This window comes from Chryseobacterium sp. C-71 (assembly GCF_020911865.1).
Lineage (GTDB): Bacteria > Bacteroidota > Bacteroidia > Flavobacteriales > Weeksellaceae > Chryseobacterium.
The window spans coordinates 3,114,258-3,171,928 of the sequence record NZ_CP087131.1 but is presented as its reverse complement, the minus strand read 5'-3'; the positions used below and the strand labels follow the sequence as shown (position 1 = coordinate 3,171,928).

The 57,671-nt window shown below is 34.6% G+C and carries 42 protein-coding genes and 2 tRNA genes (2 of these 44 cut by a window edge); 26 read left to right on the top strand and 18 right to left on the bottom strand.

Going from position 1 to position 57,671, the window contains the following annotated elements:
• The 3 genes from LNP04_RS14600 to LNP04_RS14590 all read left to right on the top strand — a co-directional run.
• Nucleotides 1-1,139, top strand: the 3' portion of a protein-coding gene (locus tag LNP04_RS14600) for a hydroxymethylglutaryl-CoA reductase, degradative (protein WP_229983651.1). 190 nt of this gene lie to the left of the window's left edge; only the last 1,139 of its 1,329 coding nucleotides appear in the window; the start codon falls outside the window, past its left edge; its stop codon occupies nt 1,137-1,139.
• A gap of 166 nt (nt 1,140-1,305) precedes the next feature.
• Nucleotides 1,306-2,388 carry a hypothetical protein gene (locus tag LNP04_RS14595; protein ID WP_229983650.1) on the top strand — a complete coding sequence of 361 codons (1,083 nt, stop codon included), beginning with the start codon at nt 1,306-1,308 and terminating at the stop codon, nt 2,386-2,388.
• Nucleotide 2,389: 1 nt separating this feature from the next.
• Nucleotides 2,390-2,776, top strand: coding sequence for a DUF423 domain-containing protein (locus LNP04_RS14590; protein WP_229983649.1), 387 nt, complete (start codon nt 2,390-2,392; stop codon nt 2,774-2,776).
• A 61-nt stretch (nt 2,777-2,837) separates the two neighbouring features.
• Here the strand turns inward: LNP04_RS14590 and LNP04_RS14585 are convergent, their stop codons facing one another.
• From LNP04_RS14585 to LNP04_RS14570, 4 genes are read right to left on the bottom strand one after another with little or no spacing between them, the layout of a single operon-like run.
• Nucleotides 2,838-4,244, bottom strand: a complete 1,407-nt coding sequence (locus tag LNP04_RS14585) for a TolC family protein (protein WP_229983648.1) — start codon at nt 4,242-4,244, stop codon at nt 2,838-2,840.
• Nucleotides 4,228-5,541 carry an HlyD family secretion protein gene (locus tag LNP04_RS14580; RefSeq protein ID WP_229983647.1) on the bottom strand — a complete coding sequence of 438 codons (1,314 nt, stop codon included), beginning with the start codon at nt 5,539-5,541 and terminating at the stop codon, nt 4,228-4,230. The genes LNP04_RS14585 and LNP04_RS14580 overlap by 17 nt, the downstream gene beginning before the upstream one ends.
• 15 nt (nt 5,542-5,556) lie before the next feature.
• Complete coding sequence (locus LNP04_RS14575) at nt 5,557-7,218, bottom strand: peptidase domain-containing ABC transporter (protein ID WP_229983646.1); 1,662 nt, start codon at nt 7,216-7,218, stop codon at nt 5,557-5,559.
• A gap of 7 nt (nt 7,219-7,225) precedes the next feature.
• The gene (locus LNP04_RS14570) at nt 7,226-7,903 is read right to left on the bottom strand and encodes a TetR/AcrR family transcriptional regulator (RefSeq protein WP_229983645.1); all 678 of its coding nucleotides are present in this window, start codon (nt 7,901-7,903) and stop codon (nt 7,226-7,228) included.
• Between the two features lie 291 nt (nt 7,904-8,194).
• Here LNP04_RS14570 and sucC point away from each other — a divergent pair, with 291 nt between their 5' ends.
• The 6 genes from sucC (at nt 8,195) to LNP04_RS14540 (ending at nt 17,181) form a co-directional block, all read left to right on the top strand.
• Nucleotides 8,195-9,385: an ADP-forming succinate--CoA ligase subunit beta gene (sucC, locus tag LNP04_RS14565; protein WP_229983644.1), complete on the top strand. Its 1,191-nt coding sequence runs from the start codon at nt 8,195-8,197 to the stop codon at nt 9,383-9,385.
• A 348-nt stretch (nt 9,386-9,733) separates the two neighbouring features.
• Nucleotides 9,734-10,510 carry a response regulator transcription factor gene (locus tag LNP04_RS14560; RefSeq protein WP_229983643.1) on the top strand — a complete coding sequence of 259 codons (777 nt, stop codon included), beginning with the start codon at nt 9,734-9,736 and terminating at the stop codon, nt 10,508-10,510.
• A 71-nt stretch (nt 10,511-10,581) separates the two neighbouring features.
• On the top strand, nt 10,582-11,778 hold the full coding sequence (locus LNP04_RS14555) for an oxygenase MpaB family protein (protein WP_229983642.1): 1,197 nt from the start codon (nt 10,582-10,584) through the stop codon (nt 11,776-11,778).
• 326 nt (nt 11,779-12,104) lie between these two features.
• Nucleotides 12,105-13,112: a recombinase RecA gene (gene recA / locus LNP04_RS14550; protein WP_047444724.1), complete on the top strand. Its 1,008-nt coding sequence runs from the start codon at nt 12,105-12,107 to the stop codon at nt 13,110-13,112.
• Nucleotides 13,113-13,270: 158 nt separating this feature from the next.
• Complete coding sequence (gene htpG / locus LNP04_RS14545; RefSeq protein ID WP_229983641.1) at nt 13,271-15,163, top strand: molecular chaperone HtpG; 1,893 nt, start codon at nt 13,271-13,273, stop codon at nt 15,161-15,163.
• Between the two features lie 563 nt (nt 15,164-15,726).
• Nucleotides 15,727-17,181: a serine hydrolase domain-containing protein gene (locus LNP04_RS14540; RefSeq protein WP_229983640.1), complete on the top strand. Its 1,455-nt coding sequence runs from the start codon at nt 15,727-15,729 to the stop codon at nt 17,179-17,181.
• Nucleotides 17,182-17,373: 192 nt separating this feature from the next.
• On the opposite strand, the gene LNP04_RS14535 is transcribed toward LNP04_RS14540, so the two are convergent.
• Nucleotides 17,374-17,670: an MGMT family protein gene (locus tag LNP04_RS14535; RefSeq protein ID WP_229983639.1), complete on the bottom strand. Its 297-nt coding sequence runs from the start codon at nt 17,668-17,670 to the stop codon at nt 17,374-17,376.
• A gap of 397 nt (nt 17,671-18,067) precedes the next feature.
• Between LNP04_RS14535 and LNP04_RS14530 the strand changes: the two genes are divergently transcribed.
• Both LNP04_RS14530 and LNP04_RS14525 read left to right on the top strand, forming a co-directional pair.
• Entirely contained in the window at nt 18,068-18,859 is a 792-nt protein-coding gene (locus LNP04_RS14530) for a glucose 1-dehydrogenase (RefSeq protein WP_229983638.1), read from the top strand.
• A gap of 174 nt (nt 18,860-19,033) precedes the next feature.
• Nucleotides 19,034-19,180: a hypothetical protein gene (locus LNP04_RS14525; protein ID WP_229983637.1), complete on the top strand. Its 147-nt coding sequence runs from the start codon at nt 19,034-19,036 to the stop codon at nt 19,178-19,180.
• Between the two features lie 271 nt (nt 19,181-19,451).
• Here the strand turns inward: LNP04_RS14525 and LNP04_RS14520 are convergent, their stop codons facing one another.
• The 5 genes from LNP04_RS14520 to LNP04_RS14500 are packed head-to-tail and all read right to left on the bottom strand — an operon-like array spanning nt 19,452 to nt 23,041.
• Nucleotides 19,452-20,423 (bottom strand): deoxyhypusine synthase family protein, encoded by a 972-nt coding sequence (locus LNP04_RS14520; RefSeq protein WP_047444737.1) that lies wholly within the window; start codon nt 20,421-20,423, stop codon nt 19,452-19,454.
• 27 nt (nt 20,424-20,450) lie between these two features.
• On the bottom strand, nt 20,451-21,119 hold the full coding sequence (locus tag LNP04_RS14515; protein ID WP_229983636.1) for a hypothetical protein: 669 nt from the start codon (nt 21,117-21,119) through the stop codon (nt 20,451-20,453).
• Between the two features lie 47 nt (nt 21,120-21,166).
• Complete coding sequence (arfB, locus tag LNP04_RS14510) at nt 21,167-21,559, bottom strand: alternative ribosome rescue aminoacyl-tRNA hydrolase ArfB (protein ID WP_229983635.1); 393 nt, start codon at nt 21,557-21,559, stop codon at nt 21,167-21,169.
• The gene (locus tag LNP04_RS14505) at nt 21,556-22,020 is read right to left on the bottom strand and encodes a hypothetical protein (RefSeq protein ID WP_229983634.1); all 465 of its coding nucleotides are present in this window, start codon (nt 22,018-22,020) and stop codon (nt 21,556-21,558) included. Before LNP04_RS14505 ends, arfB begins: the two co-directional genes overlap by 4 nt.
• On the bottom strand, nt 22,001-23,041 hold the full coding sequence (locus LNP04_RS14500; protein ID WP_229983633.1) for an AMP-binding protein: 1,041 nt from the start codon (nt 23,039-23,041) through the stop codon (nt 22,001-22,003). The genes LNP04_RS14505 and LNP04_RS14500 overlap by 20 nt, the downstream gene beginning before the upstream one ends.
• Nucleotides 23,042-23,139: 98 nt before the next feature.
• On the opposite strand from LNP04_RS14500, the gene LNP04_RS14495 reads away from it, so the two are divergent.
• The 7 genes from LNP04_RS14495 (at nt 23,140) to LNP04_RS14465 (ending at nt 34,416) form a co-directional block, all read left to right on the top strand.
• Nucleotides 23,140-23,210 (top strand) — tRNA-Gln (locus LNP04_RS14495).
• A gap of 122 nt (nt 23,211-23,332) precedes the next feature.
• Nucleotides 23,333-23,403: transfer RNA gene (locus tag LNP04_RS14490), tRNA-Gln, on the top strand.
• Nucleotides 23,404-23,796: 393 nt separating this feature from the next.
• On the top strand, nt 23,797-28,833 hold the full coding sequence (locus LNP04_RS14485) for a translocation/assembly module TamB domain-containing protein (protein ID WP_229983632.1): 5,037 nt from the start codon (nt 23,797-23,799) through the stop codon (nt 28,831-28,833).
• A complete protein-coding gene (locus tag LNP04_RS14480; RefSeq protein ID WP_229983631.1) occupies nt 28,833-31,181 on the top strand; it encodes a BamA/TamA family outer membrane protein in 2,349 nt (782 codons plus the stop codon). The genes LNP04_RS14485 and LNP04_RS14480 overlap by 1 nt, the downstream gene beginning before the upstream one ends.
• 275 nt (nt 31,182-31,456) lie before the next feature.
• Nucleotides 31,457-32,377: a YihY/virulence factor BrkB family protein gene (locus LNP04_RS14475; protein WP_229983630.1), complete on the top strand. Its 921-nt coding sequence runs from the start codon at nt 31,457-31,459 to the stop codon at nt 32,375-32,377.
• A gap of 107 nt (nt 32,378-32,484) precedes the next feature.
• Nucleotides 32,485-33,045 (top strand): hypothetical protein, encoded by a 561-nt coding sequence (locus LNP04_RS14470; RefSeq protein WP_229983629.1) that lies wholly within the window; start codon nt 32,485-32,487, stop codon nt 33,043-33,045.
• Nucleotides 33,046-33,213: 168 nt separating this feature from the next.
• Complete coding sequence (locus LNP04_RS14465) at nt 33,214-34,416, top strand: IS256 family transposase (protein WP_229982814.1); 1,203 nt, start codon at nt 33,214-33,216, stop codon at nt 34,414-34,416.
• A gap of 70 nt (nt 34,417-34,486) precedes the next feature.
• On the opposite strand, the gene argS is transcribed toward LNP04_RS14465, so the two are convergent.
• Nucleotides 34,487-36,247, bottom strand: coding sequence for an arginine--tRNA ligase (gene argS, locus LNP04_RS14460; RefSeq protein WP_229983628.1), 1,761 nt, complete (start codon nt 36,245-36,247; stop codon nt 34,487-34,489).
• A 189-nt stretch (nt 36,248-36,436) separates the two neighbouring features.
• Here argS and LNP04_RS14455 point away from each other — a divergent pair, with 189 nt between their 5' ends.
• Nucleotides 36,437-36,913, top strand: a complete 477-nt coding sequence (locus LNP04_RS14455) for a hypothetical protein (RefSeq protein WP_229983627.1) — start codon at nt 36,437-36,439, stop codon at nt 36,911-36,913.
• Nucleotides 36,914-36,950: 37 nt separating this feature from the next.
• Nucleotides 36,951-37,682, top strand: coding sequence for a transposase (locus LNP04_RS14450; RefSeq protein ID WP_324292118.1), 732 nt, complete (start codon nt 36,951-36,953; stop codon nt 37,680-37,682).
• An 81-nt stretch (nt 37,683-37,763) separates the two neighbouring features.
• Here the strand turns inward: LNP04_RS14450 and LNP04_RS14445 are convergent, their stop codons facing one another.
• Nucleotides 37,764-39,197, bottom strand: coding sequence for a SusD/RagB family nutrient-binding outer membrane lipoprotein (locus LNP04_RS14445; RefSeq protein ID WP_229983626.1), 1,434 nt, complete (start codon nt 39,195-39,197; stop codon nt 37,764-37,766).
• A gap of 17 nt (nt 39,198-39,214) precedes the next feature.
• Nucleotides 39,215-42,262 (bottom strand): SusC/RagA family TonB-linked outer membrane protein, encoded by a 3,048-nt coding sequence (locus LNP04_RS14440; RefSeq protein WP_229983625.1) that lies wholly within the window; start codon nt 42,260-42,262, stop codon nt 39,215-39,217.
• A 136-nt stretch (nt 42,263-42,398) separates the two neighbouring features.
• Between LNP04_RS14440 and LNP04_RS14435 the strand changes: the two genes are divergently transcribed.
• Nucleotides 42,399-42,983, top strand: a complete 585-nt coding sequence (locus LNP04_RS14435) for a ribonuclease HII (RefSeq protein WP_229983624.1) — start codon at nt 42,399-42,401, stop codon at nt 42,981-42,983.
• Nucleotides 42,984-43,092: 109 nt separating this feature from the next.
• Here LNP04_RS14435 and yidC read toward each other — a convergent pair whose 3' ends face one another.
• Both yidC and LNP04_RS14425 read right to left on the bottom strand, forming a co-directional pair.
• Nucleotides 43,093-44,895, bottom strand: a complete 1,803-nt coding sequence (yidC, locus tag LNP04_RS14430; protein WP_229983623.1) for a membrane protein insertase YidC — start codon at nt 44,893-44,895, stop codon at nt 43,093-43,095.
• Between the two features lie 175 nt (nt 44,896-45,070).
• Nucleotides 45,071-46,684 (bottom strand): CTP synthase, encoded by a 1,614-nt coding sequence (locus LNP04_RS14425; RefSeq protein WP_229983622.1) that lies wholly within the window; start codon nt 46,682-46,684, stop codon nt 45,071-45,073.
• Between the two features lie 95 nt (nt 46,685-46,779).
• On the opposite strand from LNP04_RS14425, the gene LNP04_RS14420 reads away from it, so the two are divergent.
• Entirely contained in the window at nt 46,780-47,205 is a 426-nt protein-coding gene (locus LNP04_RS14420) for a hypothetical protein (protein WP_229983621.1), read from the top strand.
• 79 nt (nt 47,206-47,284) lie between these two features.
• Here the strand turns inward: LNP04_RS14420 and LNP04_RS14415 are convergent, their stop codons facing one another.
• The gene (locus LNP04_RS14415) at nt 47,285-47,854 is read right to left on the bottom strand and encodes a YceI family protein (protein ID WP_229983620.1); all 570 of its coding nucleotides are present in this window, start codon (nt 47,852-47,854) and stop codon (nt 47,285-47,287) included.
• Between the two features lie 115 nt (nt 47,855-47,969).
• Between LNP04_RS14415 and radA the strand changes: the two genes are divergently transcribed.
• Both radA and LNP04_RS14405 read left to right on the top strand, forming a co-directional pair.
• Nucleotides 47,970-49,319, top strand: coding sequence for a DNA repair protein RadA (radA, locus tag LNP04_RS14410; protein WP_229983619.1), 1,350 nt, complete (start codon nt 47,970-47,972; stop codon nt 49,317-49,319).
• A gap of 72 nt (nt 49,320-49,391) precedes the next feature.
• Nucleotides 49,392-50,930 carry a zinc-dependent metalloprotease gene (locus LNP04_RS14405; protein ID WP_229983618.1) on the top strand — a complete coding sequence of 513 codons (1,539 nt, stop codon included), beginning with the start codon at nt 49,392-49,394 and terminating at the stop codon, nt 50,928-50,930.
• Between the two features lie 12 nt (nt 50,931-50,942).
• Here the strand turns inward: LNP04_RS14405 and LNP04_RS14400 are convergent, their stop codons facing one another.
• On the bottom strand, nt 50,943-51,860 hold the full coding sequence (locus tag LNP04_RS14400; protein WP_407928602.1) for an IS982 family transposase: 918 nt from the start codon (nt 51,858-51,860) through the stop codon (nt 50,943-50,945).
• A 307-nt stretch (nt 51,861-52,167) separates the two neighbouring features.
• Here LNP04_RS14400 and LNP04_RS14395 point away from each other — a divergent pair, with 307 nt between their 5' ends.
• The gene (locus LNP04_RS14395; RefSeq protein ID WP_229983440.1) at nt 52,168-52,602 is read left to right on the top strand and encodes a hypothetical protein; all 435 of its coding nucleotides are present in this window, start codon (nt 52,168-52,170) and stop codon (nt 52,600-52,602) included.
• Between the two features lie 14 nt (nt 52,603-52,616).
• Nucleotides 52,617-53,468 carry an IS3 family transposase gene (locus tag LNP04_RS14390; RefSeq protein WP_324292096.1) on the top strand — a complete coding sequence of 284 codons (852 nt, stop codon included), beginning with the start codon at nt 52,617-52,619 and terminating at the stop codon, nt 53,466-53,468.
• Nucleotides 53,469-53,523: 55 nt separating this feature from the next.
• On the opposite strand, the gene sprA is transcribed toward LNP04_RS14390, so the two are convergent.
• Nucleotides 53,524-57,671: the 3' portion of a cell surface protein SprA gene (gene sprA / locus LNP04_RS14385; RefSeq protein ID WP_229983617.1), read on the bottom strand. The gene runs 2,887 nt beyond the window's last position; only the last 4,148 of its 7,035 coding nucleotides appear in the window; its start codon lies off the right edge, out of view — the gene reads right to left on this strand; its stop codon occupies nt 53,524-53,526.

Below are 57,671 nucleotides of genomic sequence, written 5' to 3'. Positions count from 1 at the left end.
CTTACGGAATTGCTCCGAATTTTCTGATCGACGGAAAATTATTAGCATTACCGATGGCAGTTGAAGAAAGTTCAGTGGTGGCAGCGGCTTCAAAAGCAGCAAAATTCTGGATCGATAAAGGCGGTTTTAAAACCACGATTATCAACACAAAAAAATTAGGTCACACTCATTTCATTATCGATGTAGAATCGCATAAACTTCAGCATTTTTTTAATTTTAAATTAAAGAAAAAACTTTTTGAAGCGACGGAAAGCATCACGGCAAACATGAGAAATCGTGGCGGCGGAATTTTAGAAATAAAACTCGTGGATAAAACCGCTGAAATGGCTAATTACTACCAACTGAAAGCAAGTTTTGACACGGTAGATTCTATGGGTGCCAACTTCATCAATTCTTGCCTTGAGCAATTTGGTAAAACTTTAAAAGAAGAAATTTCTCTGGAAGAAGATTTCACACAGGAAGAAAAAGATTCTTTGCAGGTTGTGATGAATATCTTATCCAATTTCACTCCTGATTGTATTGTGAGAGCAGAAGTTTCTTGTAAAATTAAAGATTTAAAAGACGATAGTGGAATTTCAAATGAAGAATTTGCAAGAAAATTTAAACAAGCAGTAACGATTGCTGAAATTGAACCTTTCCGTGCGACAACGCATAATAAAGGAATTATGAATGGTGTAGATGCCGTTGTGATTGCAACCGGAAACGATTTCAGAGCAACTGAAGCCTGTGCACACGCTTATGCTGCAAAAGACGGAAAATATTCTAGCTTGACACACTGTACCATTGATAATGGAATTTTCAGATTCTGGATTGATCTTCCTATTTCTGTGGGAGTTGTGGGCGGTTTGACGAATCTTCATCCTTTGGTAAAATTCTCTTTAGCCTTACTTGGAAAACCTTCTGCTCAAGAATTGATGAGTATTTTGGCAGTTTCAGGATTGGCTCAGAATTTTGGAGCGTTGAGATCTTTGGTAACTACAGGAATTCAGAAAGGTCACATGAAAATGCATTTGTTTAATATTTTAAATCAAATGGGTGCGACGGAAGCAGAAAAGCAGCATTTTGTGACATATTTTAAAGATAAAACAGTGACTCATCACGAAGTTATTGATGAGTTTAACAGGTTAAGAGCGCACTAATGTTGCAAATCATTTTACCGATTATATTCATTGTCTTTGGAATATTTTTAAAAAATACCAGCAATCAGGGATTTCAGCGGTCGCGCAGATTCTCTATCTTTTTCATCGTTCTAGGAATTCTGACCTTAATTGGCGGAATCATTTTAATGTATCTTAAATCTAAGTAATGAAAAAGAACTTTTTATTTTTTATTCTGATCTCGGCAATTTGTTTTTCGCAACAGAAAAATCTTAAGGTAAATGATCTAAAACCCAAATCTGAAAACTTTAATTTTCCAGTGATTTCGTTTTCAGCAAAACCTTTGGTTGAAAGAAAAATCAATACGTTTTTGCAAGTAAATGAACTGGAATTTATTCCGGGTTCGGGAAGCAACCCTTCTCAACTGGCATTGACTGCAACCAATTCGTATAGTAATTTTGTATATTTCTATGAATGGAAAAAGCTGGAAACTCCTAAAAATATTTTGAGTCTTTCCATTGATGGTGAAGCCACAGGTGCTTATCCTGAAGGTTTTTCTGATTGGAAAAATTTTGATCTGCGAACCGGAAATTACATCAATCTACAGGATTTGTTTGAAACGACTTCAATTGATTCAATTCAAAATATAGTTAATGAAAATGTAGTTAACAAAATTCAGAATTTTTTAGCTGAATTAAAGTCACATGACGGCTCTGAAGATGAAGAGAAAGAACAGATTCGAATGTATGAAGAGTGTCTGGAGTATGCAAAAAGAGGAAAATTAGAATATACCAAATTCTTTTTCGGGAAAGACAAGCTTACGATTGTACGAGAACGCTGCTCTAATCATGCAATGAGAGCTTTGGATGATCTGGGAAGTTATGAAATTGAACTTCCTTATACAGAAATTCAACAATATCTGAGTGATTATGGTAAAAATTTATTATCAAAATCTGATAAGTTTGTGAGACAAAATACCGTTCAGAATAAATTGTATAAAGGAAAAATTGATCAAAAATATCCGGTTACACTTTTAATGAAACAGGTTTTTGAAGACGGATCTTTCTCCGCTTTTTATTGGTACGACAAAAATAAAAAATTGATTGAATGGAGCGGAACATTAAAAAATGGTCATATTTCGATTACAGAAAACGACTACCACAGTGAAGAACTCAAAAAATGGATTCCGAAAGCATATATAGAAGCAGATGTAAAAGGAAATAAAATGGTTGGAACTTGGCAGGATTACAAGACAAAAAAATATTTAAAACTAGAATTAGAAGAATTATAAAATGAAAACAATTACTTTAGTTTTTGGTGCCGTCTATGGCATGTTATCCGTTATTTTGGGCGCTTTCGGAGCTCATGCTTTAAAGAAAATTTTATCTGTAGAAAGACTGGAAAGTTTTGAAACCGGAGTAAGATACCAAATGTATGCAGCCTTCTTTTTATTGATCGTTGGCTACATTTTAAAGTTTGACACCTCATCTCAGAAATGGATTTCTATTTTGATGATCGTAGGAACAATACTATTTTCTTTCAGTATTTATGGTTTGAGTCTGCAGGATTATTTGGGTGCAAATTTGAAGTTTTTAGGACCGATTACTCCACTTGGTGGATTGTTTATGATCCTGAGTTGGGGAATATTGATTTGGTATTTTGCGAAATTAAAAGTTTAATTGACTCAACTTTTGAAAAATAAAAGGAAATCTAAAATTAAAGATTTCCTTTTTTTGTTTCCTAAAACCTAAAATTCTCGTTCAGCCATTTCAGTTTATTATAACTTTTAAGGAATTTTGCTTTTAACTCTATGTTTTTTTCACGAGCTTCTATCAGCTTATTTTCCCGTGTGTTGATGAGAAAAAGCGAACTTTCTCCATTGCTGTACCGCATTTCTTCTGCACTTAGAAGTTTTTGGTAATTTTTTAGATTACTGTCGGCAAGATCAATCTGAAGATGATAATTTAAAACTTCATTTTTATAAGTTTCAATCTTTGTCACAATTTCCCTTGTTTTCAGCTGCACATCTTGCTGGTTTTGGGCGATCTTCAGTTTAGCAATCTGATAATCTGCTCTAGCCGCTCTCTGAAAAATCGGAATTTCTAATTTTATGCCGTATTGAAAGTTATTATCAAACAATGGTAAATATTCTGCCCGGTAATTTTCTTTATTAAAAAAGTTGTAGGTAAAATCTATTTTGGGGAGAAAGCTTTGCCATTTAAGCCTTCTTTCACTTTCAAGAATGTTTTCTTTCTGAAAATAATATTGCAATGACGCATGATTATTAAGTTGTTTAGATTGTACATCTTGCACCAAAAATTCAAAATCATTGTATCCGCTGTGTTCTTCAAGACGTGTTGACGGGAAAATAAGTTGCGAAATTTCGTAGATTTCCTGATTATCTTTCCATAAATAAAGCTGTAAATCTTGTGTGCTCTTCACAAAATTAAGATACGCATCCCTTTCCTGAAGCTGGAAACTCTGCAACTGCGAAGCCGCTTCTACAGTATCAATCGCAGGTCTTTCGCCATAGTTGTACGTTTTTTTTGTGAGCTCTAATCTATCTATATTAATTTGTACCGATTTTCTTTGCAATTCATAGATTTCATAGTTTTTCACCCATTCCCAATACGTATTTTCAGCTTCCAGAAGAAGTTCGTTCGTCAAAACGGTTTGTTCTGCTTCTGTCATTCTCAGAGCAAATTTTGCCTGATCCAGCATTGCTCTGCGTTTGTCATAGAGAAGATTTTTGGCAAGCGGAACTGTAATTCCAAACTGAGCTAAGCCACCTCTGGTATCGCTGTTGTTTAGTTTTTCTCCATCCAAATAATTATATGCTCCGTTGATATTGATTCCGTACCATGTAGGAATATCCAGTTCAATATTTTTTTGCTGATAATATTGGGTACCATCAATATTTTTCTCGCCAAGCTTTCCTGCCAGCACAGGATCAAAATTCCCTCTAGCTCTGGTAATTTCTGCTTCTGCAATTTTATTCTGAAGCTGATATTTAAAGGCCAGCGGATGGTATCTTTTTACAATCGCAAGAAATTCCTGATGAGAAAGCTTTAAAGAATCTTGCCCGAAAGAAATCTGAAAAAGCAGCAACAAAACAACTGTCGTCCAATTTTTATTTAGATTTTTCATTTGCAGCAGATTTTTCCGTTTTCACTTCATAATAATCCGGCGGAAAACCATTGATATTTCGCCATAATTCGTACCAAATAGGAACATCATTTAAAATAGCAATTCCTTGCACTCCGGTTCCTATTTTTATTTTCGGAGGCCACTGTTTTTCATTTTTATCTTCTATTACCAATGCCTTGAAAAGTCCGTTGGCACTGATGTTATTTTCGACAGCAATTACTTTTCCGGCGAAAGTTCCGTAGCTGGAGTTGGGCCATCCTGAAAATACAATTGCCGGGAAACCGTCAAAAATACACATTACTCTCTGCCCTTCTTTCACCAAAGGTAAATCGACAGGTTTTATGTAAATTTCTACTGCATAATCGATTTTATTAGGAACAATGGTAGCTATATTTTCGCCGTCTTTCAGAATTTCTCCGATTCCGGCTTTATTAATCTGCACAATCTGCCCGTCCTGAGAAGCTAAAATAAAGTACAGCCCCTGTCTAGCTTTATAATTGGCAACTTGGTTTTGCAATTTGGCAATTTCGCCATCACTTCCTTCAATCTGTCCCATACTTTGGAAACGTTCACCCTCTATTTTACTGAGTTTCTCAGTATAATCCTGAATGGTTGCATTTTGTTCGATGCTCACATTCATAATTTCTTGTCGGGTTTGTGCTACTTTATTTTCGGCAGAAGTTTTTTTAGCCGCCGCATTTTGGAAAGATACATTCCTTTGTTGAAACTGCGTAAGAGAGACTAATCCTTCATCATACATTTTTTTTTGCCTCTCGTACTGATCTTCGCTCAGTCTCAATTCGTTGTTGGCAGCTGCAAGTTCTGCTTCTTCACCGGCAAGTTTATTATTGAGCTGACTTATTTTAATTTTCAGCTGATTAAGTTTCAAATCTCTTGAAGAGTTGAGAGCGTCAAGCTGACTATTGGTAGTTCCTACTTTTGCCTGATAGTAATCTCGAACTCCTTTTTTAGCATCAACCTGTTGCTCTGTTCTTTGCACCAAAAGAGGATCCAGATAATCTTCTTTCACTTCAGAAAGTTTCAGTAAGGTATCTCCTTTTTTTACATAGTCTCCATTTTTCACATTCCATTTGATGATTCTTCCGGGAATGGGAGAATTGAGCTGTTGTGGTCGCTGATCTTGATATAATGTTGTGGCATTACCTTTTACCTTGATATTTTGAGTCCATGGTAAAAAGAGAACAATAATTCCTGCCAAAAAGATGAAAAGAAACCATCTTTTAACTTTGGTTTTTTTATTGATCTGATATATTTTGTCGTATGAATGAATTTTCATTTTTAAAATCTTTGATTAAACGATTTCTAAAGTCCCGTTTTGAAGATGAAGACGCTGGTCTGCAAGCTGCATCAAATTCTGATCCTGAGATACGATAATCACAGTAGTGCTCTTTTTAATCTTGTTGAGATACAGCATCATTTTGTTTCTGAATTCGTCATTCATTCCATCAAGCGGATCTTCCAATACAAGCAATCTTTTGTTCCCCAGCAATGATCTTAGAAGTAGAATTTTCTTTTTCGAGCTGAATGAAATTTCTGTATCTGTCTCACTAATTTCTGTGTAAAATCCTGAACTAAACTGACTGGAAATATTATCAATTCCGATTTCCTCGGCAAGATCAAGAATACTTTCAGGACTGATGTTTGTGTTGCCAAGAATAATATTTTCCTGCACAGTACCTTTAATGATCGTCATATCTTCCAGATACAGACCGATTTGATTTCTCAGTTCTGTTTTATTGATATTTTTTAATGGAATTTTATCAAAAAGTACAGATCCTGAAGTAGGCTCATAAAAACCTGTAATCATATTAAGAAGAAGCGATTTACCAGCTCCTAACTTTCCGGAGATTACTGTAAGCGTATTTTCAGGAACTTTAAAATTAATATTGTTCAAAATACTCTGATGTTCGTTAAAAGAAAAGTTTACCTCTTTAAATTCTATTTCCAGACCTTGATAATTTTCTTCCAAAACAATCTCGCCATTATTCTCTTCGGGTAAATCTGTTACTTTATTCAGTTTTGCCAAAGCTGCAATCACATCATAATAACTTTCTAAACTGATAATTAATTTTTCTACAGCCGACATGATACTCAAAACCACAATTTCAGTTGCGATAAATGCCCCGATATTCAGTTGCTGATTGATTAATAAATAAGTTCCTATCACCAACATTACGAGCGTTATGATCACTTTAAAAGCAATAATAGTTTTGTACTGCACCACCAAAACACGAAAATGAGAAGTTCTGAAATCGAGATAACCCACCACACGATCATCAACCCCGGAAAGATGCGCATCAGATTTAGAATTGATCTTAAATGTTTTGATAGACGCTGCAATATCCTCGATCCATGATGCCACTTCATATTTTTTTTCGCTTTCTTCCAAACTAGATTGGATACCGCTTTCCATTGTAAATCTGAAGATGATAATCACACAAATAATGACAAGGGCACCAAAAACCAAAAACCAAGGATGATAAAATGAAAGCAGCAGAATACCGAAAAGGATCTGAATAATCGCTGTAGGGATTTCCAGAAGTATTTTTGAGATTCCCTTCTGCAAATTTTGGGTATCAAAAAAACGGTTGACAAGTTCGGGAAGATAATATTTTCTGGTATCGCACAGATTTACTTTGGGTAATTTTTCTGCAAACGCCAAAGAAAATTCGACAAATATTTTCTGCTGTATTTTCTCAATAATCTGCATTACTTTTAGCCTGAAATATCCTACCAACCAAGTTCCAATCACCACAAAAATGATCAATATGTAGATAGAAGTCGCCATCGTGGCTCCCATTACAAAACTCACGATGGACTGTATCCCTAGCGGTACACTCAGTTGCACCAAACCGTTCAAAATTGCATAAAAATAAATATTGGTAACGTCTTTTTTCTCTTTGGTAACGTACTTGAAGAGATTGTAACCGTGCTGTTTTGGAGTAGTTTCCATTGAATCTTTATTTTATGAGACTAAAAGTGATGTATCGCAAATATTGTAAAACATACTTTTTATGTTCTATTTTATCTAAATGATTATCTGTAAGCTTCGGCAAATGTTCGCTGAAAAATTGCTGATTATGTGCAGTTTCCAAAAGCGTACTCGCAAAAGACAACGGATAGGGAAAATCTGGTTTTGCTTCGGAAATAACCTGACCAAAAAAATTACACAGACTTTTTAAGGGATTAAAAACCAAATCTTTATTGATCTCATCAACTTCTTTCACCAAATAAGATTTGCTGCTTTCTGCAATGACGATGGTATGAAGTTTAGACAAGTCATAGTCTTCTATTGCGTTTTCGTAGTTTTCCTGATGCGTAATGATGTTTAAAAGTTTTTCGATTTTCTCCTGTGAATCTTTTATTTCAGAAAGACGAAATTTTGAAATCAGCTCAAGATAAGACCAATACCAATTGAGAATATAGGTCAATAATTTATGTTTAGAAGAAAAATACCTGTAAATGGTTGCTTCTGTCGAACTTATTTTTTGCGCCAGTTTTTTGAAAGTAAAATTCTCAAAACCCATTTCAAATATCAGATCTATTGAATTTTTCACGATAGATTTACCGATTTCACTGTTTTCCGGATCTCGGAGAAACAGGTTTTGGTTGACTTTAAATTTTAATTGAAATTCCATTTTTGTAATTTACCTATACAAAAATAAAACTATTATATTAATCAGCAATACACCTATAAAAATATTTTTAATATTACTAATAATAGTAATGCTATCATACTATGAATTTATTCTTTACTTGAAACATCTATAAGTCTCAAATCATAAAACAATATGATTTAATGATTTGATCAATGCAATTTTTGACTTTTTTAATAAAATATAGAATGACTTTTATGATGGTTGTAGAAATTCTATTCAATTTTATTATCTTTGTAAATATTAAAATTTAAAATAAATAATAAAAATAATATGAATCTTCACGAGTATCAATCAAAAGAGATTTTATCAAAGTACGGAGTAGCAATACAACGAGGTCACGTTGCAAACAACGTAGAAGAAGCTGTAGCTGCTGCAGAAAAACTGACTGCTGAAACCGGAGCTCAGGCTTGGGTTGTAAAAGCACAGATTCACGCAGGTGGTCGTGGTAAAGGTGGTGGTGTAAAGTTTTCTCCGAACATGGACAAATTGAAGGAGAACGCTCAAAACATTATCGGAATGCAATTGATCACTCCTCAGACTTCTGCTGAAGGTAAATTGGTAAATTCTGTATTGGTAGCAGAGGATGTATATTATCCTGGAGAATCTGAAACTAAAGAATTTTATGTTTCTATTCTTTTAGACAGAGCTGAAGGTAAAAACACAATCGTATATTCTACTGAAGGTGGTATGGATATTGAGCACGTTGCTGAAGTAACACCTCACTTGATCCACAACGAATTGATCGATCCTACTTTGGGTCTTCAAGGTTTCCAGGCTAGAAAAATTGCTTTCAACCTAGGTCTTGAAGGAAATGCGTTCAAAGAATTCACAAAATTCATCACTTCTTTATACAATGCGTATGTAGGAATTGATGCTTCTTTATTCGAAATCAACCCGGTTTTAAAAACTTCTGACAACAAAATTATCGCTGTAGATGCAAAAGTAACTTTGGATGGCAACTCATTGTTCCGTCACAAAGATCTTGAAGCATTAAGAGATACAAGAGAAGAAGATCCTATCGATGTAGAAGCTGGTGAAGCTGGTCTTAACTTCGTAAAGCTTGACGGTAACGTTGCTTGTATGGTAAACGGAGCTGGTCTTGCAATGGCAACTATGGATATTATTAAATTATCTGGTGGTAACCCTGCAAACTTCCTAGACGTTGGTGGTACTGCAGATGCTGCAAGAGTACAAACTGCTTTTGGAATAATCTTGAGAGATCCAAACGTAAAAGCAATCTTAATCAATATCTTCGGAGGTATCGTAAGATGTGACAGAGTAGCTCAAGGTGTTGTAGATGCTTACAGAGCAATGGGTAGCCTTCCGGTTCCATTGATCGTGAGATTACAAGGTACAAACGCTGTAGAAGCTAAGAGATTAATTGACGAGTCTGGTCTTCCGGTACACTCTGCAATTACTTTAGAAGAAGCTGCAAACAAAGTAAAAGAAGTTTTAGCTTAATATTTAAGTTAATTTAAAATACAAATCCGTTTTCGAAAGAAAGCGGATTTTTTTGTTCCAAATTTTTCACAAAAAAAACCATTTAAATTATTTTTAAATGGCAAATTGGAAAATAAACTTCTCATCATTAAGTTACGAAATGTGTTTCTCAATCATTTCAAAACTCGGTATATCTTATTAGTAGTGTAGCGATAAAAATTAAAATAAAAACGAAGAAAAGCTATTTAAAGAATAAGTTTTCATGGTTATTAGTTTGCACAAAGGTTCTAAATTATTTAATATAAAAAAATACCACTTAAGGCGTATTTTTAAGAAAAATTAACTAAATTCAATTACTAAATCACCATTATGAAAAAAACCGAGGAAAAACATCCGCTCATAGACGTCTGGAATATTTATCCCGGAAACCGAAGAAGTGATAAAATATTAGAGAAACCATCTATAGAGCGTATTATCGGAGAGATGTTTGCTATCGGAGAATACTATTATTACGTCTTAAATCTCAACAACAGTACTGTTACGAATCATCACGAAAGCATTCTCAAAATTCATGGGTTAAAAAACTACCCCTTACACCTTAAAGAACTCATTGATCTTATTCATCCGGACGACATTCCATTTGTGATAAAAGCCGAACAAACTGTGGTCAATAAAATTCTAGAGATTGGTAAAGAATTTCAATTATATTTAAAACCAAGCTACTGCTTCAGAATGAAAACGGCAAAAGGAAATTATGAGCTTTTTCATCATCAGGCGATTCACACTTTTGAAGACGAAGATCATCATTTAGTACAGTCCATCAACATACACACCAACATCCAGCACATCACAAGCGAGAATTCTTATACCGTTTTGATTACAGGAATTGAACCAAGAAAAGATTTTTATCAGATTAAAATTAATCAAAATTTGCTTTCATCTTTAACACATGAAAACAATCTCACAAAACGAGAAACCGAAGTTTTATCATTCATTGCCAAAGGTTATTCAGGGAAAGAAATTTCCTCTATCTTAATACTTTCAGAACATACCGTTCGTACACACAGAAGAAATATTTTAAGAAAAACTAATTGCAGGAACAGTAAAGAACTGGTGAAAAAAGCTTTTGATTTTGGATTGATTTAGCATGATTTAAATTTAAAACTGACAAATCTCACGATATTATTTCGGCGTAAAACTTGTACTTTTATCATCAGATGGAAAAGACAAATTTACAACCCAGATTTAAAGATTCACAACATTTCAAAGACTTTTGGACAACAGGAAACGGAAAGCAGCTGATTGATCTTTCAGCAGCAGAAGTCAACTTCAAGAACTTTGACAAATTTTCTCATTTCTTTTATCATGTAGACGAAATTGGTGATGAGGTTGTAAAAGATGTTTATTTCACAAAAAAATACAGCGAAGCTTCAAGAGAGATTGAAAACTACATCAGAAACGGAGTTTCAGAAAACGATCATGTTCCGGAAAGTGTAAAAAAACTTTTTCGGCAAACACAAACCCTACCCGATTGGCTTGATTTAAATTTAATTAAAAAAGGTGCTGAACTTTGCATGCGCTGCAATCTGGATTCTCTGATTTCCCTTCGTGACTATTGCCTGATCGGCGGTTACGATTATGCTTACCTCAATAAACCGCTCATCGTGACCGAAGCATTAAAAAAAGGTGCCGTAAAAAGACTCTCGGAAACTTTAGATTTTTGGGTAAACGTAACAAGATATGATGCTTTAGAAATCCATAAAAAAGGTTATGAATTTGCAATTAAAACAAGACTCATTCATTCCTACGCCAGACTTTCTATTAAAAAACATTATAAAAACTGGGATACCCAAAACTGGGGCGAACCTATCAATTCCTGGGACATGATGGCGACCTACATTGGTTTCAGCCTGGTATTTCAGCACAGTCTTCAAAAATTAGGAAACATCATCTCTGAAGAGGAAGAAAAAGGCCATTTCCACCTTTGGAAATACGTCGGCTATCTTTTAGGAATTCCCGAAGTGCTTTTACCAAACAATAAAAAAGAAGCAACAGAATATTTTTATCTGTGGACTTCCATTCAGCCATCTTCAGACAGTGATTCGGTTTTACTTGCGCATTCTTTATTGAACGAATCGCTGGAAAATCCGATACTAAAATATGAGTTTCAAAGAAAAAATTTAAGGTATCTGCATATTTGCTGCACATGGTATTTATTGGGTGATGATGTTTGCAAAAGACTTCAGATTCCTGATGTGCCTTTCAAAAAAGGTTTCCCTACTACGAAAAGAATCATCAATAAAATATACGATTCTACTGTAAGCCGTGAAGCCAGAATTAAAAAAGGAAATAAAGATCAGATGAAGGTCTTGTCAGATTACCTAAGTATTACCCAGAATTCGAATTTTCATTAATTTTTTCAGGAGCTTAATCCCGCTTTCACTACTCGCTTTTCTATTTTTCGGCGGCGGCTTTGCCGCCGCCGAAAAATAGAAAGAGCTCAAACAGGCCGTTCAATCGGGGCTAAAAACCACCCATTTTCGGCCTTCGTCCGAATCCCGCCCATCCAATGAAGAAAAAACTCAGGGTATGGAATCTCTTCATTATAATTGATCGTTTAGTCTTTAATATTAATCAAAAACTTTATCATTTTTTAACGCTAAAAACAATTTCCAAGAACAAATAATATTAGCTTTTGAATTTAAAATTATGTAATTTTGATAAATTATTTTAATACGATATGAGCAACATAGATGATAAGAAAAAAGCACTTGCATTGGTGCTTGATAAACTAGATAAAACATACGGGAAAGGAACGGTAATGACGTTGGGAGATAGTGCAATCGACACTACAATCGAAGTTATTCCTTCCGGATCATTAGGATTAGACATCGCTTTGGGCGTTGGCGGATATCCGAGAGGAAGAATTATTGAGATCTACGGACCTGAATCTTCAGGTAAAACAACTTTAACTTTACACGCAATTGCAGAAGCTCAAAAAGCAGGCGGAATTGCAGCATTTATCGATGCCGAGCACGCTTTCGACAGAGGTTACGCAGGCAAACTAGGAATCGATCTTGAAAACCTTATTATTTCTCAGCCAGATAACGGTGAGCAGGCTTTGGAAATTGCTGATAACTTGATCCGTTCAGGCGCAATCGACATTGTAGTCATTGACTCTGTTGCTGCTTTGACTCCAAAAGCGGAGATTGAGGGTGAAATGGGAGATTCTAAAATGGGTCTTCACGCAAGATTGATGTCTCAGGCTTTGAGAAAACTGACTGCAACGATTTCAAGAACAAAATGTACCGTGATTTTCATCAACCAATTGAGAGAAAAAATCGGTGTAATGTTCGGAAACCCTGAAACAACAACGGGTGGTAACGCTTTAAAATTCTACGCTTCAGTAAGAGTAGACATCAGAAAAGCAAGCGCACCAATTAAAAATGGTGATGAAGCTGTTGGAAGCCGTGTGAAAGTGAAAATTGTAAAAAACAAAGTCGCTCCACCTTTCAAAATGGCTGAATTTGACATTATGTATGGTGAAGGCGTTTCTAAAACCGGAGAAATCTTGGATACTGCAGTAGATATGGGAATTGTGAAGAAAAGCGGTTCTTGGTTCAGCTACGGTGAAACTAAATTGGGTCAAGGCCGTGATGGTGTAAGAGATTTGTTGAAAGACAATCCTGAACTGGCTGAAGAGCTTGAAAATAAAGTAAAAGAAGAGATTATCAACAACAAAAAATAATTTGTTTTGATTGAAATACAAAAGACAGCTGAGAGGCTGTCTTTTTTTGTTTTTAGACGAAAGACATCCTTATTCTGGGATAAAAATGCCAATCTGTCACTTTTCGTTCAATGGTATTTCTTTTGAGAATTAATAATCAAATTTAAAAATTAAAAAAAATGACAAAAGGAAATATCAATGTTTCGGTGGAAAATATTTTTCCGTTGATTAAGAAATTTTTGTACAGCGACCACGAAATCTTTTTAAGAGAATTAATTTCAAACGCAACCGATGCAACTTTGAAATTGAAACATCTGACCAACATCGGTGAAGCACAAGTTGATTACGGAAATCCGAAAATCGAAGTTAAAATCGATAAGGAAAACAAAAAACTTCACATCATCGATCAAGGTTTAGGAATGACTGCCGAAGAAGTGGAAAAATACATCAACCAGGTTGCGTTTTCCGGAGCAGAAGAATTCTTAGAAAAATATAAAGATTCTGCGAAAGATTCAGGGATTATCGGGCATTTTGGTTTAGGTTTCTACTCTGCTTTTATGGTGGCAGAAAAAGTGGAAATTATTTCTAAATCTTTCAAAGATGAGCCAGCCGTTCATTGGATCTGCGACGGAAGTCCGGAATTCACCTTAGAAGAAACGACTGCTAAAACCGACAGAGGAACTGAGATCATCCTTCACATTGCCGAAGATTCTACAGAATTTTTAGAAGAAAATAAAATCCGTGAATTGTTAACGAAATACAACAAATTCATGCCAGTTCCAATCAAATTCGGAACAAAAACAGAAACACTTCCTTTACCTGAAGACGCTGCAGATGATGCAGTTGCTGAAACAGTTGAGGTTGATAATATCGTTAATAATCCTACTCCGGCTTGGACGAAAGCTCCGAGTGAATTGAAAGACGAAGATTACAAAGCTTTCTACCACGAATTGTACCCAATGCAGTTTGAGGAGCCATTGTTCAATATCCATTTGAACGTAGATTATCCGTTCAACTTGACCGGAGTTTTATATTTCCCGAAACTAGCGAATAATTTAAACATTGAAAAAGATAAAATTCAATTATATCAGAATCAGGTTTTCGTAACGGATGAGGTAAAAGGTATTGTTCCGGACTTTTTGATGTTGTTGAGAGGGGTGATTGATTCTCCAGACATCCCGTTGAATGTTTCCCGTTCATATCTTCAGGCAGACGGTGCGGTAAAGAAAATTTCTTCTTACATCACGAAAAAAGTAGCCGATAAAATGGTTTCTTTAATCAATGAAAACCGTGAGGACTACGACAAAAAATGGAACGATATCAAAATTGTTATCGAATATGGAATGATTTCTGAAGACAAATTCTTCGAAAAATCTGACAAATTTGCATTGTACCCAACAACTGACGGAAAATATTTCCTTTGGAATGAATTAGAAGAAAAAATCAAACTAAATCAAACCGACAAAGACGGAAATTTAGTCATTCTTTACGCTACAAATGCTGACGAACAGCACTCTTACATTCAGTCTGCGAAAGATAAAGGATACGAGGTTATTCTTTTAGATTCACCGATTGTTCCGCATTTAATTCAAAAACTGGAATCTACAAAAGAGAAAATTTCTTTTGCAAGAGTAGATGCAGACCACATCAATAATTTGATTAAAAAAGACGAGCCGGCAATTTCTAAATTAAATGAAACTGAAAAGGAAACCTTAAAGAAAAACGTTGAGGAGTCGATTAATGACAAGAAATTCACAGTTCAGCTGGAAGATTTAGACAGTAACGATGCTCCGTTTACAATTACTCAGCCTGAATTTATGCGTAGAATGAAAGATATGCAGGCAACCGGCGGTGGAGGAATGTTTGGAATGGGAAGTTTACCGGAAATGTATAATTTGGTCGTGAATTCAAACAGTGAATTTGCCACTAAAATTTTGGCTAATGAAAATGCTGATGAGAAAAGTTCTCAGATTAAGTACGCGTTAGATTTGGCGAAACTATCTCAGAATTTACTGAAAGGAAAAGAATTGACAGACTTCATCCAGAGAAGTTACAAGCAATTGGAAAAGTAAATTAAACTAACTTATATTGAAGCTCGAAACGATTTAGTTGTTCCGAGCTTTTTTATGAAAAATTAATCGTAGAAATAGTAAATTCGGCTTTGCTTAATAAAAAATGAATTTTGGATTTAGCTTCGCTAATCGGAATTTTTTTTGGTGTTTTTTCTTGCTTACCATAAAGTCCAAACATAAACTTGAAAACCTACTTTTTGCTTTTTTTCTTTTTGCAAATGTCATAGATGCTATTTTTGAGACATCATATTCCTAAAAATCTCATCAACCTTGAGGTTTTTTGTTGGGGTATCTTCTACTTGATTCCTGCATCGTTTTATCTATACTCAATGTCGGTTTATTATTATATTCTTTGACAGTTATGGTAAGGCTTTCTATCAATGTGGTAAAAAGAGGAAGCTGTAAAAATATATCAAAAAAATATTGAATTAAATTATAAAAATGAAAATGGGAAACAAATGCTTTTGGAAATTGAAAAGGAAATGAGTAAATAAAAACCGTTCTAAAATGTAATAAAATCATTATGTAAGCTGTCTTATAAATAGAAAATCAATCATTTGTAAATGAAAAAACTAAATCTATTCATTCTTCTTTTTTTATCACTCCATACTTTTGCACAAAGTATAAATTCAAATGTCGATGAAATCATTGGTCGTGAAATGAAAGAAAGAAGAATTCCCGGATTGCAGTTAGCTGTTGTTCAAAATGGAAAAATTGTATCAAGCAAATCGTACGGTTATGCAAATATTCAAGACCATATTTCTGTCAAAAACACGACTATTTTTCCCATTAATTCTAATACAAAAATTTTCACCGGTGTTTCTGTCATGCAATTGGTAGAACAAGGCAAAATAGAACTCAATGCGCCTATCAAAAAATATCTGAATGATTTACCTTCAGAATGGCAAAATATAACGGTTGACCAATTGTTGACGCATATTTCTGGTTTGCCAGAAATCCTACAACTTCTTGACCCTCTCACAGGTAACATTGGTCCGTTAAAAACCGAACAAGCCATTTGGGAAAAGCTGAAAACACTTCCTTTAGAATTTAAAACAGGCGAACAATTCAGTTACAATCAAACCAATTATTATTTATTAGGAAAAATTATCGAAAAAGTTAGTCATCAATCATTTGCTACTAATTTTGAAAATCAACAATTCAGAATCGCAAATATGAAACATACATTGTTTGGGGATTCCAGAGATTTGATTCCGCAATTTGCACCTACTTATCGTTACAGAAATTTATTTGACGGCAAAAGAACTGATGATAAATTGGTAAATAATTATACCGAATTTCCTGATTTTACAAGAACCGGAGCGGGAATCAACAGTACAGCTGAAGATATGGCAAACTGGATAATTGCTTTGCAAAGTGGTAAATTATTTCAAAAATCTGCAACATTAGATTTGATGTGGTCACCAAGCAAATTCAACAATGGAAATCCGACCAACTGGACACGAGGTTGGGGAATTGCAAAATTTAGAAAAAACCACAAAGCAATAGGAATGTCTGGTGGAAATAGATCGGCTTTGTTGATTTATCCGGATGATAAACTAGCAATAATTGTTTTGACCAACTTAGGTGGAAGTGCTCCTGAAGATTTTCTGGAAGAGATTGCAGGATGTTACAATGCGGATATTTTAGAAGCCGATCCTTTAACTTTTTTGAGGAAAAACCTCCGAGAAATTGGATTTGATAAAGCTATTGATTTTACAGAAAAGACGAAAAAGAAAAATCCCGAATTTGATCCACAAGAAGTAGAATTAAATAACTGGGCTTACAGAATGATGACAAATAATCAGCAAACTGAAGCTTTAGAGATTTTTAAGCTTAATGTTCATTTATTTCCAAAAAGCTGGAACGCTTATGATAGTTATGGCGAAGTATTATTAAAAACAGGAAATAAAAATAAGGCGGTCGAAATGTATAAAAAATCGGTTAAGCTGAATCCTGAAAATGAAAACGGAAAACAAATGCTTTTGAAGATTGAAGAGAGCGTGAAAACGAAATGATATTAGTGATATATTGATTAATACTGATGCTTTTCAAAAGTTTCGGCGGCACCAGAGGTGCCGCCGAAAACATTTTTATATCGTAATAATATTCACTTAATGAAAACTTCAATCACTTTCACTACCTCAGCAGGTTTCTGTTATGAATTGTTACTTTTTATACCGAAATACAACAATTCATTATAAATAAGTTTACAACTCCTCCAACGGATTCCAAAATAGCTTTTTGAAATTCTTGACTCTAAAATTATCAACGACAATTCCTTCAACTTCCAATCTCGACTGAAATTCAGGAACTGACAAAGTTCCAGAGCTCGAAATTACACGATGCGCAGGAACATCTTTTGGGCAGCCACCCATCGCTTTACCTACATGACGGGAATGGTTCGGAAAACCAACCGCTTTTGCAATTGCTCCGTAGCTAGTCACTCTTCCTTTCGGAACTAATTTTGTGATTTCCCAGACTTGTTGTTTGAAGATCTCGTTCATTGGATATTTTAATGATTAAATTTATGAAAAATGTTTTTGTTTTGATGGTTTTTCGGCTGATGGAGATTCTAAACATTAAGATTTTTCAGTTATGAAAATTCATTAATTTTTTAATCTTTATTTTTAAGGAAACAACAAGTTGATTCTGCTTAAATTTAGTAAGAATTTGAAAATATTTTTGCTCCGTAGGAGCAATATGTTTGTAGATAATAATTTAATTATCAATGGGGAGCTCCGTAGGAGCGCAACCTGGCGCAGAACGACTTTTTATATCCTTGTTTCTTACTATAGTTTTACAAATTTCACTACCTAAAAATTTAACAAAATATTACCATAAGTTAATACCACACAGGCATCATTGTTGTAAATTGAAGCAATGAAATAAAATATAAATATTATGTCAAATTTTAAAGGAAAAGTAATTATCGTTACAGGAGCAGCAATGGGATTAGGTTTTGCAGCAGCAGATTCTTTAGCATCAAAAGGAGCTGATTTAACTTTGGTAGATTACAACGCAGAAGCTTTAGAAAAAGCTAAGGAAGAATTATCATTAAGGTATCCTGAAAGTAAATATTTAACAGTCACTGCAGATGTTTCTGTAGAAGAAAATGTGAAGAACTACGTAGACCAAACGGTGGAAGAATTCGGAAAAGTTGACGGATTATACAACAATGCAGGAATTGAAGGAAAACAGGCGCCTTTGATTGATTATGACATTGAAGTTTTCAAAAAAGTAATAGACATCAATTTGTTAGGAGTTTATTACGGAATGAAATATGTAATTCCTGAACTGCAGAAAAACGGAGGCGGAAGAATTGTCAACGTTGCTTCTGTCGGTGGAATCAGAGGGGTTTTAAACCAAACTGCTTATGTTGCCACAAAACATGCTGTAGCCGGAATGACCAAAAATGCAGCTTTGGAATATGGTAAAGATAATATTCTAACGAATGCGATTGCTCCAGGCGCGATTTTAACACCCATGGTCGCTGAAGCTTTTAATCAGGTAAATCCTGCAGATCCGAAAGCAGCTGAAAAAGAATATGCATCAAGAAATCCTACCAGAAAATTGGGAGATCCTAAAGATGTGGGAAATTTAGTTGCCTATCTTTTAAGTGATGAGAACGGTTACGTTTCAGGACAGGTGATTGCCATTGATGGCGGAGAATCGAATATGTACGGAAATCCGTAGATGGCTCTTAGCTGATGGTCTCTGGCTTTTGGTTCTGAAAATTATGAAAATTGTCTTCATTTATTGGGGACAATTTTTGTTTACAGACCGACCAAACTTCCAACATCTAGCTTCCAGACCTCTTAAACAAAAATGCATGATTTTTGAATTACATTCTATCTAAATCTAAAAGTTATGAAAAAATCCATTTTCAGATTGCTTAATAAAATCAATAAAGCTGTACTACCAAAACTAAGTGATAAAGACCCAACGAAACTAACCAAAGTGCAGAAAGGAATTCTTGCGTACCGTTATTTTGTGTTGACTAACTCTTTGGATTAACAAGCTTTGCGTGAGGGATATGGAGGGCGCGGGCGAAGCACGCGGTGCAAAGCACCGGAACGAAGTGGAGCCTGTAGAAGCCCGACCCGAGCCTTGGGATTGCCTTGGAGAGGGGCACGCCCTTGTTGAAAACATGAATTTCAGAAAGAATTTTTCATTGATAGACAAAAATATATCAAAACACTTTAGTCCATTCTGGCAAAAAAAACGTCCCAAAAATTTGGAACGTTTTATATAACTTCAAGCTTCAGACTTCCGTCTTTCCACTTTATTAATTTTCTAAAATATAAGAGAACATCAATGGTGCACAGATGGTCGCATCACTTTCAACGATAAATTTCGGCGTTGTGATATCCAATTTCCCCCAGGTAATTTTCTCGTTCGGAACTGCTCCAGAATAAGAACCGTAAGAAGTCGTAGAATCTGAAATCTGACAGAAATATGACCAGAACGGAATGTCATGCATTTCCATATCCTGATACAACATTGGTACTACACAAATCGGGAAATCTCCTGCGATACCTCCACCAATCTGGAAGAAACCAACGCCTTTTCCTGCTGAGTTTTTCGTGTACCAATCAGCTAAATATGTCATGTATTCGATACCAGACTTCATGGTTGTAGCCGTCAATTCACCTTTAATACAGTAAGAAGCGAAAATATTACCCATAGTAGAATCTTCCCATCCCGGAACTACGATTGGTAAGTTTTTCTCAGCCGCAGCAATCATCCAAGAATTTTCTCTCGGAATTTCGTAATACTGCTCCAAAACTCCAGAAAGAATCATTTTGTACATGAATTCATGCGGGAAATATCTTTCACCTTTTGCTTCAGCATCTTTCCAGATTTCTACGATATGCTTCTGCAATCTTCTGAAAGCTTCTTCTTCAGGAATACAAGTATCCGTAACTCTGTTCAGACCTCTTTCCAACAGATCCCACTCATCCTGAGCCGTTAAATCTCTATAATGAGGAACTCTTTCGTAGTGAGAATGCGCCACCAAGTTCATCAAATCTTCTTCAAGGTTTGCTCCTGTGCAAGAGATAAAATCTACTTTATCCTGACGGATCATTTCAGCCAAAATCTTTCCCAATTCAGCGGTAGACATTGCTCCAGCCAAAGTGATCATCATTTTTCCGCCTTCTTTCAGGTGGGCAACATATCCCTTAGATGCGTCTACCAAAGCCGCTGCATTGAAGTGCAGGTAATATTTTTCTATGAACTCAGTAATCGGTTTGCTCATTATTTTATTTTTTTACAAAGATAAAATTTAAAAACGGAAAGTCGCAGCTGCACTTAAAGAAAGTCTGCTTAAACCTTCTCTTTCGTCTTCACCGAAATTCACTGTCGTACCATTGTATTTCATCTTGCTAAGCGTTCCGCCTGTTAATCCCAATTTTGGACCAATAAAAATTTGATTGGTAATCGCATATTGGTAAGCAAAATTCGCCTCCAAACCTAAATTAGAACCTGTTCCTTTTACAGAACCCGTTTTGGTGGTATAAGTAATCACACCCAGTGCTATATCGTAATACAATTTGTGTTTTGTGTCCTCTTTAAAATTTGAAAACATAAAAGCCGGACCAACAAAACTGATGTTATCTTTAGTGCTTACAAATCCGGAAACAGTACCTCCGTTAATATCTTGCACAGTCAGTCTTCCATCGCTGGATGCCATATAATTTGAGTATTTTATACCGATAGCACCATTTCCTTTTAAATGATAATATGCAGAAACATCTACATTTAAACCATTTTTCAGGCCTTTGATATAATCTTTTGTTTCTTTAGGAATTCCTGAAGGCATTTTTGCCAATCGCCACGCATAACCAACAGAGGGAATTATCGAAATTCTGGGTTCTGATTTTGCAGTTTCTTCCTGCGCTGAAAATAAAAATGGGATTGCGAATGCTCCCGACAGTAAAAGTTTTTTAAACATTGTCATCAATTTTCCGCAAAAATACTCTTTTTTCCAAATACTGAGAATTAAAATTTAAAACGTCTGTTTTCTTTTTTATTGGAATGCTGCTTTTTCTGCTCAATCCTTTTCTCTACCGAAGATCTCGTCGGTTTCGTTTTTGCCCTGAATTTTGGAATAATTAAAGCTTTATCCACAAGTTCTAAAATTTTCTCAATCGCAATTTTCTTGTTTTGAAGCTGCGTTCGGCTTTCGGAAACACTTAGAAATAAAAATCCATCCAGATTAATTCTGTTTTTCAGTTTTTCTGAGATTAAATCTTTCTGCCTCTCATTAAACAATTCAGACTCTGAAACTTTCCAAGTAACGGTAACAGCGGTTTCCACTTTATTCACGTTTTGCCCTCCTGCTCCGCTACTGCGGGAAGTTTTAAAATTTAGCTCTTTGGTAAAATCTTTCATTGGAATTTTAGTTGTGAATTTTCTTGTATATAATTTTTTTCACTATTAACAAATCGTAAATTACCTTCTATCTTTTCATTTGAATCTTTTTTAATCACCAATATACTTCTGTCATTTGAATTTATTATAATTGAATCTCCCGCCTCAACATTATACAAACATGTCCATGAATAAATTTCAGCATCACCATTTTTAATCGCATAAGGAAAAATATCTTTGTTATATGGATTAAATTCTTTTACATTGCTTACAAAATCTTTTAAATATATTATTCCAAAACAATGATTTCCCGAGTCACTCTTATCAGACACTACTCCATTGATCAATATATTATTTTGAAAAAAAGGTCGTTCATATTTACCCTGCATTTTAGCATCTTTTATACTACATTTAATCCAAAACACCCATCCGACAATTGCAACAAAAAACACAATTAAAATCTTAATTATCTCTTTTTTCATTTATTATTTTTAAAAGATTTAATCTTGAAATCTTACCATTGGGAGTTCGTGGAAATATATTAACAAAGATAATTTCTTTCGGTTTATGTAATTTTTGTTGATAGTTAATAGTTGATAGTTGATGGATTAAAGATTCAGATTCTTCGCCTTCAATTACTGCTATCAACCTTTGTCCCAGAATTTCGTCCTTCAAGCCTAAAAAAACAACTTCATTCAGAATTTCTTTTTTAACTAAAGCTTCCAGTTCTTCAGGAAATATTTTGACTCCTCCCGAATTGATAACGTTATCTGCTCTTCCTAAAAACCTGAATTGATTTCCTTCAAATATTTCAACCAAATCATTAGTCTGTAATTTTTCGTTATTCAAATTAGGTGCGAAAATTTTCATACAACCTCTTTCGTCTAAAGAAATAGACACCCCTCCAAAAATGGTAAAACAATCATCCTGGTCGGGATAAATCTCCTTCAATGCAATATGAGAAAGCGTTTCAGACATTCCGTAGGTTTCGTAGATTTTAGTTGAGGCATTAGAGTGTTGAAGTATTTGCGTAATTTTAGCTTTTAAAGATTCCGAAACGGCTGCTCCACCAATGATTAGATTTTTAATGAGGTAAATTTTATCCAAAGAATTTTCAACCTGCAAAGGTGTCATTGCACAAAAGTCAATTTCAATATCTAAATTTTCCAAAGGTTTTATTGATGGTTCGGTTATAATAAGATTTAATTTTCTCTCAAAAGCCCGCACCACCATCATTTTTCCTGAAATATATTCAACGGGAAGACATACTAAGGCAGTATCATTTTCTTTTAATCCTAAAAAATCACACGTCATTTTTGCTGAATTCAACATCTTCTTTTTCTCGATTTCAAATATTTTCGGAGTTCCGGTAGAACCTGAAGTCTGTACTTTTACCGTTTCAGAATCGGAAAGCCATTCTTCAAGAAAAAAAAATACTTTTTTTTCAAAATCAGTTTCCAGATGTAAATTATTAATTTCGAGATTATTGAAGTTGAGCAGCATATTTCCGACCATTTAAATGTTGTGTAAATTTAAAGAAAAATTAAAAAATGATTTGCGAATAAAGAAAAAAGCTTTAAATTTGCATCACTAAAACAAACAGACCCATGGTGTAACGGTAGCACTCTGGTTTTTGGTACCATCAGTTGGGGTTCGAATCCCTGTGGGTCTACAAACCATCCTTTTCTAAGGATGGTTTTTGTTTTTTATGAAAGTAAGAAAAATTTAAAATTTCTTTAATATTTTTTTGTCGGTAAAGAAAAAAATAGATACATTTGCACGACTAAAATAAAGAGACCCATGGTGTAACGGTAGCACTCTGGTTTTTGGTACCATCAGTTGGGGTTCGAATCCCTGTGGGTCTACAAACCATCCTTTTCTAAGGATGGTTTTTTCATGTATATAATTAAAAATAACCAAATATCTTTATCGTGTTCTATTGGTAATAATTGATAAAAATTTCTTCACTCATTGTTAAATTTACCTACTCGACATTCTTTCAGAGTTCCATATATCCTCAATTAAACATACCACATTTACCATAAATTCACACGAAAAGGAACGGTTGGCAAACATATTGCTCATGAAAATCAAACAAAGCTATTGTTAATAAGCCATCACAAACGAATTCACCATGGTAACACTCATTAAGCTCCAGGTTTTCAAGATATAAGACGATGTAAAACATACTAAACAGCGGTAAAAACTACAATTTTGCCATCATTAAATATTTTACATTGGTCTAAATCACGAAAATTTTGAAACTGAAATTCAATAAAAGAAAAATTCTAAGAGGTATTGTTATTACAATCATCTCTATTGTCGTTTTAATTATCCTGCTCATTTTAAGTTTAAGACTTCCAGCGGTTCAGAATTACGTAAAAGATAAACTGATTGTTTATTTAGAGAAAAAAATCAAAACCAAAGTAAGTCTCGACAAAGTTTATATCGGTTTCCCCAACAGTCTGGTGATGGAAAATCTGTATCTGAAAGGCCAGAATATCGACACACTTCTAGCAGTAAGAAAATTCGATGTCGGTTTAGATATGTGGCAATTGATGAGTTCAAAAGCTGATATTACATCGATAGATTTAGAAGGTGTGCGTGCGAATGTAGTCAGAGATCCAAAAGGAAAATTCAATTTCGACTATATTATTGACGCCTTTGCAACTTCTGAAAAGGAAGAAAGTACTTCTAAACCTTTCATTATTTCTTTAGATAAAATTAAATTAAAAGATATTGGGCTAACTTTCAATGATCAGCAATCTAAAAACGATATAAAAGTTTATTTCAATTCATTCGATACGAGAGTGAAAACGTTTGATCTTCAGAAAAATTCTTACGCCGTTAACGATATTAATCTCGATGGCTTAAAGTTAAAACTAAAACAGGACTTTGTAGAAGAGGTTTCTAAAAACGTTGAGGAAAAAGTAGATTCTCTCAACCAGAAAAAGCCTATGAAACTGGGCTTGAACGGAATTAAACTGACCAATTTCGATATCGATTACGGCGATGATAATTCAAAGACTTTCGCAAAAGTTTTGTTTAAAGAATTAAGCACAAAAGTAAACAGCATCGACCTTGAAAACAATGACTACAATATTGGAAATGTTTATCTGAGACAAGCAAACATCAATGCTAATTTATTCCTTCCAACAGAAAATGCCAATCCAAAAAAGGATCAGAAGCCTGAAGTTTCTACGGTTTCTGCGAAAGAAAAAGCGATGAAAGTTATTTTAGGTAAATTATTTTTGGATGATGTAAAAGTTGCATACAACAACACGGCTGTTGCTCCTACCCGCTCAGGAATGGATTTTAACCATCTCAATTTTGCTAAATTAAATCTCGACGTCCGAAATTTCAAAATGGAAAACAACGGTTTTGCAGGATCTGTAAAATCAGCGGAAATTCAGGAAGCGAGAGGCTTGAATGTACAGAAATTCAATACCGATTTTGTCTATGCTGAAAAAGAAGCCTATCTGAAAAATCTTTATTTACAAACTCCGAAAACAATTTTAAGAGATGAAGTTGTTTTAAATTACAATTCCATCGAGCAATTATCTTCAAATCTTGGAGCTGTACAAATCTCGGCCGACATCCGTGACTCTAAAATCGGTTTTTCTGATATTTTAAATTTGGTTCCAACTCTAAGAAATACGGCGCCATTTAATAAATATCCGAATGCAATTTTAAATGTAAATGCTTTCGTAAGAGGAACGGTAAATGATTTGGCAATTCAGAATCTGAAAGTTTCAGGTTTAGATCAATTGAAAGTTTTGGCTTCTGGAAAAATCAAGAATGCTATGAATCCTGATCAGTTGTATTTTGATCTGAAAGTTGCCGAAATTTCTTCTTCATCCAAAACAATCTACAATTTAGTTCCGAAAAATACAATTCCTAAAAACATTACTTTACCCTCTTTCTTCACGATTCGTGGGACTGCAAAGGGGACGACGCAATTGGTTGATACCAACTTACGACTGACTTCCACTTTAGGAAATGCTGCGATCATTGCAAAAGCCGATTTACGTAGAAAAAACAGAGAAACGTTTGACATAAAAGCCAATCTTCAAAGCTTACAAATTGGAAAACTGATTCAGAATAAAGATTTGGGAAGCATTACCGCTCAAATCAATGCAAAAGGACAAGGCTTCGATCCGAAAACAATGTCTGCGGTTCTTTCAGGTGACGTAAGGTCGGCGACTTACAACGGCTATACTTATCAGAATATGAATCTGAAAGGGAAAATCAACCGTGGCGCTTATGATATTGATTTAAATTCAAAAGATCCGAATGCCAATTTACATCTTGCGGCATCAGGAGTTTACAACGAGAAAAATCCGACGGTAAAAGTTAATGGAAATATTAACAAATTAGATTTAAATAAACTCGGATTCTACAGTTCACCAATGATTATCGCCGGAGCGATCGATGGCGATTTTAAAACTTTAGATCCCGATAATCTGAACGGATATTTGAATTTAAAAGACTTTGCGGTTTCAGATACGAAAGAAGTTTACCCAATTCAGGAAGTGAATTTGCTAGCAGTTTCAACGGCAGATTCTACTCAAATTAAATTCAATTCCCAGATTGCCGACGTCGAGCTGAACGGAAAATACAAACTGACTCAGATTTTTGGTGCGTTAATGCAAACCGTCAATCAATATTATCAGTTTCAAAAGCCTGGTGCTGCTCAGAAAATTGATGCCGGACAGTTTTTTACTTTTAATGCTAAAATTAAAAATGATGATCTCATCAGAAAATTTGTTCCCGAACTGAAAAGTTTTGAAACTATCAATATTAACGGAAATTACAATGCAGATTCTCAGCAAATCCTTTTAGATGCTCAGATACCTCAGGTTTTATATGGAACCAATACGCTGGAAAATACAAGTTTAAAAATCACCAACGAAAATCAGGCATTACAATATGACTTGAGTGTTGCATCATTAGCTAGCGAAAGTTTTGCGCTTAAAAAAGTAAATATCAATGGTGATGTTGCACAAAATATCATCAATTACAACATTACAACAAAAGACGATAAAGATGAAACGCAATTCCTTATTGCTGGAAATGCAAAATCAATGAATGACATCACAGAAATTTCTCTAAATCCGAATGGTTTAAAACTGAATTACATGGATTGGACGGTTGCTGAAAACAACAAAATTTCCATTTTTAGTCAAGGAATGGTGGCAGATAATTTCACCCTTTCCAATTCGGGAGCGGAAATTTCTTTACAATCTGAAAGCAATTCTCCGAGCAGTCCGCTGAATGTTTCATTAAAAGATTTTAAAATTGAAACCATTACCGAAATCATTAAAAAAGATTCTCTTTTAGCAAAAGGAACCATCAACGGGACGGCACAGTTGAGAGATTTAACCAAAAATATGACCTTCACTTCAGATATCAATGTTTCTGATTTGATTGTTTACGGAAGTCCGGTTGGAAATTTAGCCATTAAAGTCAATAACCAGTCTGCGAATCTTCTGAATGCAGATATTGCACTTTCGGGGAACAGCAATGATGTGAAAATTTTAGGAAATTACAATACTTCTTCGAGTACATTCGATTTAGATTTAAATATGAATCAGCTTCAGATGAAGACGCTCCAAGGCTTCTCGATGAACGCGATTACAAATACTGAAGGTTATCTTTCGGGGGATTTAAAAATTACCGGAACGACGACTGCTCCAAAGATTCTTGGAGATATTAAAATGAATAATGTCGGACTAATGATTTCACAAACCGGAAGTGATTTCAGAGGGATTAATGATAAAATAGGATTTACCAACCGAGGAATTGAGTTTGACGATTTCAAAATCAAAGACAAAGACGGAAATTCTTTAAATATAGACGGACAGGTTCTTACTCAGACCTACAGAGATTTTGCTTTCAATCTTGATCTGGATGCGAAAGACTTTAAAGTCGTGAATTCGGAAAAATCAAACGATGCGATGATGTACGGAATCTTGGCGATTGATGCAGCTTTAAAAGTAAGAGGAAATTTAGATTTACCAAAAGTTGACGGAAGATTAGCTGTTGCAAAAACGACAGATTTCACTTTTGTACTTCCGCAATCGAGCCCATCGTTACAAGAGAGAGACGGAATTGTAGAATTTATCGATCAGGATCAGGTAGCTTTAAATAAAACCATTAAAGCAGATTCTATTGACAGTCAAAGTCCGATAAAAGGATTAGATGTCAATGTAAATATTGAGGTTGATAAAGAAGCAAAAATGTCTATCGTCATTGATAAAGCTGCCGGAGATTTTGTAAAACTTCAGGGTGAAGCTGATCTGACAGGCGGAATTGATCCATCAGGGAAAACCACTTTAGTAGGTGTTTATCAGGTTGAAAAAGGAAGCTACGAAATGTCGGTAAGTGTTCTGAAAAGAAAATTCGACATTCAAAAAGGAAGTACGATTACCTGGACAGGCGAACCAACGACTGCCAATCTTGATATTACGGCAATTTACAAAACCGAAACTGCACCAATTGACCTTGTCGAACAGCAAGTTGGTGATGCAGACTTGAATCAATATAAACAGAGAATTCCTTTCAATACTTTACTGATTCTGAAAGGTGAATTGTTGAAGCCTGAAATTTCGTTTGACATTACAACAGATGAGAAAAACAATGCTGTTTCTTCGGCTGTTACAGAAACTATTGATGGAAAATTGGCTCAGCTAAGACAAGATCCGAATGAGATGAACAAGCAGGTTTTTGCTTTGCTTTTATTGAATAGATTCATTGGTGAAAATCCTTTCCAAAGTAATTCGGGAGTATCTGCAGAGACGATAGCGAGACAGAGTGTAAGTAAAATTCTTTCTCAACAGCTCAACAATTTAGCATCAGATTTAATCAAAGGAGTAGATTTAAATTTTGATTTGGAATCTACGGAAGACTACTCTACCGGTACGCAAAATACGAGAACCGACCTTAATATTGGTTTAAGTAAAAAATTACTGAACGACAGATTGAAAGTTTCTGTAGGGAGTAATTTCGGACTGGAAGGTGAAGCCAGACAAAACGAAAACACTACCAATATCGCAGGTGATGTAACTGTAGATTACAGCCTTTCAAGAGACGGAAGATACATGCTTCGTGCGTACCGTAAAAATGATTACCAAGTTGCGTTGCAAGGTCAAATTGTAGAAACCGGAGTTGGGTTTATCATCACTTTAGATTACAATCAATTCAGAGATATTTTCCGAAAATCGAGAAATAATCGAAACAAGGAAAATAGAGAGAATAAGAAAAAACAAGATAACCAAGTCGTAGAATTTAAGTAATGAAGATCAATTTAAATACATATTGTAAATATTTTTTGGCATCGGGAATGGCGGCGGCTGTGGTTTCCTGCAGCAACACCAAGTTTCTGAAAGACGGACAGATGCTCTACACCGGAGCCGAAGTAAAGATTGAAAATGACACCCTTCCAAAAAAGAAAAAGAACGAACTGAAAGTTGCTCTCGAAGAAAATCTTACGCCAAAACCTAACTCATCTTTTCTTGGATTAAGACCAAAGCTGTATGCTTACAATGCTACAAAAGAACCGAAAAAAGAAAAAGGTTTAAGATATTGGCTGAAATATAAATTTGGTGAAGAACCCATTTTGTTGGGAGATGTTGACAGAGAGTTTAACAAAGATATCATCGTCAATTATTCTGAAAACAAAGGCTACTTCAATGCAAAAGCAAAATACGATACGGTTTCGAAAAATAAAAAAGCACAGGTTATTTATACTTTAAATCCGGGAGCGCAGTATTTAATCAGTAATGTGAATTTTTTACAGGATTCGAGTTTAATCAATCAGGAAATTCAGGCTTTAAAAGAAAGAAGTTTATTGAAACCGGGAAATCCATTTGATCTTGATGTGATTAAAGCTGAAAGACAGCGAATTGATGACGGTTTGAAAGATAAAGGCTTTTACTATTTCAATCCTGATAACATCATTGTTCAGGCGGACAGTACAGTCACTAAGAACCACAAAGTAGAGATGATTGTCAAGTTAAAAGACAATACTCCAAAATTGGCTAAGGAACAATTTACAATTGATAAAGTAGTCGTTTTCCCTAATTACAATCTTCGTGATGCAAAAAAAGGATTATATAATATTCCAATGAATCCTGATTCACTGAAAGGTTATGAGTACAATGACATTTACGTAGTTGATCCTAAGAAGAAATTCAAACCAAGAATGTTTGACCGTGCATTATATTTTGACAAGGGAGACATTTACAACAGAAAAGATCATAATTTATCACTGAATCGCCTCATCAGTTTAGGTGTTTTTAAATTTGTGAAAAATGAATTTGTAGTATCAGATTCTTTAAATCATAAGTTTGATGCTTATTATGTTTTGACTCCGAGAGAACTACAGTCACTTCGTCTGGAAGCTTTGGGAAGAACCAATTCTGCGAATTATGCAGGAAGTGAATTAAATTTAAACTGGACACAAAGAAACTTTTTCCGTGGTGCAGAGCAGTTTAAGGCTTCTGTTTATGGTGCTTTCGATGTTCAGATCGGTGGACCTGCAGATGCCGAAAACATTTTCAGAGCTGGAGCCAACGCACAGTTATCCATTCCGAGAATTGTAGCACCCTTTACTTTTAATTCATCAAGTGCTTTTGTACCGAGAACGAATATTCAGTTAGGATATGAGTTTCAAAACCGTACAACTTTGTACACTTTAAATACATTCAATGCATCATTCGGATATCAGTGGAAAGAAAATGTAAGAAAAGAGCATGAGCTGAAACTGATTGACGTTTCATATATTGATCCGGCTAATGAAACACCAAAATTTTTAGCTCTAAAAGAAGGCAATCCTTATTTACAAAGAATAACAGAGCAACAACTTATTTTCGGACCAACTTATTCTTATACTTACTCGACAACGATGCTTCCTCGAAAAAACACATTCTATTATAAAGGAATGCTTGATTTAGCAGGAAATATTACAGGTCTTGTTACCGGAGCTAATGTGAAAGAAGGAAAAGAAAAAACAATTTTTGGAGTTCCGTTTAGCCAATATGCGAAGATTGAAAATGATGTAAGATTCTATCATAAGTTTACAGAGAAAACATCTTTTGCATCAAGATTTATTGCCGGAGTTGCTGTGCCTTATGGAAATTCAGAGCATATTCCTTTTTCGAGACAATTTTTTGTGGGTGGAAGTAACAGTATCAGAGCTTTTCGTGCGAGAACTTTAGGACCCGGAAGTTACGATCCGAGAGGAGAAGATAATACCAGAGCAGTTTTTGATCAGGCAGGTGACATAAAATTAGAACTGAATGCAGAATACAGAGCTAATCTTTATAAATTCTTAAATGTTGCCGCATTTGTAGATGCCGGAAATATATGGTTAATTAATGATGAAATTAATGAAAACGGCATCAATACAAGACCGGGTGGAAAATTTTCAAAAGATTTTTTAAGTGAAGTTGCAGTTGGTGCCGGTGTTGGTTTAAGACTCGATTTTTCAATTCTTATTTTAAGACTAGATTTGGCTATGCCTTTGCGAGTTCCTTACTATGAAAAGGGTGAAAGATGGGCTTTCGACAGAATCAACTTTGGAGATTCAAGCTGGAGAAGAGATAATCTAATTTTGAATATTGCTATTGGTTATCCATTCTAAAAGGCGGATGGCTGATTCAAACTAGCGAATAGCTTTTGGCCTATGCAAGCATTTATAAAATAGTACAATCAAACATCAATAGGAACGGGCTTTAGCCCGTTTTTAATTTAATACAATTCAGTTGGCTTTAGCCAAAATTTATATGCGGAAGTTGCTTTAAAAAAATTGCATAAATTTCTTTAAAGGAATAATCTTTGCCTTAAACTTCAGAACAAATTATCTTCTCTCTTGTGAGGATAATTACAACCAAATCACACCTATTAATATTCAAATTTATGCTAAAAGAACTTAAATTTTTCTGGGAAACCGTAAAAGAAACCTTTACAGAATGGAACAATTCTTCTGCAACCAATGATTCTGCAAGCTTGGCGTATTATGCAATTTTCTCAATTCCGGGTTTGCTCATTATCATCATTTGGATAGCCGGAAACGTGTTCGGTGAAGAAGCTATTCGAGGACAAATTAGTTCACAGATTAGCGGATTAATGGGCCAGGATGTTGCCAAAAGTATTCAGGATATGATTGCCGGAGCTTTAATCGATAAAGAAAATATTTTCATGAAAATTGTAGGAATCGGGTCATTGATTTATGGTTCCACTACCCTATTTTTTCAGTTACAGAAGTCTTTGAACAACCTTTGGGATGTAGAAGCTGCGCCAAAAAAAGCTTTGGTTAAATTTCTTTTAGACCGAGCCAATTCATTGGGAATGATTCTGATTTTAGGATTTTTATTAATGATTACGATGGTTTTATCTTCACTGATTGGGTTATTTAATGATTTCATCACCAGATATTTTGGTTTGGAAACATATATCATTGTAGAGCTCATTAATTTCACCATCGGTTTCGGGATTGTGGTTGTACTTTTTGCTTTAATGTTTAAAGTTTTACCAGACGTTGAAATCAGCTGGAAATCGGTTTGGAAAGGTGCGCTATTGACCGCAGGATTATTTACTTTAGGTAAATTTTTATTGAGTCTCTACTTTGGGCAATTTAAACCTACCTCGGCTTTCGGAACTGCGGGAACAGTGATTTTGATTATGATGTGGATTAATTATTCCTGTATGCTGGTCTTCTTTGGAGCCGAATTTACAAAAGTATATACTTTAAGAAAAGGATACAGAATTGTTCCTTCAAAACACGCCAAATGGAGCAGTGCAAAATTGTATAGAGATAGTCAGATAGAAAAAAGATAAAATTTAGTAATACTGATAAATATTTCATACATTTTAAGTTTATTATTATTTCACAAGTGTATATTAATTTAAATTATAAAAAATAATACATTTGTAATAAAAACATCATGATAAAGAAAAAATTATCTTTTATCTCCATACTTATTTTTATCTGTTCTACAATAATATCTTGTCATACTGAAGAATATTATTCCGAGATTAGACATGTTTATGACAGTAATTATCCAACAAGTTCAAAAAGAATTTCAATACAAGACAGCAAACACAAATCAAAATTATTAGTAGAATTAGAAAATTCTAAAACAATTATTAGAAAACTTAACCATAATATATTTGGGAAAAATATAAGCTATAAAGAAGGGTTTTGGTTCGATACTGAACAAATAATATACATTGAAAATGGGCCTCAATTACATACTTATACTTTTAGTTTTTATCGGGAAAACTACAGTAATGAAGATCCTATTTCTAATCTATTGTTCGTTCCTACATCAGAAGGAACATATGCTAAGTATATTGTTTATTATAATTTTACAGAGGAAGAGCAAAACATTTTAAGAAAAGGTGGTAATGTAGATACAAAAGGTAAAATGTTGTCAGTTTTTATTGATGGAAATAAGAAATATAAAACGTGCGTCATGGATGTACAAAGAAAAGTTAACAAATAATTAAAATTTTAGAAGCCTATATATTATTAGTATAAAAAAATCCTCCCGAATTAGGTAGTATCTCACTAACTGTGTAAGTTAAAAAGTTATTCTGTAAAATTTTGAGCCCTTATAGCTCAAAAAATTTTACGGAAATAACTTTTTATTATTTTTAACCATTACATAGTTATGATCGACAAAGAAGATTTACTAAACAATAAGGATTTCTACAAATCCTTTAAGAACGGGGAAGATTTAACCTCATTCTTTAAAGAGCTGCACAAAAAAGCAGTAGAACATATGTTGGATGCTGAACTTGACAGCCATCTGGATAATTCAAAACACGAAAAAACCATTAATGGAAACTATCGGAACGGACACGCAACCAAGAGGATAAAGTCCTCATTCGGCGAATCAGAAATAAAAGTTCCCAGAGATAGGGAAGGCAGTTTTGAACCAGCATTAGTTCCAAAGAGACACAATATCATCGATGGTTTGGAGAACATTATCATCTCATTTTATGCTAAAGGGATGAGTGTAAGTGATATTGAAGAGCAAATCAAAGAAATGTATGATTTTGACGTTTCGACTTCCACCATCTCACGAATCACCAATGCTGTTGCCAGCGAAGTGGTTGCCTGGCAGAACCGACCATTGGATGAAGTATATCTGATTGTCTGGATGGACGGGATTGTTTTCAAGGTTCGTGAAAACTCCAAGGTCATCAACAAAACCATTTATTTAGCCGTAGGACTCAATCGTGAAGGTAAAAAAGAAGTTCTCGGGATGTGGCTCGGAAAGAACGAAAGCTCCAGCTTTTGGATGAATGTTCTGACCGATTTAAAAGCTCGTGGCGTAGAAGATATTCTCATCACTGCTACCGATAATCTGAATGGATTTACCCAGACCATTCGCTCGGTTTTTCCGCAATCTCAAACCCAAATCTGCGTAGTTCACCAAATTAGAAATGCATGTAAATATGTTGTCTGGAAAGATAGGAAAGAATTTTCTGCAGATATGAAACACATTTATACTGCCCCCACAAAAGAAGCGGCAAAAGCAGCTTTGGACGACTTTGCAACCAAATGGGAAAGTAAATATCTCTATGCAATACAATCCTGGAGAACTCATTGGGACGAATTAACCGTCTTTTTTGAGTTTCCAATCGAGATTAGAAAAATAATTTACACGACCAATTTAATTGAAAATCTAAACGGGAAAATCCGAAAATACACCAAAAACAAAATGTCTTTCCCTACAGATGATGCAGTTATAAAATCTGTTTATTTAGCATTGAAAGAAGCAACTAAAAAATGGACCATGCCCATCCAAAATTGGGGATTGATTTTAAACCAATTTATGCTTATTTTTGAAAATAGGCTCAGATTATAAATCTAAGCCCTAACTTTTTAATTTACACACTTAATGGGACAGTGTCCCGAATTATCAGGAGGATTGATTTTTACATTCTGTTGACTGTTCCTATTCCAAGGAGTGACAAAGATTTTTTTATGATTTGTGCTGCGAGATTGGATAAATTCAAACGGAATTGTTTTAAATTTTCATCCTCCAATTTTAAAATAATATTGCTTTGATAGAATGAATTGTAAGATTTAACTAAATCATAAAGATAATTAGCAACCAAAGCCGGGCTCAATAATTCAGCTGCTCTTTCAACAACAGATTTATAATTTGCTAATTGCATAATTACTTCTTTTTCATGCTGATTTAATTCTACCTCAGCAATTTTTCTATTCAAATAATTTGCCTTCGTCAATAAAGACTGAGTTCTTGCATAAGTGTAAAGAATAAAAGGACCTGTATTTCCATTAAAATCAATACTTTCTTCAGGATTGAAAAGCATTTTCTTTTTCGGGTCAACTTTCAGCATAAAATATTTCAATGCAGCCTGACCAATAATCTCGTACGAAGTTTCTTTTTCTACGTCACTAAGACCTTCTAATCTGCCTTGCTCGATTGCTTTTAATTCTGCTTCATTATGCATTTCCTGCATCAATTCATCTGCATCTACAACAGTTCCTTCACGAGATTTCATTTTACCATTCGGAAGTTCGACCATTCCATAAGATAAGTGGAACAACTGATCTGCCCATTCATACCCTAATTTTTTCAAGACTTTAAACAAAACCTGAAAATGATAATCCTGTTCGTTTCCTACCGTATAGATTAATTTCTGAAGATTATTTTCTTTAAAACGCTCAACCGCCGTTCCCAGATCCTGCGTCATATACACAGAAGTTCCGTCTGAACGAAGCAAAAGTTTCTGATCTAAACCTTCATCCGTCAAATCACACCAAACCGATCCGTCTTCTTTCTGATACAAAACTCCTTTATCTAAACCTTCCTGAATAAGATCTTTTCCTAAAATATAGGTATTGCTTTCGTATTGAACCTGATCGAAATCTACGCCAAGTCTTTTATACGTTTCACCGAAACCTTTGTAAACCCATGAGTTCATTTCGTTCCAAAGATTTCTTACTTTTTCGTCACCATTTTCCCAGTCGAGAAGCATTTGCTGAGCTTCTTTCATCAAAGGTGCATCTTTTTTTGCCTGATCTTCGGAAACTCCTTTTTCAACTAATTCAGTGATTTCTTTTTTGTATTCCTGATCAAATTTGACATAATAGTTTCCTACAAACTTATCACCTTTCACCTGATCAGTTTCCGGAGTTTCTCCTTTACCAAATTTCTCCCATGCCAACATCGATTTACAGATATGAATTCCTCTGTCGTTGATAATCTGACTTTTAATCACATCATAACCAGCCTCTTTTAAAATCTGAGCCACAGAAAAACCTAACAAATTATTTCTGACATGTCCTAAGTGAAGTGGTTTATTGGTATTCGGAGAAGAATATTCCACCATTACGGTTTCATTTTTCTTTTCAATGCTTGAAAATTGTTCTGAAACAGTTTTAAATTGATCAACGAAAAATTGATTTTTAACTTTTACATTTAAAAATCCTTTTATTACGTTGAAACTTTTAAGTAATTCAGTTTGTTCAGTCAAAGCCTGTCCCAATTCTACTCCAATGCTTTCAGGGTTTTTCTTTAATTGTTTCACCAAAGGAAAAGTAACGATGGTAAAATCGCCTTCAAACTCAGTTTTATTCTCCTGAATCTCGAGTTGTATATCTTTCAACTGATAGACATTAAGGATAACCTCTGCCAGTTTCTGTTCTATGATATCTTTAATATTCATTATTCTAATTTGAAGTACAAATATACGGAAATAAAAAAACCGCACTAAGGCTAGTCATGGTCGAAAGATTATTCTTCCGACTTTTTATATTGCAATGTAAAAAAACATATTTAATTGACTGATTATCAGTTGTTTAATTTGTTTTTGTCATAGGGATTTTGTACATTTGTAGCTGAGAATCAATTATTTATGTCAGTTTTTAAAGATCATAAAACATCACTTAAAGATGTTCTAAAATTTATCCCCGAAGCACTTTTGAGCCATCTTTCCGCCAGTACCAAAGTAGATCATTATAGCAAGGTTCTGCATGGCAAAAAAATGTTTTACCTGCTTTTGTTTTGCATCTTTGATAACGAAAAATTAAGCCAGAGAACTTTGGAGGATACTTTTAACAGCAGCGGATTCAAAGCATTGTTTGGCTTGGGAGAAGAGGAAAAAGTACGCAGGAGTTCAATTTCAGAGCGGCTTTCAAAAATCGATCCTAATTATTTTAAAGAAATCTATGAGCAGATGTATGAACGATTTTCAAGTTATTATAACAAATCTGAAATCGAAAAATATAATCTGATCAGAGTGGACAGCACAATCGTTGCCGATACCTGTTTAAAACTTAAAGAAGGAATCGATCAAAAAAGTGGAAAGAAACTGGCGAAATTTAGTTTTTGACTTTGTCGAACCACTTCGTTAGGTTTCTTTTGATGGAATTTTACCGTCGGCAGTAGAGATTTTCACGGGACAAAAATACTCTGCAGAAGACAACGCGCTCGCTGAGGCTGTTCTCAGCCAGGTAAAAAAAGAAGAGCATCATGATAATATTTATGTCATAGACAGAGGGCTGCAGTCTACAAGAACGATGAAAGATTTTGAAGAAAAGTCTCTGAAATTTATTATTCGTTCCAAGGAAAAAAGAAAATTTGAAGAGATTACATCTTTTATTGAAAAAGAAACCCCCGTACAATGGAATGATTGGGAAGTTATTAAAGACAGTAAAGTGAAGCTGTACACCGGAAAACCCATCCAAAACAAACGTGGAAATATCCATCATCGGGAAGAAAAAGTGGAAACAGATTTTCGATTGGTGGTCATCAAAAACGAAAAAACAAGCAAAGAATTTTGGTTTATAACCAACGAGTTTGAACTTTCTGCCAAAGAAATCTCAGATTATTACCGTAAAAGATGGGATATTGAAGTATTCTTCAGATTCATGAAACAAGAGCTGAATTTAAGTCATCTTGTATCGCTGAATAAAAATGGAATTGAAGTGATGATCTACATGACAATGATCGCTTCTATGCTACTCCTTATTTATAAAAAAGCAAATGATTTAGGCTACAAGACTGCGAAAAGACGTATCACCATGGAGCTTTGCGATATGATTACTGCAATTTTAATCGTTTTTGCAGGCGGTGATCCTACCAAGGTTTTCAAAACATAAAAATAAAAAAATGGTCGGAATTTCTTCCGACCATGACTACATTAAGGCGGTTTTGATATGAATGTTAAAAGTGATTAAGTATTAATTGATGTCCCAAAAAAGTTTGGTTGTAGCTTTATCTCCTCCAATTGCACTTGCAGCAGCAGAAACATTGGCATTATTAGTTACATACTCCTGATCCGAATATGGCATCCTATAAGGAATCCCTCCAATATAAGACGAAGGCGGAGCTGTAAGTACAGGATTATCTAATCTTCTTGTAAAGTTCCATGCTGCAAATGGGTTATTCCACATTGCTATCCACCCTTCATAACCGATTGATTGTTTCCAATTAGTTGCGTTATAAGGATTAGCTGCTATGTAAGTTGTAGCATCAGAAGTACTCAATCCGTTTTCTAACATTGAAGCAGTAATTGCATCTGCATACAAACTTGCTGCTGTTCCACCACCTACACTATACCCTCTTTGAGCCGCTTCAGCTTTTAGAAAAAGTACTTCTGTGTAACTAAATAAGTTTGCCGCTGCGTTTCCTGTTAAAAAAGTGGGATTCACATGAGAATTATTAGCAAAAGAGTTTGAGGTTCCATATGTACCACCTTTATATATACCTCCTACTTGCGTAAAGTATGCTGCTCTTCTAGGATCAGATTTAGTATTCATTGGATTTACCATAACATTAGATGGAATATAGTCATTTCTACCCGATGCTACTAAATCATCAAATAAAGGATTAGTAAAAGTATTTCCATCAAATTTTAAAGAATAAGAATCTGATGTAGAAGCCAAGACACCACTAGCGATAGCACTTTCTGCTACAGTTTTAGAAGTTGAAGGATCAACATCTGCTAGATTTATTGCCAATCTTAATTTAATAGAATTAGCCAATTTAATCCATTTAGTCATATCTCCTCCATACACAAGATCTTCAGGATAGCCCTCTTTAGTTGAATGAATTTTAGCAATTGCTACATCTAACCTAGAAATCAAATCTAAATATATTGTTTTGGCATCATCATATTTAGGAGATTTTATTGATTCTGCTTGCAAGGCTTCCTTATACGGAACATTGCCAAAAGTATCCACAATATTTTCCCAAGTAAAAACAGATGCTATTTCCAAAGTGGCCCATTTATTATCAACAACTTGAGGATCAGCATTAATTTCTGAAGGAAGATCTTTTTTTGCTTGTTCAAGAGGAGCCAATGTATATACATACATTCTTCTAAAGTGATTTCTAGGCTGATTCCTCGTAATTAAATTATAATTTGTCTCTTGAGTATAGATAGTTTCCGTCCATTGTTGCGTAAAAAAACGATAGTTATTAAAATTTACGCTCCCTGTGTACATATAATAAAATCCTTGATACATACTTGTTGCCAGCATATTTCCAGATGGCACGCTCGAAGGATGTTTAGGATCCTCATTTAGAGATGTTATATCACTTTCACACGAATTGAACATTAATAGTGAAGCAACAACTCCTCCTGTGTATAATATTTTTTTGAAATTTTTCATTTTAAATAGTTTAAATTTTAGAATTTAAATGTAAAGTTTACTCCAAGCTCTCTTGTCGTAGGTACAGATCCTACTGATGATCCATAAGAATACAATCCACCCATTTGTGAAGATTCTGGGTCAGCATAAGGAAGATTTTTATGAATAATCCATAAATTTCTACCTACTATAGATATCTTAGCATCATTAATAAAAGTATTTACTAAAAGGCTTTTTGGTAGTGAGTAAGTAATACTTGCTTCTCTTAATTTTACATATGAACCATCGTAAACAAATCTTTTATCAGGAGCTATAGCATAACCATCATATGGATTATTACCGTATTCGTTGGGATCAATTGCGCTCGTGTCTACAGGGGTAGAATTTTGTTGTCCATTTGGGTTCACTCCTGCTAATACAGGTACGCTGTTTCTATATCCATCAACAGCTGTTTCCGGAAAAAGCCCACTAGCAAGTCCATAATACATATCTGATGAGAATACATCTCCACCATGACGAACATCAATTAGAAAACTTACAGAAAAATCTTTATATCTAAACGAATTTCTAAGACCACCAGTCCATTTAGCCTGCACATTACCGATCACTTTACTACTTTCTGTTTGATACAAACCAGTTGCAGGATCAACAACTTTTTCTCCGTTTAAATAAACATAATCACTACCATAAATATCACCCCATTGATTACCTACTGAAGCAACTATAGACGCACCTCCTACTAAACCTACTAACTGATACACCTGAAGGCCATCAGCAAGTTCAACCACTTTACTTCGATTCCTTGCCCAGTTCGCATCAATTTCCCATGAAAAATTACTGTTTTTTATCGGACTTATTCCTAAATGTAATTCTAGTCCTTTATTATTTATCTGTCCTGCATTGATAGCAGCTCCTAAACTCCCAGAACCCGCTGAAATATCAGGTCTAATCAATTGATTTACAGTTTTAGAATCATAATACGCACCATCAAAAATTATTCTATCTCTCAGAAAATGTACTTCTGTTCCGAATTCGAACTCTTTAGAACGTTGAGGTTTTAAATTTGGATTATTTAGAATTGTTTGAGGTCTGTAAATATTTACATTTCCATTACCTGTATTAAAATATCCAGCTGTATAATAGGTGTAATTTAATTGATACGGATCAGCAGTCCCACCAACTTCAGCGTAATTCCCTCTGACTTTCCAAAAATTCATAATTGATTTTTCAGACTTTAAAAGTTCCGACAATATCAAAGAACCAGAAACAGACGCATAAGTAAATTTATTATTACCTTCTGGAAGAGTTGAGCTTACATCTCTTCTAATCGTTCCATCTACATAAAACATTTTGTTGAAATCAAATGAAGCAGTCGCATATAAACTATTTGTTTGGGTCGTAGCTTCATATTCTACAGGGTTTAAAACCGGAGCTTTAGAATTATCTAATGAGTAATACCCTCTTTTAATTAAACCTCCCTCTGTTGATGCTTCTAAAGTACTAAGATGATTTCTTCTAACATTCCCTCCTGCGATACCACTTAAATTTAACCAAGAAGCTAAATCATATTTATAGTTCGCAAATACATCATAGTTAGTTTCACTTCTTTTCAAATCATATCTGTGATAACCGGATCCAACAGATTTACCTGAAACACCAAAATTTTGAGGATAAGATCCCGGAGCAAGTCTTCTCTCAAAAACTAAATTAGTATTATCATAGCTTAATTTTCCTGTAACATTAATATGACTATCTACGTCGTATGTAAGCTGTGCATATGAGAATGTTCTTGTTCTATCGTCAGTAGAGTAATTTTGATATCTTTGAAAATAAGGATTATTCCAAAATGCAGGAGTTGCGTCATCGTCTGCCGATCGGTTCCAGGTAACATTACCATAATTGTTTGCTAACGTAGGACTGCCTACATTGTTAAAATATGCATTTTTTAATGCCTCTACATCCACATTTGTTTGCCACCATTGTCTAAAACCACCAACAACATTATCATTATAACCTGTCTCAGTTCTACCTGTAGTTCCCTGAAGGGTCAAAGTAGAATAAACGGTTGCATGCAATCTCGGATTTAAATCATAATTGATTTTAGTAGAAAGTGTATTTTTTCTTAAATCAGAATTTGGTAGTAGACCGTTAGAAATATTATTGTCATAAGTTAAATTAAAGTTAAAACCTTTACTTCCTTTTGACAATGAAATAGAATTTACAAATGACATTGGAGTTTCAAAAAACTTTAAAGGTCCATTTTTTGCCACAACCCAAGGAGTAGCTTTGTTGTAATTGGGAGATGTTGGATCAAAAGAATCCCATTGATATACAAGCAAATTTGGATTATATTCTGGACCCCAAGATGCATCTTCACCAAAATTGGCATAATCTAAACCATCTCCTGCACTTCCATAATAGAATGAAGGGTCATATCCTGCCCCATATCTTGTTTGATATTTTGCAAAAGTAGATTTATCAATAATTCCTCCTTGAACTGAAGAAGATAAAGTAACTCCCCAAGATTTGTCATCTTTTCCCTTACCATTTTTTGTAGTGATTACAATAACTCCATTAAGTCCTCTTTCCCCATATAAGGCAGATGCAGCAGCACCTTTTAGAACGTTTACTGATTCGATGTCTTCCTGATTGATATCTGATAAAGCATTTCCTAAATCAAAACCACCATTTTGAGTTCCGAAAGATGTCACAGAATTATCAACCGGTGATCCATCAATAACAATTAATGGGTTGGTACCATTAATAGATTTTACTCCACGAATTACTAAGTTAGCAGAACCTCCAAAATTAGAAGTAGTATTTACGTTCAAACCTGCAACCTTCCCTGATAACTGAGATGCTATATTACCTGTATTGGTTGTTCCGTCAAATAATTTATCTGCTTTTACTTCCTGAGATGAGTATCCTAAAGATTTTTTCTCTCTTTTAATACCAAGTGCAGTAACAACCACACCTTCGATTTCTTGTGTTTTTAAAGTATCACTCGGTCTTGTTTGTTGAGCTTGTGCAACCACAAAAGACGAGGACAGTACTACAAGTAGTACACCTGATGTTAATTTCTTCATATTAATACATTAATTTTGCGTTAACAAAGTTGTGAAACTTTTTCTTAAGAAACTGTTAAAAAAAGAAAAAATTATTATGAATAGAATAACAAATCATTTTTATTCTAGTTTTCAACCATCTAAATGTTAAAATTTTATGGAATTATTAAAAAAATGGTCAAATAATTATATCGAGGCAGGATGTGATGAAGTCGGCAGAGGTTGTTTGTGCGGGCCAGTAGTTGCAGCGGCAGTAATTTTGGATGAAAAATTTGAACAAAATCTGGTGAATGATTCAAAGAAATTAAATTTTAAAACCAGAATGGAACTTGACAGCTATATCAAAAATAATGTTAAAAGTTATGCAATTGCAGAGTTGCCCCCGTCTTTCATTGACGAGCATAATATATTGAACGCCAGCATCCACGCAATGCATCACGCACTAGATAAACTGACAATAAGACCTGAATTTATTCTGGTAGATGGAAATAAATTTCATCCTTATAATTTTATTCCGCATCAATGTGTAATTAAAGGTGATTCTAAATTTCTTTCGATTGCTGCAGCTTCAATTTTAGCAAAGAACTACCGGGATAAACTGATGATAGAGCTGCATGAAGAGCACCCAGAGTACGGATGGAATACCAACTTTGGGTACGCCACAAAAAAACACCAAGAAGCCCTGATAAAGCATGGTGTAACGAAATACCATCGGCAATCTTTCAGATTGAAATATGATTAATCACAACTGAGTGTGAATTATTATATCAGGAAATTTGTAAACTTAAATTTAAAATGATTCTAAATAAAAAGAGAAGCAATAAATTGCTTCTCTTTTCAGTTGTAATAAGTTATTTCTTTTTATTTCCTTGTTGACCTTGAGTTTTTTGCTGCTCCTGAGCCTTCTCCATCATCTCTCTCATTCGTTTCTGGAACTTGCCTTCTGCTTTTGGCTTTTCTTTGTTGGCCTGAATCTGTGCATGAATTTTCTTTTCATCCAAAATCACATACTTTATAACTAGGATAATCAAAATATTAATCGCATTCGATACAAAATAATACCAAGATAGACCAGATGCCGATGTATTCAGGAAGAATAAGAATGTAATCGGGAAAATATACATAATCACTTTCATATTCGGCATACCTTCCTGTTGTGGTTGCTGCATATTTCCTGAAGTCATTACAGTATAGATTAAGATTACAATAGTACACGCAATCGCAAATACACTTAAATGTTCTCCTAAAAACGGCACGCTGAATGGTAATTTAATTAAATCATCATAAGCCGTAAGATCTTTTGCAAACCAGAATCCTTGTCCTCTCAGATCAATAAAGTTTGGGAAGAAACGGAATAATGCATAGAAAATAGGAATCTGCACCAATGCCGGAAGACATCCTGCCATTTGATTAACTCCTGCTTTTCTGTATATTTCCATTGTAGCCTGTTGTTTCTTCATCGGATCTGCATCCTTGAATTTTGCATTGGCTTCATCAATTTCCGGACGAATTACTTTCATCATCGCACTCAATTTATGCTGCTTATACATAATTGGCGATAAGATTAATTTCACGATAATCGTCATTAAGAAAATTACCCAACCGGCCGATATTCCCCAACTAGCAATAATACCGTATAACCACATGAAGAAATATCGGTTCATTGCTCCGATGAATGACCAACCTAATGGTAAGATTTCGTCAAAATTTTTGTTTTCGTAAGAACTTAAAAGTTTTAAGTCCAATGGCATAAAATACCAGGTAAAATCCTGATTCAGTTCACTTCCTGACATCTGAACCTCACCTTCGTAGTCCAATTTTTTCAGATACTCACCTTCTTCAATAGATTCTTGATTACCCTTGCTTTTTGTAAATCCGTTTTTAGCTTCGATTACAGATGCGAAAAACTGTTGCTTTACACCAATCCAGTTTATCGTTTCCTCCGGCTCATCCATCGTGGTTCTACCGTCGTACTCATATTTCTTATAATTATCAAAAACATAAGAGAATTCTGAGTGAGTCTGCTCCTGAGCTCTACCTTTTTCAAGGTTTCTCACACTGTAATTCCAAAGAAAATCTGCTTTTGTGTCTGAAGTTACTTTTGCAAGACCCTGAGTTCTTACTTTAAAATCCACTGTATATTTATCTAATAAAGTATAAATAAACTGGATAACCGCCCCGTTATAGTTAGCTGTTAATGTTACAGCATTCCCTGCAACTGTGGGTGAGAAAACCAAATCTTTTGTGTTAACCGTTTTCCCAGATTTATCTTTAAACTGAAAACCGTAGCTCGAATTATTTTTAGTAATCAGATTAAGCGGAAGATCAGCCTTATCGGTTTTTTGATCATATGCTTTATATTCTAAAAGCTCAACTTTTGAAACCTGACCTCCTAAGCTTGAAAACTCAAGTTTCAGCTGTTTGTTTTCCAAATTTGAAACCTGAATTGCATTCGGAGTTACATTAGGATTGATATCTGCTGCCGGAGTTTGCTTTACGGGATTTTTTGCTTGTTCTGTTTTCTGTTGCTCAGCTTTCAGCTTTTCTGCTTCCTGATCATTTCTTTGGAAATAAAACATGAATCCGAAAAGGACCAAACATAAAACCGCAAAACTAATAATCTGACTTTTATCGAGTCCGTTGTTCTGTTGCATTTTATTTTAATTAAAATTTTTAAAATTTAAATAAGCACAGCAATGCCATACTTTTTGAGTCGACAAAAATACTGTTTTTTTATCAAAACTCTATACTATAATATGTTACTATATAATAAACTCAGACTGACAAAAATCAACCTGAGTTTATTATATAACGTTTGTAATTAAACAATTACTTTATCTCTTTTTCACAAGCCTTGATGAAAGCTCTGAATAAAGGATGTGGTGTAGCAACCGTACTTTTGTATTCCGGGTGATACTGAACCCCTACATAGAAAGGATGATCCTGCATTTCTAATGCTTCTACCAAACCTGTTTCCGGGTTTGTACCCGTTGCCATTAAACCGTTTTTCTCAAATTCTGCGATGTATTCACTGTTAAATTCATAACGGTGACGGTGTCTTTCAGAAATATGTTTGCTTCCGTAGATTTCATTTAATTTTGAACCGTTTTTCAGAGAACATTTCCATGCTCCCAAACGCATTGTACCTCCTTTATCTACAACATTCTTCTGCTCTTCCATTAGAGAAATTACAGGATGTTCTGTAGAAGTGTCAAATTCCATTGAGTTGGCTTTTGTATAACCTAAAACATTTCTGGCAAATTCTACAGTCATAATCTGCATTCCCAAACAGATTCCTAACATTGGAACTTTGTTTTCTCTTGCATACTGAGTCGTAAGAATTTTACCTTCAATACCTCTGTCACCAAAACCTGGAGCAATCAAGATACCACAAACTCCTTCTAAACTTTCTTTGATATTTTCTTTGGTTAAATCACCACTGTAAACCCATCTGATTTTCACTTCCGTTTCAATATCTGCACCGGCATGTTTAAATGCTTCAGCAATTGAAATATAAGAATCCTGAAGTGAAATATATTTTCCAACCAAAGCGATCTCTACAGTTCTTTTAGGATTCTGGAATTTCTTCACGAAGGTTTTCCAATCTTTAAGATCTGCTTCTTTGTCACTTTTTAAATCTAATCCTTTAAGAACTACATCATCAAAGTTTTGTTTTTGAAGATACATCGGAACTTCATAGATCGTTTCCAAATCTTTACATTCAATCACATTATCTAAAGAAACATTACAAAACTGAGCCAATTTTGCTCTCTGATCTTTTGGAATTTTATGTTCTGTTCTGCAAACTAAAACATCTGCCATAATTCCGCTTTCCATCAACTGACGTACAGAATGCTGAGAAGGTTTTGTTTTTAATTCTCCGCTTGAAGCCAAGTATGGCAATAAAGTTAAGTGAATCACCATAGAATTTTTCTCACCCAATTCCCATTTCAACTGACGAACAGTTTCGATGTAAGGTAACGATTCAATATCTCCTACAGTTCCACCGATTTCAGTAATGATGATATCGTAGTTCTGTTTAGAAAGAATTTTAATTCTTCGTTTAATTTCGTTGGTAATGTGAGGAATTACCTGAACTGTTTTTCCAAGGAAGTCTCCTTTTCTTTCTTTTTCGATTACAGTCTGGTAAATTTTTCCTGTGGTAACGTTGTTGTTTTGAGAAGTCGGAGCATCAAGATAACGCTCGTAATGTCCTAAATCCAGATCCGTTTCAGCACCATCTTCAGTTACATAGCATTCTCCGTGTTCATAAGGATTCAGCGTTCCCGGGTCGATATTGATGTAAGGATCAAGTTTTTGAATCGTTACATTAAATCCGCGTGATTTTAACAATAGTCCCAGAGAAGCAGAAACGATTCCCTTTCCCAAAGATGAAGTTACACCTCCTGTCACAAAGATGTACTTTGTATTCTTTTTACTCATTAGATTAGGTTTGTGCAAAGTTAGGGCAAAAAGAAATGCAAAGCAATTTTGTATTCAAATTTGATTGTGTATTTTAGTTATTCAAATTTTTAATAATGGAAATCCTAAATAAACTCGTGTATTTAAAAAAGGTCGAACTTTTATCTAAAAATGGGCTCTTGCTAAAATTTGACAATCTACACATTTGGAAAACTGACAGCCCTAATATCTATTTCACAGAACGTCATCACGATTATTATGAAGGAATTTTTATCTATTTTAAAGAGAATGTTTTAAATTATCACATGTTATTTAAAAGTCTAATTGGTGAGCAATTATACATTGAAATTTCTGATAAGTATTTAAATGCTTGGTACGCCGAATATTTCGACCATATCGAAGACAGAAACACAATAGATCATCTCGAAGAAATAGAAATTGTAGATTTTAAGTTTGAGAAAATAGAAAAAACTGCCACAGACTGGAAGTGGGAATATGAAAAATTAGAACACATATTCCTTAATCTTCTTGCTAAAAATTGATGAAAATTATATATAAAAAAGGTTTCCCAAAAAACTTTGAGAAACCTCCACCTAAACCAAATTATATATATGAAAATTATTACTGTTTTGCCAATTCAAAAAACAAACTAACCTCAACATCTTTTGCAACACCTGCTCCTGTCGGATCATATTTAATGTTGTAATCTAAACGGTTAACCGTAAATTTTGCTTGTAAACCTACAACTTCTTTTCCTTGTTGGTTTTTTGCTATACCACCGAATGTTACCGGAATACTTACTTCTTTTGTTACATCTTTTATGGTTAATTTACCTTTAAGAGTATATGTATTATCTTTTCCTTTTGAAACTGCTACACCTACAAATTTCATTTCAGGGAATTTTTCTGTATCAAAAAAATCAGCACTTTTCAAATGCTTATCTCTTGGCTCAACACCTGTATTAATAGATTCTACAGATACTGAAAAATTAAATTCAGCTTTATCCAAATTTGCACCTTCAGTTGATACTGTTCCATCAAATTTATCAAATCTACCCTGCACGAAACTAATCCCCATGTGCTTGATGTTGAAATTAACAGATGAATGCATGTGGTCTACTCGCCAAGTAGTCTGTGCAAATGTGAACATGCTTACCAATATAAACACAAAGCTTAAAAGTATTTTTTTCATTTTTAAAATTTATAAAGCAAATGTACACCAGAAAATTCAAAATATTCATTGATGTATGATAAGATTAACAATTTTTACGAAAAAATTTAAGCTGGATTTTTCATAATTTTACAGCATGGCAAAACTAAAAACAGCTTACTTCTGTCAAAACTGTGGTTCGCAATATCCGCAATGGACGGGGCAATGTAAAAATTGTCTTGAATGGAATACTTTGGTAGAAGAAATTGTAGAAAAAACATCTTCGAAAACTCCACCTTTTTCAAAATCAAAACAAAACGTCATCAACATTATCGAAGTTGAAGCCGTAGAAGAACCAAGAATAAAAACTCCGTCTGATGAGCTCAACAGAGTTTTAGGAGGTGGAATTGTTTTAGGCTCTGTCACATTGATTGGCGGTGAACCCGGAATAGGAAAATCTACCCTTCTTCTTCAGCTTGCCTTGAAAATGAAAAAGAAAGTTTTTTATGTTTCTGGTGAAGAAAGTGCTTCTCAGATTAAAATGAGAGCCGATCGTTTGGCAGATGTGAAAAACCCCAACTGCTTTCTTTATACAGAAACTTCTTTAGAAAAAATACTTCATGAATCTAAAAAGCTGGAACCCGATTTTGTAATCATTGACTCTATTCAAACTTTGCAATCTCAACTGATTGAAAGTTCGCCAGGAACCGTTTCTCAAATCCGCGAATGTTCTAATGAGATTATTAAATATGCCAAAGAAAATAATGTTCCTGTATTTTTAGTCGGTCACATCACAAAAGACGGGCAAATTGCAGGGCCAAAAGTTTTGGAACACATGGTCGATGTTGTCTTAAACTTTGACGGAGACAGAAACCATCTTTTCAGATTATTGAGAGCTAATAAAAACCGTTTCGGTTCTACTGCGGAAATCGGAATTTACGAAATGGTTTCGCAGGGTTTAAAGGAAATAAAAAATCCGTCAGAAATTTTAATTACTAAAAAATTTGAAGAGCTTTCAGGAAATTCTGTTGCCGTAACTTTAGAAGGAAACCGACCGATGCTTCTTGAAATCCAGGCTTTGGTAAGCACCGCTGTTTATGGAACTCCGCAGAGAAGCTGTACAGGATTTGATTCTAAAAGACTGAATATGCTTTTGGCAGTTTTAGAAAAACGAGCAGGCTTCCAACTGGGTGCAAAAGATGTTTTCTTAAATATTACCGGCGGTATAAAAACCGACGATCCTGCTTTAGATTTAGCAGTTGTTGCATCAATTCTTTCATCAAATGAAGATATTGCGATTTCTGAGCATTTTTGTTTTGCAGGGGAAATAGGCCTCAGTGGAGAAATTCGTCCGGTGGCGCAGGTTGAACAAAGAATTACTGAAGCTGAGAAATTGGGCTATGAAAAGATTTTCGTTTCAAATTTAAATAAAATTCCAAAGAGAAAATTTGGGATTAAGATTGAGGAAGTGAGCAAAGTTGAGGATTTTCACGAAAGACTGTTTTAACGTTAAATAAATCTTAAAATTTCATTAGTTTTTATATATATTTGTTATGAAATAATATTAATAAAACCAAATATGAAAACTTTAAGTACATGCTTATTCTTATGTTGTGCTACGATTCTGTTTGCTCAAACCAAAATTTTTCAAAATCAAATCAACGAAAGTAATCTGAGTGAGGAACAAAAAGTGAGTAATAATCTTGCTTCTACTTATATTTCAACAAAATACTATTCGCAGTCATTTTTTGATCTTGCGTCTGATTTGGAGATTAAATTACCGAATGATAAGATAATTAAAGCCAAGCTTTCAAAAACATTTAATTACAGCAACAAAAGCACATCGTACGTTTATTCTGTTGAAAACGAACCACAAAGCGAATTGGTATTATCAAAATATGATCATATCCTAACAGGAATGTATGCTTCGAGCCATGGGGAAAAAATTATTTTCCACCAAACTGGTCAAAATATATTCGCCGTTTCTTTGGTAAGCGAATCAGAACTTATCAATAGAGATTCTAAAAATGACTATATTCTCAATGAATCTGCGATTAATCAAAAAGTAAATGCAAATATATGTTTAGAATCTACACCCACCTGCCCGGCAACAACGATTGATGTTTTAGTTGTTTTTACTCCAGCAGCAAGAATTGCATGGGGAGGCATTGCACAGAGTAATTCTTTTGTGGCAACCGCAATTACAAATTTTAATACATCCCTTATCAATTCGGGGATTCCAAATATTACCATTAATTTAGTGTACTCCGGTGAAATTCCATATACAGAAACCGGAGATATTTATGTTGATTTGCCAAGATTCAGAAATAATAATGATGGATTTATGGACAGTGTTCATACATTAAGAACAACCTACGGTGCCGATCTTTGCGGACTGATCACTTCCACACCTACGAGTATATGCGGTTTGGGATACGTAAACACTAATCCGACAAACTATTCAAACACAACAGCCTTTACGGTGTCATTATTAAATTGTGCCGTATCTAATTATACATTATCTCACGAAATGGGTCATAATATGGGACTCAATCACGATTGGTATGTGGATCAAAGCACTACCCCTTGTAGCAATCTTCATGGTTACGTTAATCAGACTGCTGTTAGTTTAGGAACTTCAAGTACATCATCCCAAAGATGGAGAACAATGATGGCTTATAACGACCAATGTTCTAATGCTGGAATCAATTGTCCTAAAGCAAATCGATGGGCAAACCCAAGTGTAAATTACAACTCTGATCCAACAGGAATTGCAATAGGTAACCCTAATCCTTCGAATGAAGCATTTGGTTTTGCACGTTTCGCTTGTGTAGTCTCACAGTTTATGCCAAGTTCAAATTTGGGAACTTTTGAGATTAACAATAAAGAAGTAAAAGACTTCACCATTTATCCGAATCCTGCGAAAGAAGAAATCAATGTATGGATTATAAATGATGAGAAATATACTTTTAAAATTATCAATGTTTTAGGTCAAATTGTTTTAACAACTGATAAAAAGAGCATCAATCTTCGAGGTTTATCTTCGGGAGAATATTTCCTGAGCGTTTTTGATAATAAAAATTCTTTAGTAGGAAGTAAGAAATTTATTATTAAATAACCTGAGTTCGGTTTAAGCAAAATTTAAAAACAATTGACCATCATTTACTTTTTTTAAGTTTAATGATGGTTTTTTGGGGAAGAAACAATAAGCAGTTAAGCTCCCCAAAATATTCATCATAAAATTACTAACACTTCTGTGGCGAGTATGTTCCACTTGACAATGGTTCTTTAATTCATCATTGATCGTTTCAATGATGGCTCTTTTTCGGAGCAAAATTTTGTCTTCCATTTTCATAATATGATTCTTCATATTCTTACGAAGTTTAGTAAAAAGCTGGATTCCATCAGCAAAAAGCATTTCCCAAAGAGCCTTGGAAAGATATCCTTTATCGGCAAATAGTTTTCCAAAAAGCTGCTGCGTCATTTTTTTGATATGCTTTGGGTTTCTGTCATCAATATTTCCTTTCGTTATATAAAAGGATAAAAGTTCTCCCTTTTCATTACAAACCAAATGCAGTTTAAACCCATAAAACCAACCCATCGAAGATTTTCCTCGCTCTGCCAAACCTTTGAAAACTTTGTGATTGTGAATCCTTTGGTTTCTGCAAACTTTCAAAGTTGTGCTGTCCATAAAGCTGATTCCAGTACATTTACCCAGACATTTTTCTTTCAAAAATAAGGCAAAAACCACAAAGCTTCTTTGCTGAAGTTCTATAAATCTATTGTAGGAAAGGGCTTTGGGAAACAAATTATTCCAATAACCACAAACTATTTCCTGATAATAATGCTTAAATGTTTTGTGTGCACCCAGATGAAAACCAATCATAATCGTAATAATTTCAGAATCCGACATCATAGATCTTCTGTTTCTTCTCTTCTTTTGGTCGCCGAGCGCCTGAAATTTCATGTGTTTGATTTGGAAATCAAATTCTTTACAGAAATCATCAACTTGTACAAAAATATTTGTAATTTGGTCTTTCAAAATCATAAGCAATAGTTCGTTTAAATATTTGAATGTTAGATACTTAAATATACGAATTATTGCTTTTTATTGCAAATTTATTTTGTATTCTTATCCCGAACTCAGGTTAAATAGGTAACGATTACTGTTCTTAATCTTACTTAAATTTAAAAATACTTTTCCCACATTTAAAATTATTATCGAGTATAATCAAAGAAACTTATCACTTATCAAATTTAAAATCATAAAAAAACCCTTTCTAAAAATATTAGAAAGGGTTTTTTTTGTTAAACTTGTCTATTCCTGAAATAACGATACACAAAAAAGAATCGTTATGAAAGAACCAGTGGAATCGCTTTATGTAAAGCGTACACAGAAAGATTACAGTTTGAGTTTTAAAGTTCAGATTGTAAAAGCAATTGAATCAGGAAAATTGGGAATTACAGAATGTCGTAAGAAATATGCGATACAATCTCGTTCCACGATTGTCAATTGGCTTAGAAAATACGGTAACTTTGATTGGGATAATCAAATACCAAGTTCTATGCAAAAAACTCCTGAACAAAGAATTATGGAATTGGAGGCTGAAGTAAAACTGCTTGAGAAACAAAAAGCCTTACTCGAAAGACAAGCCTACATTGCCGATAAAAAGGCTATCTTTTTCGATATGATGATCAACCTTGCTGAAAGCGAATACCATATCGATATCAGAAAAAACTCCGCATCCGCACAATCAACAACTTCCGCAGAACAGAAAAAGAAACCTTAGTTTTTACCTGTGGATTGTCCGGATTGGATAGACAAGTCTATTATAGAAGTTTGAAACGCAGCACAGTGCGAATGAGCAAAGCTCAACAAGTGGTCGCATTGGTGGAAGAAAAACGTATACTACAACCAAAGATTGGCGGTAAAAAGCTGTATTTTATGTTGAAAGAACCTTTAGGAGCTCTGAATATTGGCAGAGATAAGTTCTTTGGTATTTTACGGGCCAATCATTTACTGATTGTTCCAAAAAGAAGTTATCACGTCACGACCAACTCCCACCACCGCTTTAGAAAGCACAGAAATATGATATTGGACTATCAAATCACTAAACCCAATGAAGTTTGGGTGGCAGATATTACTTACATCGGAAACAGAAAGAATCCGAGTTATTTAAGTTTAATAACAGATGCATATTCCAAGAAAATTGTTGGGCATCACGTTGCGAATAATTTAAATACAGAAAGCAGTTTAATTGCATTGAAGAAAGCTTTAAAAAATAAAAAAGTGAATTTAGAATCGTTAATCCATCATTCTGACCGTGGTCTGCAGTATTGCTCTAATGAATACCAAAGATTATTGGGAAAGCACAACATCAATTGTAGTATGACGCAAAACTCAGACCCCTACGAAAATGCAGTGGCAGAAAGGATTAATGGAATTTTAAAACAAGAATTTGATATTGATAAATACGATATGGAAACAAAATTAAGAAGAAGGGTTGTAAATGAGTCAATTCAAATATACAATGAAGTAAGACCTCATTTTTCAAATCATTATTTAACCCCAAACCAAATGCACGAACAGTCCGTATTGAAAATGAAAACCTATAAAACAAAAAACCAAAGCAAAAACGTTTTTGCTTTGGTTTAATTATTTATTTTTGACCTATAATCTGTATCGATTTTTTAGGACGGGACAACTATTATTAGAATCCTCCGGAATCACCAAAAGTGAATGTTGCTGAGATACCAGCTCTGATGGTTGATAACGGGAACGCCGTTGATATCTTGTATTTTGAAGTCATCTGCTCGTAGAATAACCTTAAGTTTAAGTTTTCTGAAACGTTGTAATCAGCAGATAATTTAATGTTCATTAACTTCTGTCCGCCTGTTACTTGAGAATCATCTAACAAGATATTCATGATGCTTGTACGGCTGTCTCTCAATGAGATATCACCCCTGATGTTAAGATCGCTGCCTTTACTTCTTGCACCTCTTGTGTTACCCATGTTTCCTAGTCTGAAGTTTCTGACGATATATCCTAATCTTACAACATATTCTGTATTTGAATCTTCAGTAAGTGTATGGTTAACCAATCCTAACAATAAAGTTCTCATCCTGTTGTACTGTAACCCGAACTGCATATTGTTTCTCATCGTCACATCAATTCCGATAAGCGGTGCAAATGCTTCCACATAACCTACTTGAGAGAATGTATAAGGATTGATATAATCATCATTCACATCTCTTTGAGAACTGCTTACATCGTTTTTGCTGTTGAAATAATCAATGCTAGACTGTATTCCTGTTGCAGTATATGTTGCATTATAGCTGTGTAAAATATCAAACTTCGTAAACTGCCCGCTAATTATTGGGATGTTTTTTAAACCTGAATAAACAATTCTCCAGTTTGGTATTGGCATTCCTGCTTTCTTGGCATTACCAATTCGTTCAGGACTTTTACCTTCCACTGCAGCACGGAATGCCGGGATTAAAACATAAGCATTAGAAATGCTGTGTCCATCTGTGAAACCATCATTTCCTACAACACCACCCAATTGTTGCGAAATCACTCTTGCATTTTGTCTGATTGACTCATAAACGGCTTGACCCGTTGAGAATGAGGTGCTGGTAAGAATTACTGAGTTTGAATAGCTCACCATATCACTTGCAAAGGTCAAATTCGGATTAGAGAAACCATCATCGTCTCGGAAGTTGAAACCGGTTTGTGAGAAATTTCTGTTATACGTCTGCAATACATTAAAATCGATCCTGAAATCATTGACCGGCATCATCTGTAAGTTGGCTCGGAGCTCCCGTGTCGACATTTTCACATAAGGATCAATCATTAGTTCTGAATCACTCACCCATCCGTTTTCAATAACGGTACGTCTGATGTCTGCCTGAGATCCGAAAAGGAAACCAATCGTTGGGCCACCAAGAGTTTGGCCATAACCATATCCATTTGGCGCCGATAATAATCCTGGTAGAACGGTACCGTTATTCTCAGAATAATTAACATCTAATTGTTTGAATGAAGTTAATACAAACGCTGCATTCTGTAAAATCGATAACTTGTTTTTAAACTTATAGCTTTTAAATTTATATCTCTTTTTGTCCCAAGCCTGAGTATATGCGTTATTCAATGAATCCATTTCCTGCTTACGCTTTTGGAGCGTGGTCGACATTTTTTTGAAGTAATTAAACTGACCAAAAAACTTCGGAATATCTGCCGTTGCTGTAGCCTGAATAACACTCGTATTTTGACCGATTGACCCTAAACTTCCGTCCGGGCTTGATAGTAAAGCCGTTGATCTCGCATTCCAATTGTACTCGAAACCATATTGCAATTCTGCATCAATAAAATCTAAATACGGAAGAAGCTGGAATGGTAATTTGTAATTCAACTGAACTCTGTGATTATACAACACCGGTCTTCCCGCTCTGAACATATTGCCAAAAATGGAGGAATTATCCATTGTGTTGACATCTACATTATCATTTAGTGTTCTCGTACGTGAGTTGATTTCCAATTTTAAAGATTTAGTAAAATTAAATCCTAAACCATACTGCCAACCAAAATAGAAGTTTCTGTTTTTGATTGCAGCGAAGTCATCGCCCAAATTCCCGCTTAAAATAGCATCGATGTTTCTAAATTCAAGTTCGTTATAATTTCTGTCTAATTCTGTTCTGAAAGATAATCTTGTAGGAACCGGATTAAAATTAAATTCCTTTACCCATCTCAAATACTTCGTCGACTTGGCGGTGTCGCTGATCATTTTATTGAACGGCTTAATCACCCAAGGCTTGAATGTATAATTATAATCTAAGAACCCTCTGAAATACTGTCTGTAGTTCTTTTTGGTATAAATATCTCTGTAATAATCGTCGTTATAGACCGCAGTTAGAGACAAGTTTTCTACATCGTAGAATCTCGGTTTACTGTTTTCTTTCACACGTTCTTTGTGCATATTCACAACACCCAAACTTCTCTGTTGAGTATATGTTCTTGCTACTTTTTTAAGCTCTTCTCTGTTGGCAGCTTTGCTAAATTCAACATCGGTATCCAAAGGATTGTATTTTGGATCTTCGATGGTTTGAGAGTAAGAATAGTTGACCGGAATTTTCACTCCCGTTTTCTCTGGCAAGAATTTATCTACATTCACCTGCGTATTGATACTGAAAGCTGATTGTGTAGACTGATTTCTTTCTGCCGGTTTAGAATCTATATTTCCGAAACCTACTGAGGTATATGATGCACTTGTGTTGACAACTGCAAAATCTCCAAGGTTGAAGTTTAAGCTGGCATTTCCTGCATAACCTCCGTCGTTTTCAATTTCCGAAAGACGAATTTCGTTGACCCAAAGAACCCTGTCAAAAGAGGCAGTCACCCTTTCACCAGCGTTACGGATACCCACCATTATCGTTGTTACATTTCCTAAACTCGGACGACCTTTGATGTAGATTTTTTTAAACGTCTCTCCTCCCCCAAATTCTGAATCTTCATATCTTTCAACAATATTATTTGGTGAATTTTTATCTCTTCTTATTTTAGCATCAACAAAGTTTTGAATTTCAAAATCTACTTCATTTTCAAATGGCCAAATTTCCATTGGCGCAGTTGCTGATCTTGGAGTAAGTTTTAGCGACGCTTCATATTCATAATAGTTATCTGTTGCATCACTACCAAAACGGATGAAGAATTTTGTTTTTTCATCTATTCTTCCAATATTCAAATCCTTGTTGCTCGGATCCTGAGCGTGTACAAAAAGTTTTAGCTTTTTATATCTTCTCATATCCAATGTAGCATTTTTGAAAACGCCTTTTGCTTCATTGTTTGGAAGCGCTGTAGCTTTCATATATAGAGAAGCTTCATTTTGTCTTTGTGCACCAGCATTTCCGCTCAATACCTGTCTGTCAATTCCCGGAGGCAATACGTAAGGTGGCTGGTTTAGTGCATTCTCTTCAATGTTTACACTTCCTACTTCAAAATTATTTGGGTTGGTATCGGTCAATGTACCTTCATCTAATGCAGGGTCAGGAGTATTTGTACCGTCTGTAAACTTGGCAATATTTTTAGGGTATCTTCTCCAGTCTGATCTTACCAAATCAATCGTACCGAATCTTAACGTAGAAGTTTGTTCAAATCCTGTCATTAATAATCTTGCAAACCTTACATTATTAAGTACCGAAGCATCTTTATCACCTCCAACACCAGCTTCTGCATATTTAGAAACAGGAATTCTGAATAAATACCATTTCACATCATCAGTCTGTCCATTCTGGAAAGTCGCATTGACTGTTTTTACATCTACAATATTATTCTGACCTAAAGTTAAATTTGCCTCAGCAAGACTAACGACATATTCGTTATAATTTTCACTTTGATCTAAGTTATAATCTCTATTGATATCTTCCGCATCCGGAGTTTGAGAAGCCACTTCCAAAGAGTTGCTTTGAGAATTGCCTTCAGGACCTCTGAAATATTTGTAACGCTGCGTAATCGAAGCTGCCTGACTTCCTGTAAACTTCTCAGACATATAAAATACAAAATCATCAACCGCAGGATCAGAAAGATTAAGAACTGGATTCACAAACGTACTTGTAGGGAATTTCAAACCTTCCTGATTAGAATTTAAACCATCATATCCGGCATCCTGAATCGTACGATCATCACCTTCGCTAGAGAAAGCATATAAAATTGGTGGCTGCTTTGGCTGCGTTCCCCAGTTTGAATTTGATGTAGATGAAGTTTGTGCAGGTGTAGGCAATCCGTTTTCGTACTGCATCAATCCGTCTTTCAAAATATCTTCACTTACGTTTCCTAAATGAAGCAAAAGTTTAGGATCTGTAC

Bases quoted from the DNA above. Each gene is read 5' to 3' on its own strand.
- LNP04_RS14440 (WP_229983625.1), bottom strand. From the start codon at position 42,262: ATGAAGAAATTAACATCAGGTGTACTACTTGTAGTACTGTCCTCGTCT.
- yidC (WP_229983623.1), bottom strand. From the start codon at position 44,895: ATGCAACAGAACAACGGACTCGATAAAAGTCAGATTATTAGTTTTGCG.
- LNP04_RS14425 (WP_229983622.1), bottom strand. From the start codon at position 46,684: ATGAGTAAAAAGAATACAAAGTACATCTTTGTGACAGGAGGTGTAACT.
- LNP04_RS14415 (WP_229983620.1), bottom strand. From the start codon at position 47,854: ATGAAAAAAATACTTTTAAGCTTTGTGTTTATATTGGTAAGCATGTTC.
- LNP04_RS14405 (WP_229983618.1), top strand. From the start codon at position 49,392: ATGAAAACTTTAAGTACATGCTTATTCTTATGTTGTGCTACGATTCTG.
- radA (WP_229983619.1), top strand. From the start codon at position 47,970: ATGGCAAAACTAAAAACAGCTTACTTCTGTCAAAACTGTGGTTCGCAA.
- LNP04_RS14500 (WP_229983633.1), bottom strand. From the start codon at position 23,041: ATGCTGCTCAACTTCAATAATCTCGAAATTAATAATTTACATCTGGAA.
- LNP04_RS14505 (WP_229983634.1), bottom strand. From the start codon at position 22,020: ATGAAAAAAGAGATAATTAAGATTTTAATTGTGTTTTTTGTTGCAATT.
- arfB (WP_229983635.1), bottom strand. From the start codon at position 21,559: ATGAAAGATTTTACCAAAGAGCTAAATTTTAAAACTTCCCGCAGTAGC.
- LNP04_RS14560 (WP_229983643.1), top strand. From the start codon at position 9,734: ATGAAAAAAACCGAGGAAAAACATCCGCTCATAGACGTCTGGAATATT.
- LNP04_RS14530 (WP_229983638.1), top strand. From the start codon at position 18,068: ATGTCAAATTTTAAAGGAAAAGTAATTATCGTTACAGGAGCAGCAATG.
- LNP04_RS14555 (WP_229983642.1), top strand. From the start codon at position 10,582: ATGGAAAAGACAAATTTACAACCCAGATTTAAAGATTCACAACATTTC.
- LNP04_RS14480 (WP_229983631.1), top strand. From the start codon at position 28,833: ATGAAGATCAATTTAAATACATATTGTAAATATTTTTTGGCATCGGGA.
- LNP04_RS14595 (WP_229983650.1), top strand. From the start codon at position 1,306: ATGAAAAAGAACTTTTTATTTTTTATTCTGATCTCGGCAATTTGTTTT.
- LNP04_RS14445 (WP_229983626.1), bottom strand. From the start codon at position 39,197: ATGAAAAATTTCAAAAAAATATTATACACAGGAGGAGTTGTTGCTTCA.
- LNP04_RS14465 (WP_229982814.1), top strand. From the start codon at position 33,214: ATGATCGACAAAGAAGATTTACTAAACAATAAGGATTTCTACAAATCC.
- sucC (WP_229983644.1), top strand. From the start codon at position 8,195: ATGAATCTTCACGAGTATCAATCAAAAGAGATTTTATCAAAGTACGGA.
- htpG (WP_229983641.1), top strand. From the start codon at position 13,271: ATGACAAAAGGAAATATCAATGTTTCGGTGGAAAATATTTTTCCGTTG.
- LNP04_RS14580 (WP_229983647.1), bottom strand. From the start codon at position 5,541: ATGAAAATTCATTCATACGACAAAATATATCAGATCAATAAAAAAACC.
- LNP04_RS14515 (WP_229983636.1), bottom strand. From the start codon at position 21,119: ATGTTTAAAAAACTTTTACTGTCGGGAGCATTCGCAATCCCATTTTTA.
- recA (WP_047444724.1), top strand. From the start codon at position 12,105: ATGAGCAACATAGATGATAAGAAAAAAGCACTTGCATTGGTGCTTGAT.
- LNP04_RS14590 (WP_229983649.1), top strand. From the start codon at position 2,390: ATGAAAACAATTACTTTAGTTTTTGGTGCCGTCTATGGCATGTTATCC.
- LNP04_RS14520 (WP_047444737.1), bottom strand. From the start codon at position 20,423: ATGAGCAAACCGATTACTGAGTTCATAGAAAAATATTACCTGCACTTC.
- argS (WP_229983628.1), bottom strand. From the start codon at position 36,247: ATGAATATTAAAGATATCATAGAACAGAAACTGGCAGAGGTTATCCTT.
- LNP04_RS14395 (WP_229983440.1), top strand. From the start codon at position 52,168: ATGAAAGAACCAGTGGAATCGCTTTATGTAAAGCGTACACAGAAAGAT.
- LNP04_RS14535 (WP_229983639.1), bottom strand. From the start codon at position 17,670: ATGAACGAGATCTTCAAACAACAAGTCTGGGAAATCACAAAATTAGTT.
- LNP04_RS14420 (WP_229983621.1), top strand. From the start codon at position 46,780: ATGGAAATCCTAAATAAACTCGTGTATTTAAAAAAGGTCGAACTTTTA.
- LNP04_RS14435 (WP_229983624.1), top strand. From the start codon at position 42,399: ATGGAATTATTAAAAAAATGGTCAAATAATTATATCGAGGCAGGATGT.
- LNP04_RS14400 (WP_407928602.1), bottom strand. From the start codon at position 51,860: ATGATTTTGAAAGACCAAATTACAAATATTTTTGTACAAGTTGATGAT.
- LNP04_RS14585 (WP_229983648.1), bottom strand. From the start codon at position 4,244: ATGAAAAATCTAAATAAAAATTGGACGACAGTTGTTTTGTTGCTGCTT.
- LNP04_RS14540 (WP_229983640.1), top strand. From the start codon at position 15,727: ATGAAAAAACTAAATCTATTCATTCTTCTTTTTTTATCACTCCATACT.
- LNP04_RS14575 (WP_229983646.1), bottom strand. From the start codon at position 7,218: ATGGAAACTACTCCAAAACAGCACGGTTACAATCTCTTCAAGTACGTT.
- LNP04_RS14475 (WP_229983630.1), top strand. From the start codon at position 31,457: ATGCTAAAAGAACTTAAATTTTTCTGGGAAACCGTAAAAGAAACCTTT.
- LNP04_RS14455 (WP_229983627.1), top strand. From the start codon at position 36,437: ATGTCAGTTTTTAAAGATCATAAAACATCACTTAAAGATGTTCTAAAA.
- LNP04_RS14470 (WP_229983629.1), top strand. From the start codon at position 32,485: ATGATAAAGAAAAAATTATCTTTTATCTCCATACTTATTTTTATCTGT.
- LNP04_RS14525 (WP_229983637.1), top strand. From the start codon at position 19,034: ATGAAAAAATCCATTTTCAGATTGCTTAATAAAATCAATAAAGCTGTA.
- LNP04_RS14570 (WP_229983645.1), bottom strand. From the start codon at position 7,903: ATGGAATTTCAATTAAAATTTAAAGTCAACCAAAACCTGTTTCTCCGA.